The sequence below is a fragment of the Christiangramia marina genome, from assembly GCF_048285865.1.
Lineage (GTDB): Bacteria > Bacteroidota > Bacteroidia > Flavobacteriales > Flavobacteriaceae > Christiangramia > Christiangramia marina.
Genome location: NZ_JBLVTK010000001.1, coordinates 1026337 through 1084007 on the forward strand (window position 1 = coordinate 1026337; position 57671 = coordinate 1084007).

General features: G+C 40.6%; 58 protein-coding genes (1 of these 58 running past the window's edge). 35 read left to right on the top strand and 23 right to left on the bottom strand.

The genetic code is table 11. The features are described from left to right. The 14 genes from atpE to ACNKXS_RS04875 all read left to right on the top strand — a co-directional run. Window positions 1–219 (top strand): ATP synthase F0 subunit C (gene atpE / locus ACNKXS_RS04810; RefSeq protein WP_417919864.1); only part of this gene is annotated, 219 nt, incomplete at its 5' end. Window positions 220–307: 88 nt separating this feature from the next. Continuing rightward, window positions 308–802 (top strand): F0F1 ATP synthase subunit B, encoded by a 495-nt coding sequence (locus tag ACNKXS_RS04815; protein ID WP_026913618.1) that lies wholly within the window; start codon window positions 308–310, stop codon window positions 800–802. Between the two features lie 3 nt (window positions 803–805). After that, window positions 806–1360, top strand: coding sequence for an ATP synthase F1 subunit delta (atpH, locus tag ACNKXS_RS04820; protein WP_417919865.1), 555 nt, complete (start codon window positions 806–808; stop codon window positions 1358–1360). 45 nt (window positions 1361–1405) lie between these two features. Next, entirely contained in the window at window positions 1406–2986 is a 1581-nt protein-coding gene (atpA, locus tag ACNKXS_RS04825) for a F0F1 ATP synthase subunit alpha (protein ID WP_417919866.1), read from the top strand. Between the two features lie 118 nt (window positions 2987–3104). Continuing rightward, window positions 3105–3965 (top strand): ATP synthase F1 subunit gamma, encoded by an 861-nt coding sequence (gene atpG, locus ACNKXS_RS04830; protein WP_417919867.1) that lies wholly within the window; start codon window positions 3105–3107, stop codon window positions 3963–3965. A 97-nt stretch (window positions 3966–4062) separates the two neighbouring features. Beyond that, entirely contained in the window at window positions 4063–4509 is a 447-nt protein-coding gene (locus tag ACNKXS_RS04835) for a hypothetical protein (RefSeq protein ID WP_295180368.1), read from the top strand. A 55-nt stretch (window positions 4510–4564) separates the two neighbouring features. Continuing rightward, on the top strand, window positions 4565–6016 hold the full coding sequence (locus tag ACNKXS_RS04840; protein ID WP_417919868.1) for an oligosaccharide flippase family protein: 1452 nt from the start codon (window positions 4565–4567) through the stop codon (window positions 6014–6016). A gap of 3 nt (window positions 6017–6019) precedes the next feature. After that, window positions 6020–6454: a dUTP diphosphatase gene (gene dut / locus ACNKXS_RS04845; protein ID WP_417919869.1), complete on the top strand. Its 435-nt coding sequence runs from the start codon at window positions 6020–6022 to the stop codon at window positions 6452–6454. A 33-nt stretch (window positions 6455–6487) separates the two neighbouring features. Continuing rightward, window positions 6488–7498, top strand: coding sequence for a sugar nucleotidyltransferase (locus tag ACNKXS_RS04850; protein ID WP_417919870.1), 1011 nt, complete (start codon window positions 6488–6490; stop codon window positions 7496–7498). A 5-nt stretch (window positions 7499–7503) separates the two neighbouring features. Further along, window positions 7504–8868 (top strand): tetratricopeptide repeat protein, encoded by a 1365-nt coding sequence (locus tag ACNKXS_RS04855; protein ID WP_417919871.1) that lies wholly within the window; start codon window positions 7504–7506, stop codon window positions 8866–8868. Continuing rightward, entirely contained in the window at window positions 8868–9641 is a 774-nt protein-coding gene (lolB1, locus tag ACNKXS_RS04860; RefSeq protein ID WP_417919872.1) for a lipoprotein insertase outer membrane protein LolB1, read from the top strand. Before ACNKXS_RS04855 ends, lolB1 begins: the two co-directional genes overlap by 1 nt. After that, window positions 9638–10861, top strand: coding sequence for a murein hydrolase activator EnvC family protein (locus tag ACNKXS_RS04865; protein WP_417919873.1), 1224 nt, complete (start codon window positions 9638–9640; stop codon window positions 10859–10861). Before lolB1 ends, ACNKXS_RS04865 begins: the two co-directional genes overlap by 4 nt. A 52-nt stretch (window positions 10862–10913) precedes the next feature. Then, on the top strand, window positions 10914–11615 hold the full coding sequence (locus tag ACNKXS_RS04870) for a hypothetical protein (RefSeq protein WP_417919874.1): 702 nt from the start codon (window positions 10914–10916) through the stop codon (window positions 11613–11615). Further along, the gene (locus tag ACNKXS_RS04875) at window positions 11599–12219 is read left to right on the top strand and encodes a hypothetical protein (RefSeq protein WP_417919875.1); all 621 of its coding nucleotides are present in this window, start codon (window positions 11599–11601) and stop codon (window positions 12217–12219) included. Before ACNKXS_RS04870 ends, ACNKXS_RS04875 begins: the two co-directional genes overlap by 17 nt. A gap of 2 nt (window positions 12220–12221) precedes the next feature. On the opposite strand, the gene ACNKXS_RS04880 is transcribed toward ACNKXS_RS04875, so the two are convergent. Next, window positions 12222–12731, bottom strand: a complete 510-nt coding sequence (locus ACNKXS_RS04880; protein ID WP_026913605.1) for an acyl-CoA thioesterase — start codon at window positions 12729–12731, stop codon at window positions 12222–12224. A gap of 61 nt (window positions 12732–12792) precedes the next feature. After that, window positions 12793–13722, bottom strand: a complete 930-nt coding sequence (locus ACNKXS_RS04885) for an HU domain-containing protein (RefSeq protein WP_417919876.1) — start codon at window positions 13720–13722, stop codon at window positions 12793–12795. A 99-nt stretch (window positions 13723–13821) separates the two neighbouring features. Here ACNKXS_RS04885 and dprA point away from each other — a divergent pair, with 99 nt between their 5' ends. Next, the gene (gene dprA / locus ACNKXS_RS04890; RefSeq protein WP_417919877.1) at window positions 13822–14925 is read left to right on the top strand and encodes a DNA-processing protein DprA; all 1104 of its coding nucleotides are present in this window, start codon (window positions 13822–13824) and stop codon (window positions 14923–14925) included. A 2-nt stretch (window positions 14926–14927) separates the two neighbouring features. Here the strand turns inward: dprA and trpS are convergent, their stop codons facing one another. Beyond that, entirely contained in the window at window positions 14928–15896 is a 969-nt protein-coding gene (trpS, locus tag ACNKXS_RS04895; protein WP_417919878.1) for a tryptophan--tRNA ligase, read from the bottom strand. A gap of 73 nt (window positions 15897–15969) precedes the next feature. Here trpS and ACNKXS_RS04900 point away from each other — a divergent pair, with 73 nt between their 5' ends. Next, window positions 15970–16713: a lysophospholipid acyltransferase family protein gene (locus ACNKXS_RS04900; RefSeq protein ID WP_417919879.1), complete on the top strand. Its 744-nt coding sequence runs from the start codon at window positions 15970–15972 to the stop codon at window positions 16711–16713. On the opposite strand, the gene ACNKXS_RS04905 is transcribed toward ACNKXS_RS04900, so the two are convergent. The 4 genes from ACNKXS_RS04905 to recA form a co-directional block, all read right to left on the bottom strand. After that, window positions 16710–18269 carry a porin family protein gene (locus tag ACNKXS_RS04905; RefSeq protein WP_417919880.1) on the bottom strand — a complete coding sequence of 520 codons (1560 nt, stop codon included), beginning with the start codon at window positions 18267–18269 and terminating at the stop codon, window positions 16710–16712. The two genes, ACNKXS_RS04900 and ACNKXS_RS04905, sit on opposite strands and share 4 nt — an antisense overlap. Continuing rightward, on the bottom strand, window positions 18266–18808 hold the full coding sequence (locus ACNKXS_RS04910) for an RNA polymerase sigma factor (protein WP_417919881.1): 543 nt from the start codon (window positions 18806–18808) through the stop codon (window positions 18266–18268). The genes ACNKXS_RS04905 and ACNKXS_RS04910 overlap by 4 nt, the downstream gene beginning before the upstream one ends. Before the next feature lie 21 nt (window positions 18809–18829). Continuing rightward, a complete protein-coding gene (locus ACNKXS_RS04915; RefSeq protein ID WP_417919882.1) occupies window positions 18830–19264 on the bottom strand; it encodes a hypothetical protein in 435 nt (144 codons plus the stop codon). Window positions 19265–19348: 84 nt separating this feature from the next. After that, entirely contained in the window at window positions 19349–20365 is a 1017-nt protein-coding gene (recA, locus tag ACNKXS_RS04920) for a recombinase RecA (RefSeq protein ID WP_295180291.1), read from the bottom strand. A gap of 199 nt (window positions 20366–20564) precedes the next feature. On the opposite strand from recA, the gene trhO reads away from it, so the two are divergent. The 6 genes from trhO to ACNKXS_RS04950 all read left to right on the top strand — a co-directional run bounded on the left by trhO (window position 20565) and on the right by ACNKXS_RS04950 (window position 27246). Further along, the gene (gene trhO / locus ACNKXS_RS04925) at window positions 20565–21596 is read left to right on the top strand and encodes an oxygen-dependent tRNA uridine(34) hydroxylase TrhO (RefSeq protein ID WP_417919883.1); all 1032 of its coding nucleotides are present in this window, start codon (window positions 20565–20567) and stop codon (window positions 21594–21596) included. Between the two features lie 205 nt (window positions 21597–21801). Further along, on the top strand, window positions 21802–22977 hold the full coding sequence (locus ACNKXS_RS04930) for a PSP1 domain-containing protein (protein ID WP_295180288.1): 1176 nt from the start codon (window positions 21802–21804) through the stop codon (window positions 22975–22977). Further along, the gene (locus ACNKXS_RS04935; protein ID WP_417919884.1) at window positions 22970–23452 is read left to right on the top strand and encodes a gliding motility lipoprotein GldH; all 483 of its coding nucleotides are present in this window, start codon (window positions 22970–22972) and stop codon (window positions 23450–23452) included. Before ACNKXS_RS04930 ends, ACNKXS_RS04935 begins: the two co-directional genes overlap by 8 nt. Before the next feature lie 14 nt (window positions 23453–23466). Next, window positions 23467–25776 (top strand): penicillin-binding protein 1A, encoded by a 2310-nt coding sequence (locus ACNKXS_RS04940; RefSeq protein ID WP_417919885.1) that lies wholly within the window; start codon window positions 23467–23469, stop codon window positions 25774–25776. 108 nt (window positions 25777–25884) lie between these two features. Continuing rightward, window positions 25885–26586: a CoA transferase subunit A gene (locus ACNKXS_RS04945; protein ID WP_417919886.1), complete on the top strand. Its 702-nt coding sequence runs from the start codon at window positions 25885–25887 to the stop codon at window positions 26584–26586. A 3-nt stretch (window positions 26587–26589) separates the two neighbouring features. Further along, entirely contained in the window at window positions 26590–27246 is a 657-nt protein-coding gene (locus ACNKXS_RS04950) for a CoA transferase subunit B (RefSeq protein WP_295180284.1), read from the top strand. Between the two features lie 49 nt (window positions 27247–27295). On the opposite strand, the gene ACNKXS_RS04955 is transcribed toward ACNKXS_RS04950, so the two are convergent. From ACNKXS_RS04955 to hemA, 11 genes are all read right to left on the bottom strand, one after another. Beyond that, window positions 27296–28444: a serine hydrolase domain-containing protein gene (locus ACNKXS_RS04955; protein WP_417919887.1), complete on the bottom strand. Its 1149-nt coding sequence runs from the start codon at window positions 28442–28444 to the stop codon at window positions 27296–27298. An 18-nt stretch (window positions 28445–28462) separates the two neighbouring features. Further along, on the bottom strand, window positions 28463–28933 hold the full coding sequence (locus tag ACNKXS_RS04960) for a methylated-DNA--[protein]-cysteine S-methyltransferase (RefSeq protein ID WP_417919888.1): 471 nt from the start codon (window positions 28931–28933) through the stop codon (window positions 28463–28465). Continuing rightward, a complete protein-coding gene (locus ACNKXS_RS04965; protein ID WP_417919889.1) occupies window positions 28914–30044 on the bottom strand; it encodes a CNNM domain-containing protein in 1131 nt (376 codons plus the stop codon). The genes ACNKXS_RS04960 and ACNKXS_RS04965 overlap by 20 nt, the downstream gene beginning before the upstream one ends. A gap of 119 nt (window positions 30045–30163) precedes the next feature. Continuing rightward, window positions 30164–30634, bottom strand: coding sequence for a hypothetical protein (locus ACNKXS_RS04970; protein ID WP_417919890.1), 471 nt, complete (start codon window positions 30632–30634; stop codon window positions 30164–30166). A gap of 80 nt (window positions 30635–30714) precedes the next feature. Beyond that, on the bottom strand, window positions 30715–31059 hold the full coding sequence (locus ACNKXS_RS04975; protein WP_417919891.1) for a hypothetical protein: 345 nt from the start codon (window positions 31057–31059) through the stop codon (window positions 30715–30717). A gap of 62 nt (window positions 31060–31121) precedes the next feature. After that, complete coding sequence (gene hemB, locus ACNKXS_RS04980) at window positions 31122–32090, bottom strand: porphobilinogen synthase (RefSeq protein WP_417919892.1); 969 nt, start codon at window positions 32088–32090, stop codon at window positions 31122–31124. Between the two features lie 39 nt (window positions 32091–32129). Then, complete coding sequence (gene hemF / locus ACNKXS_RS04985; protein ID WP_417920144.1) at window positions 32130–33032, bottom strand: oxygen-dependent coproporphyrinogen oxidase; 903 nt, start codon at window positions 33030–33032, stop codon at window positions 32130–32132. A 53-nt stretch (window positions 33033–33085) separates the two neighbouring features. Beyond that, complete coding sequence (hemE, locus tag ACNKXS_RS04990; RefSeq protein WP_417919893.1) at window positions 33086–34111, bottom strand: uroporphyrinogen decarboxylase; 1026 nt, start codon at window positions 34109–34111, stop codon at window positions 33086–33088. After that, the gene (locus ACNKXS_RS04995) at window positions 34108–34773 is read right to left on the bottom strand and encodes a uroporphyrinogen-III synthase (protein ID WP_417919894.1); all 666 of its coding nucleotides are present in this window, start codon (window positions 34771–34773) and stop codon (window positions 34108–34110) included. The genes hemE and ACNKXS_RS04995 overlap by 4 nt, the downstream gene beginning before the upstream one ends. 3 nt (window positions 34774–34776) lie before the next feature. After that, window positions 34777–35694, bottom strand: coding sequence for a hydroxymethylbilane synthase (gene hemC / locus ACNKXS_RS05000; RefSeq protein ID WP_417919895.1), 918 nt, complete (start codon window positions 35692–35694; stop codon window positions 34777–34779). Then, the gene (gene hemA / locus ACNKXS_RS05005; RefSeq protein ID WP_417919896.1) at window positions 35691–36947 is read right to left on the bottom strand and encodes a glutamyl-tRNA reductase; all 1257 of its coding nucleotides are present in this window, start codon (window positions 36945–36947) and stop codon (window positions 35691–35693) included. Before hemA ends, hemC begins: the two co-directional genes overlap by 4 nt. Window positions 36948–37146: 199 nt before the next feature. Between hemA and ACNKXS_RS05010 the strand changes: the two genes are divergently transcribed. The 10 genes from ACNKXS_RS05010 to ACNKXS_RS05055 all read left to right on the top strand — a co-directional run bounded on the left by ACNKXS_RS05010 (window position 37147) and on the right by ACNKXS_RS05055 (window position 50679). After that, complete coding sequence (locus ACNKXS_RS05010; RefSeq protein WP_141876493.1) at window positions 37147–38037, top strand: AraC family transcriptional regulator; 891 nt, start codon at window positions 37147–37149, stop codon at window positions 38035–38037. Between the two features lie 87 nt (window positions 38038–38124). Next, a complete protein-coding gene (gene hemH / locus ACNKXS_RS05015; RefSeq protein WP_417919897.1) occupies window positions 38125–39162 on the top strand; it encodes a ferrochelatase in 1038 nt (345 codons plus the stop codon). Then, on the top strand, window positions 39162–40502 hold the full coding sequence (locus ACNKXS_RS05020) for an MATE family efflux transporter (RefSeq protein ID WP_417920145.1): 1341 nt from the start codon (window positions 39162–39164) through the stop codon (window positions 40500–40502). The genes hemH and ACNKXS_RS05020 overlap by 1 nt, the downstream gene beginning before the upstream one ends. Window positions 40503–40563: 61 nt before the next feature. Then, on the top strand, window positions 40564–43662 hold the full coding sequence (locus ACNKXS_RS05025) for a WD40/YVTN/BNR-like repeat-containing protein (RefSeq protein ID WP_417919898.1): 3099 nt from the start codon (window positions 40564–40566) through the stop codon (window positions 43660–43662). Further along, window positions 43663–44211, top strand: a complete 549-nt coding sequence (locus ACNKXS_RS05030; RefSeq protein WP_322301663.1) for a CopD family protein — start codon at window positions 43663–43665, stop codon at window positions 44209–44211. A gap of 40 nt (window positions 44212–44251) precedes the next feature. Further along, window positions 44252–45706: a sensor histidine kinase gene (locus ACNKXS_RS05035; protein ID WP_417919899.1), complete on the top strand. Its 1455-nt coding sequence runs from the start codon at window positions 44252–44254 to the stop codon at window positions 45704–45706. Between the two features lie 5 nt (window positions 45707–45711). Continuing rightward, window positions 45712–46494 (top strand): enoyl-CoA hydratase/isomerase family protein, encoded by a 783-nt coding sequence (locus tag ACNKXS_RS05040; protein ID WP_417919900.1) that lies wholly within the window; start codon window positions 45712–45714, stop codon window positions 46492–46494. Between the two features lie 106 nt (window positions 46495–46600). Continuing rightward, window positions 46601–47674 (top strand): PA0069 family radical SAM protein, encoded by a 1074-nt coding sequence (locus ACNKXS_RS05045; RefSeq protein ID WP_417919901.1) that lies wholly within the window; start codon window positions 46601–46603, stop codon window positions 47672–47674. Between the two features lie 44 nt (window positions 47675–47718). Beyond that, complete coding sequence (locus ACNKXS_RS05050; RefSeq protein WP_417919902.1) at window positions 47719–48501, top strand: Fpg/Nei family DNA glycosylase; 783 nt, start codon at window positions 47719–47721, stop codon at window positions 48499–48501. Between the two features lie 99 nt (window positions 48502–48600). Further along, on the top strand, window positions 48601–50679 hold the full coding sequence (locus ACNKXS_RS05055; RefSeq protein WP_417919903.1) for an alpha/beta hydrolase family protein: 2079 nt from the start codon (window positions 48601–48603) through the stop codon (window positions 50677–50679). A 50-nt stretch (window positions 50680–50729) separates the two neighbouring features. Here ACNKXS_RS05055 and ACNKXS_RS05060 read toward each other — a convergent pair whose 3' ends face one another. The 3 genes from ACNKXS_RS05060 to ACNKXS_RS05070 form a co-directional block, all read right to left on the bottom strand. Next, a complete protein-coding gene (locus ACNKXS_RS05060; RefSeq protein WP_417919904.1) occupies window positions 50730–51383 on the bottom strand; it encodes an HD domain-containing protein in 654 nt (217 codons plus the stop codon). Window positions 51384–51385: 2 nt separating this feature from the next. After that, window positions 51386–52117, bottom strand: coding sequence for a lysophospholipid acyltransferase family protein (locus ACNKXS_RS05065; protein WP_417919905.1), 732 nt, complete (start codon window positions 52115–52117; stop codon window positions 51386–51388). A 95-nt stretch (window positions 52118–52212) separates the two neighbouring features. Next, window positions 52213–52623, bottom strand: coding sequence for a BrxA/BrxB family bacilliredoxin (locus ACNKXS_RS05070; RefSeq protein WP_141876506.1), 411 nt, complete (start codon window positions 52621–52623; stop codon window positions 52213–52215). A gap of 182 nt (window positions 52624–52805) precedes the next feature. On the opposite strand from ACNKXS_RS05070, the gene ACNKXS_RS05075 reads away from it, so the two are divergent. Next, window positions 52806–53540 carry a TerB family tellurite resistance protein gene (locus ACNKXS_RS05075; protein WP_298246839.1) on the top strand — a complete coding sequence of 245 codons (735 nt, stop codon included), beginning with the start codon at window positions 52806–52808 and terminating at the stop codon, window positions 53538–53540. On the opposite strand, the gene ACNKXS_RS05080 is transcribed toward ACNKXS_RS05075, so the two are convergent. Beyond that, window positions 53537–54010, bottom strand: coding sequence for a thioredoxin family protein (locus ACNKXS_RS05080; protein ID WP_417919906.1), 474 nt, complete (start codon window positions 54008–54010; stop codon window positions 53537–53539). The two genes, ACNKXS_RS05075 and ACNKXS_RS05080, sit on opposite strands and share 4 nt — an antisense overlap. 1 nt (window position 54011) lies before the next feature. Beyond that, window positions 54012–56312, bottom strand: a complete 2301-nt coding sequence (locus tag ACNKXS_RS05085; RefSeq protein WP_417919907.1) for a TonB-dependent receptor — start codon at window positions 56310–56312, stop codon at window positions 54012–54014. Between the two features lie 97 nt (window positions 56313–56409). On the opposite strand from ACNKXS_RS05085, the gene ACNKXS_RS05090 reads away from it, so the two are divergent. After that, window positions 56410–57066 carry a metal-dependent transcriptional regulator gene (locus tag ACNKXS_RS05090; RefSeq protein ID WP_417919908.1) on the top strand — a complete coding sequence of 219 codons (657 nt, stop codon included), beginning with the start codon at window positions 56410–56412 and terminating at the stop codon, window positions 57064–57066. Window position 57067: 1 nt separating this feature from the next. Continuing rightward, a protein-coding gene (locus ACNKXS_RS05095; protein WP_295180601.1) for a ZIP family metal transporter crosses the window boundary here: on the top strand, window positions 57068–57671 show its 5' portion. Its footprint extends 218 nt past the window's final position; only the first 604 of its 822 coding nucleotides appear in the window; its start codon is at window positions 57068–57070; the stop codon falls past the right edge of the window.

Below are 57671 nucleotides of genomic sequence, written 5' to 3' on the forward strand. Positions count from 1 at the left end.
CACATTGGACTTGCAGCTTTAGGAGCTGGTCTTGCAGTTGTTGGAGCCGCTATCGGTGTTGGTAAAATTGGTGGTTCTGCCATGGATGCTATCGCACGTCAGCCAGAGGCTGCTGGAAAGATCCAGACTGCTATGATTATTGCTGCTGCACTTGTAGAAGGTGTTGCACTTTTTGGAGTGGTAGCTGCTTTGCTAGGGGTACTTACTGTACCGGCATAGTCCTGAATTTAAAAAGATCTGTTCGTAACGGTTGGTTGCGAACAGATCTTAATTAATGATTACTTAAGAACATTTTATTTAGTTATATATGGATTTAATCACTCCCGATTTTGGCTTGTTTTTCTGGCAAACGATCGTTTTTCTGGTGCTTTTGTTTCTTATGGCAAAATTCGCCTGGAGACCTATCCTAAATTCTGTAAGAGACAGGGAACAGTCTATCAACGACGCGTTGGCTTCAGCTGAAAATGCTCGTAAGGAAATGCAGAATCTCAAATCTGATAATGAGCAATTGATGAAAGAAGCTCGTGCAGAAAGAGATGCTATCCTTAAGGAAGCACGTGAGTTGAAAGAAAAAACGATCGCTTCAGCAGCTGAAGAAGCGAAGCTTAAAGCAGACAGAATTGTTGCAGATGCTCAAAAGAGTATCGAACTTGAAAAGCAATCTGCTCTTGCTGAACTTAAAAATCAGGTTGCAGAGCTTTCAGTAGAAATTGCTGAGAAAGTTGTGCGTAAAGAATTATCAAGTAAGAACGAACAACGCCAGATGATCGAGAAGATGCTGAGCGATGCTAAGTTAAACTAAGATATGAAAGGGAACAGAGCCGCACAACGTTACGCAAAAGCGATCCTTTCACTGGCAAAGGATAAGAATTCGGCGGAAGCTGTAAACAGTGATATGAAAACCATATCTGCTACTGTAAAGAACAGTGGTGATCTGGAAAACATGCTCACAAGTCCGGTGGTTAGAAAAAGCATTAAGAAGAGCGCGCTGCTTGAGATCTTTAAGGGTCTTAACGGTGTCACTGTTGGTGCGATGGATATACTACTTGACAATGATCGTATTAATATTTTGCACATCGTTGCAAAGCAGTATACGATGATGTTCAACGCCATGAATAATATTCAACATGCAAAAGTAACCACGGCTATTCCGCTGGATGCTGAGCTGGAAACAATCATCATGGCGAAGGTTAAGGAACTTACTGGTAATGATGCGATCCTGGAGAATGTGATCGATGAGAGCATTATTGGAGGTTTTGTCCTTAGAGTTGGCGACTTGCAGTTTGATGCAAGTGTAGCCAGAAACCTGGACAGACTAAAGAGACAATTAAAAGACAACACATACGTTTCAAAAATTTAATTAAAACAGGTGCGCCTGGTGCGTACCATTTTATCTTGAATAATTATGGCAGAAGTAAATCCTGCTGAAGTATCAGCAATATTAAAACGACAATTATCAGGTTTTGAATCCAAGGCCTCTCTTGATGAAGTAGGTACCGTTCTAACCGTTGGTGACGGTATTGCGAATATCTACGGACTTGCAAACGCTCAATATGGAGAACTTGTTCAGTTCGAGAGTGGATTGGAAGGAATCGTTCTAAACCTTGAGGAAGATAATGTTGGGGTAGTGCTTTTAGGTCCTGCAAATGAGATCAAAGAAGGTTCTACAGTAAAAAGAACTCAGAGAATTGCTTCTATCAATGTAGGTGAAGGTATTGTTGGCCGTGTGGTTGATACTCTTGGAGCTCCTATTGATGGTAAAGGCCCAATTGAAGGTGAGACTTTCGAAATGCCTCTTGAGCGTAAAGCTCCTGGAGTAATTTATCGTCAACCTGTAACTGAACCATTGCAAACTGGTATTAAATCTATCGATGCTATGGTACCGGTAGGAAGAGGACAGCGTGAACTTGTTATTGGTGACCGTCAAACAGGTAAGACTGTTGTTGCTATTGATACCATTCTTAACCAGAAAGAATTTTACGATGCCGGTGAGCCGGTATTCTGTATATATGTAGCAATTGGGCAGAAAGCTTCTACCGTTGCTGCAATTGCCAAGACACTTGAAGATAAAGGTGCGCTTGCTTATACCACTATTGTTGCTGCAAATGCATCAGATCCTGCTCCAATGCAGGTTTATGCTCCATTTGCCGGTGCAGCGATTGGTGAGTACTTTAGAGATACAGGTCGTCCTGCATTGATCGTTTATGATGATCTTTCCAAGCAGGCGGTTGCTTACCGTGAGGTTTCACTTTTACTTCGTCGTCCACCAGGACGTGAAGCATATCCAGGGGATGTATTCTTCCTTCACTCAAGACTTCTTGAGCGTGCTGCGAAGGTAATCGCCGACGATGATATTGCGAAGCAAATGAATGATCTTCCAGATAGCTTGAAAGATAAGGTAAAAGGAGGCGGATCTTTAACTGCACTTCCAATTATCGAAACTCAGGCAGGTGACGTTTCAGCATATATTCCAACCAACGTAATTTCGATTACAGATGGTCAGATCTTCTTAACATCAGATCTATTTAACTCTGGGGTTCGTCCTGCGATTGATGTAGGTATTTCTGTATCACGTGTGGGTGGTAACGCTCAGATCAAGTCTATGAAAAAAGTATCTGGTACATTAAAGCTGGACCAGGCACAATACCGTGAACTTGAAGCATTCGCTAAATTCGGTTCAGACCTTGACGCGTCTACCATGAGTGTGATCGAGAAAGGTAAGCGTAACGTAGAGATCCTGAAGCAGGGACAAAATGATCCTTACCCGGTAGAGAACCAGATTGCGATTATCTATGCAGGATCTAAGAACTTACTTAGAGATGTACCGGTAGAGAAAGTGAAAGAATTTGAATTAGAATATCTGGATTACCTGAATTCTAAGCATAGAGATACTCTGGATACTCTTAAAGCGGGAAAACTTACAGACGAAGTTACAGACACTTTAACGAAGGCTGCTAAGGAACTTTCAGGGAAATATAAGAAATAGTATTGAGTACATAGATTGAAGATTTTAGATCTTTAATTGAAGTATTTACAATTGAAAATTATATAGGTATTGAGTAGTTTCTAACATCTAACTACTCAATACTCAATACTAAAACAAAATGGCAAACTTAAAAGAATTACGTAGCAGGATTACTTCGGTTTCCTCAACGATGCAGATCACCAGCGCCATGAAAATGGTATCGGCTGCTAAGTTGAGCAAGGCTCAGGATGCAATTACATCTATGAGGCCTTATGCTGAAAAGTTAACGCAATTGCTACAGGATTTAAGTGCTACTCTGGATGATGATGCGAACAGCAAATTTGCTGAAGAGCGTGAGGTAAAAAGAGTGCTTATCGTAGCTATATCTTCTAATAAAGGTCTGGCAGGTGCTTTTAATACCAATATCATAAAAAAGGTAAAAAGTAAGGTTGCTGCAGACTATCAAAATACAGAAGTAGAACTTCTAACTCTTGGAAAAAAGGGTAATGATATTCTGAAGAAAACCTTGGAGGTTTACAAGAACGATAATGCGATCTTCGATGATCTTTCTTTCGAGAACGTTTCTGCAATTGCTGAAGAGCTTATGCAGGTTTTCGTTGATGGGAAATTCGATAGGATCGAGCTTGTTTATAACCAGTTCAAGAATGCCGGAACACAAATCGTGATGGATGAGCAGTTCCTGCCTATCGAGCGCTTTGAAACCGAATCTGAAAAGCAGCTTGACTATATTTTCGAACCATCGAAAATTGAGATCGTTAAAGATCTTATTCCAAAGTCATTAAAAATGCAACTGTTTAAGGCTCTTAGGGACTCTTTCGCTTCTGAACATGGTGCACGTATGACTGCGATGCACAAAGCGACAGATAATGCTAAGGAACTTAGAGATGACCTTAAATTATCTTATAACAAAGCAAGACAGGCTTCTATTACAAACGAGATCCTTGAGATCGTTGGTGGAGCTGAAGCCTTGAACGGATAGGCTTATTAAATATACTTTGAAATGCCCTCCAAATGGAGGGCATTTTTTGTTTGGTACAGCTTTTGTTTTTATATCTTCAACTTTAAAAATCAACATTATGAAAAAATCACTACTAATGATAACCGGAATTCTGGTATTGAGCATTTTTGCTTCCTGCGGCAGTAATAAAGATCTTCAGGAAAGAGCACCTGCCCAATTCGCTGATGTTTATTACACATATACTTCGGAAGGTATTCAGCTCAATATTCCAGTTTCAGTAATTCAGGAGGAGCGTGTAGATCTTCAGGCCGTTTATTTCCACGGTATGAAGTCGCCTCTAGTTAAGAGCGAAGAGAATTCCAATATCTACATAGCCAACTTTAGAGTTGGTGCCCAGGATATGGTGATGGATGTAGACCCTAAAAAGGAATACGGTAATAAAATGCCACAAATGCCTGAAGAGAGTCCGTTTAAAATAGACCAGGATGAAGCCATTCTGGTATTTGGACAGAATGAGAAAACCAAATTCTACAAGCTTACTGGAATTGTGGAAAAGGAAGAGTAGCCAGAGCGGTTTTGTTATTTAAATTCAGATATTTGTAGCAAACCAACCGGCTCCTTTGAGTACTATTAAAAATCTCTTTAAGCAAACTTTCGTTTACGGCCTGGCTACTGTCTTGCCAAGGATGGTTAGTTTCCTTTTAGTTCCCCTATATACCGATATTTTACCGAAAGAAGAGTACGGTGAAATATCGGTTATTTTTGCTTATTTCGTTTTGATCAATGTTATCCTTGCCTATGGTATGGAAACGGCATTTTTCAGATTTTATAATAAGAGCGAAAATCGCAATAGTGTTCTAAGTACCTCGGGATGGTCACTGGTGATCACTTCACTTCTGTTTACGGTAGTAGCTTATGTTACCCGTGATCTTATTGTAGAGGTCACCAATATTCCTCTGAAATACATAGAACTTGCGATTTGGATCCTGCTTCTGGACGCCCTGGTGATCATTCCTTTTTCCTGGTTGCGTGCTGCGGAAAAACCAATGAGATACGCGATTATCAAGATCTTCAATGTTGCTGTAAACCTTGGTCTGAATGTTTTATTCCTGGTTTACCTGAAAGATCTGGCAGAGGAATATAGCTTTTTCCGAAGTATCTATGTAGAGGATTTTAAGATCAGTTATGTATTTATATCCAACCTTGTAGCAAGCGGACTTACGCTTTTGCTTATGCTGCCTTTTTACTTCAAAATTTCTTTCACTTTCGATTCGGTACTCTGGCGTAAAATGCTGTCTTATGGATTCCCAATCCTGATCGCGGGAATTGCCTTTTCAGTAAATGAAGTTTTTGATAGAATTCTGCTTGACCGGCTATTACCCCAGGATATAGCACGTGAACAAATTGGAGCATACTCGGCCTGTTATAAGCTAGCCATGTTTATGACTTTATTTGCAACCGCATTTAGATTGGGAATAGAGCCTTTCTTTTTTAGCCATTCCAGCGAAGAAAATGCTACTACAACTTATGCTCGTATCACCAACTATTTTGTCATTCTGGGAAGCTTGATCCTGCTGGGCGTGATCGTTTTTGCTGATCTTTTGAAGATATTGATCATTAAAGATCCAGCTTACTGGGAAGCAATGGAGATCGTGCCATTAATTTTACTGGCGAACTTTTTTCTTGGTATCTACCACAATCTTTCAGTTTGGTATAAAGTAACGGACCGCACAAAATTTGGAGGCTATATTTCTCTGGCTGGAGCTGCCGTGACCATTGCTCTCAACCTATACCTTATCCCGAAGATAGGTTATACCGGTTCTGCCATCGCAACACTTGCTGCATATGGCTTGATGATGATACTCTCTTATTACTACGGAAGAAAATATTATAAAGTTCCTTACGATATGACTCGAATAGGAGCTTACCTTCTGGTATCCATTACCTTCTCAATAATCTCATTTTACTTTTTCCGGGGAAATTATTTCGTGGGAATCCCGTTATTATTGATATTTATGGGTGTCATTTACTATTTTGAAAAAGACCAGATTTTAAGAATCATACAATCCTAAGACATGGAAGTAAAAGTGATCAATAAGTCGGCACACAAGTTGCCACATTATGAAACCGATTTTTCTGCAGGAATGGATCTTCGAGCTAATATCGATGAACCGGTAACCCTGAAACCTTTAGAAAGAACCATTGTGAAAACAGGACTTTTTATTGAACTTCCTTTGGGTTTTGAAGCCCAGGTGAGACCAAGAAGTGGTCTTGCGGCTAAGAAAGGGATTACGGTTCTCAATGCTCCAGGAACAATCGATGCCGATTATAGAGGTGAAATTGGTGTCATCCTTGTAAATTTGTCTAATGAAGCATTTGAGATCCAGAATGGAGAGCGTATTGCTCAAATGGTCATCGCTAAACACGAACAGATCTCCTGGAAAGAAGTAGATTCTCTAGGAGAAACTTCCCGGGGCGCAGGAGGTTTTGGAAGCACTGGAAATAACTAGCCCATATTTAAAGATTAATTAAAAAGCTATAAAATGAAAATTATTGTACCAATGGCAGGTCGTGGTTCACGACTTCGTCCACATACTTTGACTGTACCAAAACCTTTAATTCCTATCGCAGGAAAACCAATCGTTCACCGACTGGTAGAAGATATTGCGAAGGTTCTTGATGAGAAGATCGACGAAGTTGCTTTTATCATTGGAGAAGATTTTGGAGAAAAGGTGGAGGAAGATCTTAAAAAGATCGCGGAAAGTCTTGGCGCCAAAGGAACGATCTATTACCAGGATAAACCATTGGGAACCGGTCACGCGATTATGTGTGCTAAAGAATCTCTTAGTGGTCCTGCAGTAGTTGCTTATGCCGATACACTTTTTAAAGCCGACTTTAACCTTAACAAATCTGCAGATGCAGTGATGTGGGTAAAGAAAGTTGAGAATCCATCAGCTTACGGTGTGGTGAAGCTGAACGACAATAACGAGATCACAGATCTTGTTGAAAAGCCTGAAGAATTTGTTTCAGATCTTGCAGTTATTGGAATATACTATTTCAAGGATGTGGCAGTTTTAAAAGATGAACTTCAGAATGTTCTGGATGCAAAGCTAACCCGCGGTGGTGAGTACCAGATCAACGATGGGATTGAAGCAATGCGTAAAAACGGACTTCGTTTTGTTCCAGGAAAAGTAGATGAATGGATGGACTGTGGAAACAAAAATGTCACCGTGGAAACCAATGGTAGAATGCTGAATTTCCTTCATCAGGATGGAGAGAAATTAATGGCAGACTCTGTAAAGATCAAAGATTCTGAAATTACAGAACCTTGCTATATTGGTGAAAACGTTGAATTGATCAATGCTAAAATTGGACCTAATGTATCTATTGGGGATGGAACCAAAATAGAAAACAGTACTATAAAGAACAGTCTTATCCAGACCTTTGCTGAAGTAAAAAATGCGAAACTGGATAACGCAATGATCGGAAACTTTGCCAGATTTGACGGTGATTTCACCCAGATCAGCATTGGTGATTACTCCGTTTTAGAATAACTTTTATGCGTACATCCGGGAGCCTACTTCTTATGTTATGGTTTATACTTTCTGTGCAGGCACAGGATGATAAACGTCCATTTAAAGATGTGAACCAGGATGATCTCGGTCTTGTGAATGATGAGTTTCAGGAACTGTTCTTTGAAGCCCTCAAGCAAAAAGGCATCGAGAATTATGAAAAAGCGATTGTAGCACTGTGTAAAGCTTCAGAAATTTCTGAAGACAACGCGGTGCTTTATTTTGAACTTGGCAAGAATTATCGGGAACTTCAGCAATTTCCGGCAGCTATCGAAAATTTTCAGAAGGCTACAGCATTAGAACCCAAAAGGGAAGCTATTCTTGTCTCGCTTTTTGAAACTTATGCCGCTACTCGTGATTTTGATAGTGCAATTTCCACAGTGCAAAAGCTTATTAGTTTTGATTCTGATTATCAAGAGGACTTGGCTAATTTGTACTTGCTCAATGAAGATTATGAAAATGCATTACAACTTATCGATCAATTAGATCAAAACCTTGGAGCAAATTCCTATCGAAACTCGTTACGCCGGCAGATCTATGCGAGGACCAATAATACCGATGCTCAAATTCAGAATTTAAGGCAGAGTATCGCTGCTAACCCTGAGCAGGAAAAAAATTACCTCAATCTTATTTACATGTATAGCGAGCAGGGTGAGGATGAAGAAGCCTATAATGTTGCCAATGAACTTCTGGAAAGCAATCCCGGTTCTTCTCTGGCTCATCTCGCACTATATAAATTTCAGCTAGAAAAACAGGAGCCTGAAGCTGCTATTGCTTCCATGCAAATAGTATTTGAAAGTGAAGAAATTGATGCTGAATCTAAGTTTAAAGTACTCAATGACTTCCTGATATTTGTACAGGAGAATCCTGAATATGAAGACCGGCTGGTAGAAGTTGCTCAAAAACTTACCCAAACCGAGAATGCACCGGGTTTGTATGAAAAACTGGGGCAATTTTATCTCCAAAAAGCTGATCGGGAAAACGCACTTCGATATTTTGAACTGGGAATAGAGAAGAATTCTTCCAATTTTGAACTTACCAGGAATACACTATTGTTGCAAATTGATCTTCAGAAATATGAAGACGTTAGAGAATTGAGCGCACAGGCGTTGGAAAACTTTCCTTCGCAACCTGTTTTATACCTGTTTCAGGGGGTTGCACTTAATAAGCTTGAAAAATTCGAGCAGGCAGAAAGCAGTTTGAAAGATGGCCTGGATTACCTGGTCGATGATATTAGAATGGAAGCCGATTTCTATGCCCAGCTATCTTTTAGCTATCATGGTATGAAAAATGCAGGATTGGCGAATGAATACCGCGCTAAAGCGGAGGAATTACTTAAAGAAATAAATTGATGATTAGAAGAATAGTAGCACTGGTATTTATGGCGGTATTTATAGCTTCCTGCGGAAGTTCCCGTCGTGCCGGAAAGATCGTTACAAAGAACACAGAAGCTGTTTCTATTATTAAAAAACATTATGCTGAAGAAGCCGATTATAAGACCGCTTCCGGTAAATTAAGAGCAGTGTATCAGGATGATGAAAAAACGCAATCTGTAAATCTTAGTTTTAGAATGGAAAAGGACAAGGCGATCTGGATGAGTGCGAGTATTCTCGGTTTCCCTGTTGCTAAAGTCTACATCACACCAAATAGTGTGAGCTATTATGAAAAGGTCACTCAGAGTTACTTTGATGGAGACTTCAGATTGGTTAGTGACTTCCTTGGAACTCCGCTGGATTTTCAAAAGCTTCAGAATTTGTTGATTGGACAGGCGATCTATGACCTTCGTACGGAAGAATATGATTTTACGCAATCTCCAAGAGGGTTTCAGTTCGTTCAGGAAGAAGAAGCTGCTGATATGAAAAAAATGTTCCTGCTGGATAGTCGCACTTTGAAAGCCTCGGCTCAGCAACTGGCGCAGGTTTCAGAAAACAGAAGTCTTACGGTTACCTATTCAGATTACCAGGTGGTAGATGGTATTGTTTTTCCTGAAGAGATTCGTATTATCGCCAATGAAGGGGGAAGCAGCACCAATATTGAAATTACTTACAGAAGCATCAGTTTCAATGAGGAAGTTAGTTTTCCTTTCGACATCCCATCCGGTTACGAAGAAATAAGCTTGAAATGATTAGAATGAAGGCTTCAAATGTATTGATTATTCTACTGCTTTGCATAGGTGGTATGCAGATTAGCTATGCTCAAACAGATCGTGAAGAACTGGAAAAACGGCGAATTCAGCTTAGAAATGAGATCACCAGGATCAATGAGCTTCGAATTTCCAACCAGAAGAAACAACGCTCGGTTCTTGTACAGGTGGAAGATCTTGGGCAGCAAATTAAAAGTACCGAAGATCTCATAAAACTCACTAATCAGCAGGCGAATCTTCTCACGAGAGAAATTACGACCAATACGAATAAAATTGGAGCGCTTAGAAAGGAGCTGGAACAGCTTAAGGAAGATTATGCCCGAATGATAGAGAAAAGCTATAAGAGCAAGTCTCAGCAAAGCAGAGTGATGTTCTTGCTTTCTTCTCAGAATTTCCTGCAGGCTTATAAACGAATTCAGTATATGAAGCAGTATACCAATTATCGTAAACAGCAAGGGGAAGAGATCAAGGCCAATACGATAGAATTGCAGCAGTTGAATTCCAGACTGGTTCAGCAGAAAGAAGAAAAACAAAAACTAATTGCTGAAAATAGAAAAACCAGGGCTCAGTTAGAACAAAATAGAAAATCTCAGCAAGAACTTGTTTCCACTATCAAAAAACGTGAAGGTGAATTTGCGAGTCAGTTAAAAAGCAAACAGAGCGAGATCGACGAAATCGACAGAGCGATCGATCGAATGATTCGTGAATCTATTGCCAAGGCGAATAAAGAGAGCGGTTCCAGCTCGAGAAGTACTTATGAACTTACTCCGGAAGCGAAAGCACTGGCGACTGACTTTAATAACAACAAAGGGAAATTGCCATGGCCGGTGAAATCTGGTGTTGTGACCATGAAGTTTGGAAAACAGCCGCATCCCGTAGTAAGCTCGGTAATGGTAAATAATAACGGCGTACGAATAGATACTGATAAAGGTGGAAAGGCACGTGCGGTATTTAACGGAACTGTAAGTGAAGTGCAGGCGGTGAAAGGTGCGAACAAAGCGGTGATGGTAAGACACGGTGATTTTATTACAATCTATAACAACCTTGAGAATGTGTTCGTGAAAAAGGGAGACGCGGTTAGCACAGAACAGGAAATAGGAGAGATCGCAACAAGCAAAACTACTGGTAAAACAACTCTGCATTTCCTATTGTATAAAAATGATCAGAAAATGGATCCTGCAGGATGGATCTATAGGATGTAATTTGAACGCAACCTTATGGGTTTGGAAGCATCTAGTGAATAGAATCTAACCTATGAATTCAATAAAATCTGGCTATACGTGTGCGTTGATAGTGGCTATGCTACTAATGCTGCAGGCATGTACACCTGTTTCCATTGAAAATAACAAACGCATTCTGGTACAGGGAAAATTTGTAACTCCTGAAGGGGCTGCTATACAAGGAATCCGGGTAAGTACAACAACAGATATCAAAGGTTTTTTAAGCCGGGGACAGGGCACACTTTCTGAAGCTCTAAGCGATGAAAATGGTGACGTTTCCATGGTCTCTCTGGATGTTGATCCTGGCATTTTATGTCTGGATATTAAAAATACGTCCAATGATCGCAAACTGCAGAGTTTTATAGTATGTGATTCATCATTCAGCAGGAAGGAAACTTTGCTGGATCTTGGTGAATTTGTTCTGAAAGAAATCATAGGAACGAGCATAATAATTCGGCATAATTCACATGTTTATTATACGTTGAGATCTGAAGCACCTTCAGTGCGAATTGGTACTGAAGACTGGAATGAACTAAGCTCTTACGATGATTTAGACCTGGCTTCGAAATATACAACCCGGGAATCCTTTCTGAATTCCGAAAATCAGGTTGATACCTTAAGAGTTACTACCACTAATAATTCTACTGTTTATTTGAAATTACAAAGTGGCCTGGAAGAATATACTTATGAATTTGAAGTGAACGAAATTGATGCAAGCTATGAGATCGATCTTTAGGCTCGTGATAGTGCTGTTCGTTTGTTCTACTGTGTCACTGAAAGCACAGGAGCAGGACAGCACTAAATTTTCTCCGCATCATTTTAATCGTATACAGCTGGATCCGGAACTAAGCCTGTTTACTGCAATAGGAGATAACTTTTTAAAGGATGCTTATGATCTCAAAACCGGCACGGGCCTTAATGCGAGCTTTTATCTAAATAAGAACTGGTACATAGGAACTCGATTTTTAAATATAAATACACAGATAACCAGGCCGGAAAATATTGGCGACATCAAGAAGACAAATATCTTTACATTCGGTGTTCATGGTGCATATGTTTATGAATTTACCGAGCGTCTATACCTGGACCTAATTGCCGGGATTGGTTCGACCGGCTATTACCATGATTCAAAATTTGGTACAAACTTTAGAGATTCGGCTACAAGTATTTGGGGTGGGCCAAAAATCAGTTATCGCATCAATAATTTCTTCGGAATATTCCTGGGAAGTGAATTTAGAAAAGATTTTATGAATATTGAAGTCAGCGAACAGCTGGACGACTACTTTGGAAACGCGAACTTACTAAGTATAAGAGCAGGCGTGAGGTTTATCACGCATTAGTCTTAGTCAAAAAGAGCTTTAAGTTCAGTAGCATCTCCAGGTTGCATCTTTCCAGCCAGTACAAGACTCAATTGCTTTCTACGCAAAGCAGCGGCAAATCTTTCTTTTTCCAGATCTGTTTCTGGCTCCAGTTGTGGAATTTGAATTGGAGTACCCGTTTCATCTACGGCAACGAAAGTATAGATCGCTTCGTTGGCTTTGGTTCTGCGACCACTTTCGCGGTCTTCTACCCAAACATCTATAAAGATCTCCATGGAGCTCTTAAATGCTCTTGAAACGGCTGCCTCTACCGTTACAACACTTCCTAAAGGAATCGCTTTGTTAAAAGCCACGTGATTGACTGAAGCAGTTACTACGATCCTACGACTATGACGTCTTGCAGCGATACTGGCCGCACGATCCATTCTTGCCAGTAGTTCACCACCAAAAAGATTATTTAGCGGATTCGTTTCACTGGGTAAAACAAGATCTGTTAACGTGGTACGGGATTCATTGGGTGATTTAGCCTCCATGTAAAATTTTTTGCAAAAATAGGGAGGTTACCGGTAATTACGCAGTTAACGAACTATTAAATTACAGTTCCTGAACCAATAACCAGGCGGCATCATTCGTTTTCTTGACCGCATAAAGTTTGTTGATCGCCTCTCTTCTGGTTTGATGACTGGAATAAACTACCTGGTGAAGACCATACTTGTTTACACCAAGTAAACGAGCTTTAAAACCTTCAGCCTTCAATTCATCTACTTTGGTTTGTGCGTTTTCTTCAACTCTAAAAGCTCCTGCAACTACATGATAGTTGCCGGATTGTTTTTCAACTTCGAAGGTAACCGCTGGTAGTGGGTTATCAATGACAAAGGTGGCCTGTTGTATTTGTTCCTGAAGCTGAGTTTCTGCCTCCTGCTGTTCAGCAATATTATGCTTTGTGACCTGGCTGCTGTAGATATTAAGCCCGGCAAAACTTGAAACTCCAAGTGCGATAAGACCAATTGCGGCATATTTCCAGATAGATGATCTTTTGCTTTCAGGAGTGAAAGTAATAGGAGCTTTTTCCTCAAGTTCTGATACCTGTTTTTTGTAAACCTCTCTATTAACCGGCAAGGCTTTGTACGTGTCCAGACCAAAGGACTGTGTGAGAAAGTTTACATTCGTAACAGGTTCAAATTGCAGTTTATCTTCACTATCCAGATAAAGCTCGCCAATATTCTCAAGCCTGGCTTTGGAAGCATTTTGTAACGAAGATTCCAGGTCGTATACATACTCCTGGATCATGTTATTTGCAGTCTGATATTTCACATTCTCGACCTCAGCAATATAGTTCGCAAGAAGCCCATCATTTCTAATAAGCTGCCTATTAAATGAGATCACCTTCTTTGGAGGAAAGAACTCATTGGAATTTTCATCGATAAAAGCTGATTGCTTATGGGCCAGAAAGGCACCAAATCCGGGAAGAACTACACATTCGTAACGGTAAAGCAGGTCCTGTATGTAATTGGAAATATTCATCGAGTGCAAAAATATAGGTTAAAGACAGTTAGTTAAAGTTACCTAAACAATTTTTATTAACAAATGTTTTTTTCTGTAAATTTCGTCAAATTATCCTGAATGGAACCTGATCAACTTTTGTACACCCTGGCGCTGCAACATGTTCCAAATCTGGGAGATAGCACAGCTAAAAAACTAATAAGACATTTTGGTTCTGCGGAAAATGTTTTCAAAGAAAAAAAGTCAAGTTTACTGAAAATTGATGGTATCGGGAAGACCAGAATCAGTGAAATAGAGAATCCAATTCATCTGAAGGAAGCTGAAAAGGAACTTGGTTTTATTCAAAAGAATAAGATTAGCGTAAGCTATTTCAAGGAGGAAAGCTATCCTGAAAAACTCAAACATTGCCAGGATTCCCCCTTGCTGTTATTTAGCCGTGGGAATATAGCATTGCATCGACGCAGAATTCTAAGTATCGTTGGCACCCGGCAGATTAGTTCGCATGGCATTTCTTTTTGCGAGCAGCTCATTGAAGAGCTAGCTCCTTTAGATCCGGTTATTGTCTCTGGTTTTGCATACGGAACCGATATTACCGCTCACAAAGCTGCCATCAGGAATAAACTGCAAACGATTGCCTGCCTTGCACATGGATTGAACCAGATCTATCCCAAACCACATAAAAAGTACCTACATGAGATGGAGGAGAACGGAGGGTTTTTTACCGACTTCTGGAGTAGCGATACTTTTGATCGAAACAACTTCCTGAAACGAAACCGGATCATTGCCGGTTTGAGTGAAGCTACTGTAGTCATCGAAAGTGCAGAAAAAGGAGGAGCATTGGTCACGGCCGATATTGCCAATTCATATGACAGAGAGGTTTTTGCTGTTCCGGGTAGACCGGGAGACAAGTCAAGTATTGGCTGTAATGAATTAATTAAAAGCCAGAATGCAAGAGTACTTACTTCTGCAGCAGATATTGCATATATGCTAAACTGGCGGAATGTTGAACATGATCTTAAACCAGTTCAGAAGAAATTATTTATTGATCTTGGACCAGAAGAACAGCTCCTGTATGACCAGTTACAACTTCAGGGAAAAACTGAATTGGACCTGCTGGCACTTCAATGTAAAATACCCACCTTTAAAACAGCATCGTTATTATTGAGTATGGAATTGAAGGGAGCGGTGAGACCACTCCCTGGTAAGTTATTTGAAATCGCGTAGGCTTAGTAACCTAATTTGGTTCTAACTTTAGCCAGAACTTCATTCGCCACGCTTTTAGCTTTTTCTGCTCCAATCGATAGCGCCTTGTCTACTTCTTCCAGATTATTGATGTAGTACTCGTATTTCTCACGTGGCCCAGCGAATTTATCCCGAACAAGTTCGAACAATGCCTGTTTGGCATGACCGTAGCCATAACCACCTGCTTCGTAGTTCTTTCTCATTTCAGTAATTTGCCTTTCCGAAGCCATGATCTTATAAAGCGCAAATACATTGCAGGTATCAGGATCTTTTGGTTCTTCCAGCGGAGTACTGTCGGTAGCAATTCCCATGATCTGCTTTCTTAGCTTCTTATCGGTCTGGAAAATATTGATCGTATTTTCTTTCGATTTGCTCATTTTCGCACCATCAGTTCCTGGAATGTACATGGTTTCTTCCTGCACATTACCTTCAGGAATTACAAATACATCGCCCATTTTCGCGTGGAAACGGGAAGCAACATCCCGGGTCATCTCGATATGCTGCAATTGATCTTTCCCCACCGGAACAATTTCAGCATCATAAAGAAGAATATCGGCCGCCATAAGCATAGGATAGGTAAACAATCCGCTATTTACGTCTTCAAGACGATCTGCCTTATCCTTAAAAGAATGCGCAAGTGTTAGCCTCTGGAATGGAAAGAAACAACTTAGATACCACGAAAGTTCAGCAACCTGCGGAATATCAGACTGGCGATAAAATACACTTCTTTCAATATCAAGTCCACAAGCAAGCCAGGTCGCCGCTACAGAATAAGTGTTTTGACGTAGCGTCTCAGCATCTTTGATCTGGGTAAGGGAATGCAGATCTGCAATAAAAATAAAGGAATCATTCTTAGGATCGTTCGCCATATTAATGGCAGGTATGATGGCTCCTAGTAAATTCCCCAAATGAGGGGTTCCTGTACTCTGTACTCCTGTAAGTATTCTTGACATGGACTTTTCGAATTTTCCTGCAAAGGTAAATTTTTTATAGAACTCCTTCCTTTCATTTTACTACTTTTGAGGCATGCGATACATCAAAATGGCAGGCATCCTTCTATGGAGAATCTGGTTTTATATTCTCCTGATCGTACCTATTGTTATAATGCTTCCCGTTTTGATCGTTTTTACCACTTCTGAAAAGTTTTATCCTCAGTATTTCGTTTGCTCCCGTATATGGGCGAAATGTATCCTCTACGGAATGGGTTTCTGGGTTAAAGTTAAAGCTGAAGAAATTCCTGAAAAGCATAAAAGTTATATGCTGGTGGCAAATCATACCAGTATGCTTGATATTATGCAGATGCTGGTCATTATGAAGCAACCCTTCGTTTTTATTGGAAAAAAGGAACTCAGTAAAATCCCTGTTTTCGGGTTCTTCTACAAACGAACCTGTATTCTGGTGGATCGCAAGAATCAGCAAAGCAGGAAAGCTGCATTTCTGGAAGCACAAAGAAGATTAAAACAAGGAAATTCAATATGTATATTTCCTGAAGGCGGAGTGCCAGATGATTATTCGGTCGTGCTGGATCAATTTAAAGAAGGAGCTTTTAGACTGGCCATTGAACATCAGATTCCAATTGTACCCATCACATTTCACGATTCGAAAAGAAGATTTTCATATAGATTTCTTTCGGGCAGTCCCGGAAAGTTAAGAGTTAAGATCCATCATTTTATTCCTACGCGTGGCCTGGAAATGGCCGATAGAAAAGAGATTAAGAACTCGACCTTCAATATTATTCATGAGGAGCTGGTAGATCCTTCGGTTCATTAGAAAGTATAGCTAATCCCTGAGTAAAGCCCGAAATTAACTGGACGTACATTATCAACATTATTAAAAGTGTTGACCTGATATTTCATCATTGGTTCTACGCTCAGGCTTATTTTATTGCTAATTTCGTAGTCCACCCCAATCCCAACATTCGTACTAAAACTTGTTTTATTAATATTGGAAGCTGTTCCAAGTTTGGTCCTGGAGTCAGCCGTAACAAGATCCACACTGTTCTTGTCAAGGAAAAGTCCGCTTGCACCCCCAATTAGATTTAGTCCAAAACGCTCATCGACCAAAGCGTATTCCAATTCCAGGGGAACTTCGATAAATCCAAATTGCTGATTGATCTCGCCGGGAGTGAACACAGTTGGAGAGATAATACTCCCGTTGCTACCATCACTATTGCCGCCAAAACTAGGTAGACCACTATCATTAGGAGATTCAACCCTAATTTCAATATTATCTTCTGTAGAATTTATATTTCCAAAGCCTGGATTCATCGCCGTTGGGCTATAAGATACATTGGCTATGTTCTGACTCATGTTCACCTTGCTAATACCAGTTCTAATCTTGATATTTTTAGCGATATCATAAGCTAGTTTCACACCGTATGAGAAAGTTACTTCGGCGTTGGTGGAATTGTTTGAAAATTGGTTGGACAATTCATTACCATCACCAAGGTTCGCATAGAAAACCGGTGCGGCAAAAGTTGACAGACGAAGATTTTTCTGGTTGAGGTTGTCATCCTCATGGTTTTCTTTATTTTCTTCGGAAGCTTTTGCGGCTAACAATTCGTCCAGTTGATTTAAAGAAGTATCCTCTAAAAGAGCAGTACTTAACAGTTCATTTGAAAGTTCAGGATTTCGGTCCTTCCAGTAGTTTTCGAATATACTTGGAATGGCATTTCTTTTCTCTGCTTCATCTTTCGAGGCCATAACTTCGTTGCTGGCAGATGTAGTTGCTGAGGTACGATACTGATTATTTAAAATGTTTTCTTCTGAATTTTTTTTACCAGCCTTTTCCTGATGAGCATAACGGGAGTCTTCTTTTGATCGTTGATTGGTCTGGGATCTATTGCTTCCCGAATCATTTAAATCTTTTTCATTTTCAGTATTATTAATTCGATCAGTAATAGCAGCATTAGAGCTGCCTGCTTCTTCAGAATTGTTTTTATCTCCTTGACTATTTTGCGCCGCGTCTCCAGATTGTTCCTCTTCAATGATCACATCCTGGTTCGCAATTCTTTCTTCTGAAGTAGAATCCTGATTCACATTATCATGGCTTTTAGCTCCCTTTTCTACAGACTCATTCACAAATCCCGGTTCTGAAACTTCCGTAGAAGAAACATTCATTTTCCAGATTCCCGTAGCAACTAAGGCTAAAATTGCAGCCGCAGCAGTAAATTTAAGCCAGAGTGGAATGACCGGCTTTTTAGCAACTGGTGGTGTTCCGGCATCTAGTCGCGCCGATATTTGCTCCCAGTTTCCAGGGGAAGGTTCTTTCTCGAAGTCCTTGAACTTCTCCTGAAAGATCCTGTCTATGTTCTTTTTCTCTTTCATGATGATTTCACCGCTTTTGAGTTCTGTACCAATTCAATTTTCTCCTTTAGAGAAGTTCTGGCTCTGGCCAGGTTTGATTTCGAAGTTCCCTCAGTGATACTTAATAAATCTGAAATTTCTTTATGAGAATACCCATCCAGCACATAAAGGTTGAATACCTGTCTATATCTATCTGGTAATTCCTGTACGCATTGTAGGAGGAAGTCTACGGAAATATTATCTGTTTCAACTTCTACTTCTTCTTCCTGCAGATCCTCTTCGTTGGTAATGCCGTAAACTTTCTGTTGCCTGTGTTTTTGAAGTGAAGTATTAATTAGAATGCGTTTCATCCATCCTTCAATAGATCCCTTATCCTGAAACTGACCAATCTTTTCGAAAATAGTCACGAACCCATCCTGTAAATTATCCTCTGCCTGTTGATAGTTATCAGAATATTTCAGGCATACCCCAAACAACTTGGGAGAATAGAGTTTGTAAAGCTCTTCCTGAGCTTTCCTTTCATGTTGTTTGCAACGATAGATGAGGTCTTTGGAACCCACGTATTTATTTTAGGTTAGTGCTTATGACTGCTCCATTACAACAGGTACGATAACTTCTTCATAGATTGCTTCATCTCCTTCCTGTCCCTTCCAGAATCTAAAAGTGTAATCTCTTTCTTCGTCGATGGTCACTACAAACTTTGTGCTTGAAGATGCTCCAATAACATCTCTGGTACAGGAACTATTTTCGACAACAGCGGTAACAACCGAAATGTAGATCTGGCTTCTTTCTTCTGAAGTTGTGCCTGCTCTTCGAGCGTCTAGCGCCTGAAAGTTATTACAATCTGATGGAAAGACGAAATCTACTCTTACATCGTAAGTTTTACCTAATACAAATTCGTCTGGCAGATCATGACTGGTAATACTTGCTAATTCGTAGGAGGTGATTTGGGAATCATTGTCTACTGAACAACTTATTAGCAGTAATGTCAGGGCTATTACAACCAATTTTCTCATATTCTTATTGCTTTTATAGTAGATGCAATAATTGAGAAATGGTTGCGTAGGTATCAAAAAAAATCCCCGGGAGGGGATTTTTAATTAAGCTTCTTTGGCGACCTTGATAGCTTCTTTAATTTTGACTTCCAGTTCTTCCATAAGATCTGGATTATCCTTTAATAAGGTTTTGACTGCATCACGACCCTGTCCAAGTTTGGTGTCTTCATAGCTAAACCATGATCCACTTTTCTTGACAATCTCGTAATCCACACCAATATCAATGATCTCACCGATCTTGGAAACACCCTCACCGTACATGATATCGAATTCGGCAGTTTTAAATGGTGGAGCAACTTTGTTCTTCACTACTTTAACCCTGGTCTTATTACCCATTACGTTATTTGCACTATCCTTGATTTGGGTAGATCTTCTAATATCCAAACGAACGGAAGCGTAGAATTTTAATGCATTACCACCGGTAGTAGTTTCCGGATTCCCGAACATTACCCCGATCTTCTCTCTTAGCTGGTTGATAAAGATCACCGTACAATTTGTTTTGCTAATTGAAGAAGTAAGTTTTCTAAGTGCCTGCGACATTAATCTCGCATGAAGTCCCATTTTAGAATCACCCATTTCACCTTCTATCTCGCTCTTTGGTGTAAGTGCCGCAACGGAGTCAATCACAATAATATCGATCGCACCAGAGCGAATAAGATTATCTGTTATTTCAAGCGCCTGTTCACCGTTATCTGGCTGAGAGATGATCAGGTTATCAATGTCAACATCAAGTTTTTCAGCATAAAAACGATCAAAAGCATGTTCTGCATCAATAAAAGCAGCAATACCGCCTTTTTTCTGAGCTTCAGCAATCGCATGTAAAGTAAGTGTGGTTTTACCAGAAGATTCAGGACCATAAATCTCGATCACTCTTCCTCTTGGGTATCCACCAACTCCCAAAGCAAGGTCCAATCCAAGTGAACCTGTAGAAATTGCGTCTACATCCACGACCACCTGGTCGCTCATTTTCATCACGGTACCCTTTCCGTAGGTTTTATCCATTTTGTCAAGGGTAAGCTTTAAGGCTTTTAATTTCGCTTCTTTCTCTTTATCGTTGCTCATGTATATGTTTTAAAATATATCCAATTAAGGTGTGCTAAAATAATATAAGTTTTGTTGCAATACAATAAAAATGTAGCTACAATTATGGAATTATTCCAAATATTTGGATAAGCTTTGGAAATACTCTCAAATTTTCTCACCTCAGTTAAAAATGTATCTTTGCCGAAATTTTTCTTAACCCTTAAAATATTAGTATAGCATGCAACTGTACAATAAATTGAGCGCTAAGGAAAGGGAAGCACTATTAGAAGAAGCCGGTGAAGACAGGCTTACGCTCTCTTTCTATGCTTACGCAAAAATCGGAAATCCCGAACTTTTCAGAAATCATCTTTTTATTGCCTGGGACCAGATGGATGTTCTCGGGAGGATCTATGTAGCGCACGAAGGTATTAATGCCCAGCTTTCAGTTCCTGCCAGGCGGTTCAATGAATTCAAGAAATTTATTGACGAAATCTATTTCCTGGAAAATGTTCGATTGAATATCGCCATAGAGCATGATATCAAGTCCTTTCTGAAGCTGAAGGTGAAAGTGCGTAAGAAGATCGTAGCAGATGGTCTTAATGATGATACTTTTGATGTAACCAATAAGGGAATTCACGTGGATGCCAACCGGTTCAATGAACTAATAAATGATCCAAACACAATTCTGGTGGATATGAGAAACCACTATGAGAGCGAAATTGGTCATTTTCAGGGAGCGATCACACCAGATGTGGATACCTTCCGGGATTCACTTGATATTATCGAAGAGGATCTGAAAGATCATAAAGAAGATAAGAACCTGGTGATGTATTGTACTGGCGGGATTCGATGCGAAAAAGCTAGTGCTTATTACAAACACAAAGGATTTCAGAATGTTTATCAACTTGAAGGCGGAATTATTGAATATACCCGTCAGGTCGAAAATCAGCAACTGGAAAACAAATTTATAGGAAAGAACTTTGTTTTTGATCATCGACGCGCCGAGCGAATTTCAGAAGATGTGATCGCACAGTGTCATCAATGCGGAAAAGCTTGTGATACGCATGTAAATTGTGCGAACGAAGCTTGTCATCTGTTATTCATTCAGTGTGAGGAATGTGCGGAAAAAATGGATAATTGTTGTTCTACAGATTGTAAAGAGATCCATGCCTTACCTTATGAAGAACAGAAAGCATTGAGAAAAGGAAAAGGAGCCAGCAACAAGATCTTTAAAAAAGGAAGATCTGAAGTTTTGCGTTATAAGCAATAGTTTCTTCTAAATGGTGGAGCCAATTAATATTGGTATATTTACTGTTGAAAATTTTTATGAACCTCAAGGAGGTACTTTAGGGAATGCCGAATGCCCGGTATTAGGGCTGTGAAGATGAAGGAGATCCTGCACCAGAAAGCAAAGCGCTTAGACAGGATGATGTTTTACAGGCTATCTAAAGCTACGCCCTCAATATATATAACATATGGCTTGCACAAGTTGCTCGACCGGCAAAGACGGTCAGCCGAAAGGATGTAAGAACAACGGAACCTGTGGAACAGACAGTTGTAATAAACTAAGCGTTTTCGACTGGCTTTCCAACATGTCTCTTCCGGGAGGCGTGGAACCTTTTAATATCGTAGAAGTACGTTTTAAAAACGGCCGTAAACACTTCTATAGAAATACTGAAAATCTAAGTCTTAGTATTGGCGATGTAGTTGCTACGGAAGCCAGCCCAGGTCACGATGTAGGACAGGTTAGTCTTACCGGTGAGCTCGTTCGCGTACAGATGAAGAAGAAAAAAGTTGCGCAGGATTCCGAAGAAGTTCTGAAGATCTACCGTAAAGCTTCTCAAAGAGATATCGATATCTGGCAGGAAGGAAGAGAGCGCGAGGAGAAGATCAAACAAAGATCAAGACAGATTGCGATCAGGCTTAATCTAAGCATGAAAATAAGCGATATCGAGTTTCAGGGAGATGGTTCTAAAGCTACTTTTTACTACACTGCAGAAGATCGTGTGGATTTTCGACAATTAATTAAGGAGTTCGCACGGGAATTCAATACCCGTATTGAAATGAAACAGATCGGACTTCGACAGGAAGCGGCCAGGCTTGGAGGAATTGGTTCCTGTGGTCGAGAACTTTGCTGTTCTACCTGGCTTACAGACTTTAGATCTGTTAGCACTTCAGCAGCTAGATATCAGCAATTATCCCTTAATCCTCAGAAACTTGCAGGACAATGTGGGAAACTAAAGTGCTGCCTGAACTATGAATTGGATACTTATCTGGAAGCATTAAAATCTTTTCCAAAAACCGACGTTAAGTTAAAGACCAAGAAAGGAACTGCCGTATGTCAAAAAATAGACATTTTTAAAGGTGCGCTCTGGTATGCTTATGAAGGAGAATGGATGAACTGGCACCAGTTGAGTCCGGAACAGGCGAATAAGATCGTAGCCCTGAATAAAAAGGGTGAAGCGGCTACTAGCCTGGAAGAATATGAAACAGAAGTGATCCTAAGCGAAGAAAAAACAAAAGGATTTAATAATTCTGGCGGTGAAGATAGTCTTACGCGTTTTGATAAACCAAAACAGCAACAAAGTAAGAAACGAAATAAGAAAAGAAAGAAACGCAAACCAAACCCTACAAAGTCTAAGAATGCGTAAAGTTTTTTGCCTATTAATTTTTGTTTCAGCGCTTACAGTTGGCTGTGATGAAAAACGGGTTTTTGATGAATACCAGGCGGTACAGCATTGGCATAAAGATTCAGTGGTCACTTTTGAACTGGAGGAACTGGACTCAACAAAGGTATATGACCTGTTTATTAATGTGCGGAACAATAACCAGTACGCTTACAGTAATTTGTTTTTAATAACCGAAATCAGATTCCCGCAGGGAAAGGTGATTAGCGATACTCTCGAGTATGAAATGGCTCGACCAGATGGGAAATGGCTTGGGGAAGGCTTTGGAGATATCAAGGAAAGCAAACTCTGGTATAAGGAAGACGTGAAATTTGAAGAATCGGGCAATTACAAAGTGAGCATACAACAGGCGATGCGTAAGAATGGTGATGTGGACGGTATCGAAGAACTGGAAGGAATAACCGATATAGGATTCAGAATTGAAAAGAACGACAATTAATTTTTAGCATATAAATGGCCGCTACTAACAAGAAAACAAAGAAACCAGCGCATAGCAATCGCAAGTATATCGTGGGTTTCTGGACATTATTTGGAATTGGGATTCTAGCCGGAATTCTAATTTTTCTTTTTGCAGGTTGGGGATTTTTCGGAAAGATGCCTTCTTTCGATGAACTCGAAAACCCTGAAAACAACCTTGCTACCGAAATCTTTTCCGCAGATGGAGAAACCCTTGGAAAATATTACAGTGAGAACAGAACCCCGATCAAATATGAAGATCTGCCAGATCACCTGGTACAGGCTTTAATCGCTACTGAAGATGAACGTTTTTATCAACACTCGGGGATCGATGCAAAAGGAACCGCCAGAGCTGCAGTTTACCTGGGAACAAGAGGTGGTGCGAGTACCATTACCCAACAATTAGCAAAACAATTATTTACTGAAGATGTCGCACAAAACGATGTGGAACGGGTATTTCAGAAAGTGAAGGAATGGGTGATTTCAACAAGACTGGAACGCCAGTACACCAAGGAAGAGATCATTACCATGTACTTCAATAAATACGATTTTATCTACCAGGCGGTGGGAATTCGTTCTGCTTCCAAGATCTATTTCGATAAGGAACCTTCAGAATTGAAAATAGAAGAGTCGGCAGTTCTGGTAGGAATGCTGAAGAACTCGGCGCTCTACAACCCAATGCGAAGACCAGAACTGGTGGAATCCAGAAGAAACCAGGTTTTTGAGCAAATGAATCGTAATGGTTTTATTTCTGAACAGGAAACAGATTCTCTTCAGAAGTTACCTATGAAAATTGAATTCACTCCGGAAGGGCATGATGAGGGAATGGCGACTTATTTTAGAGCTTACCTTCAGGGCTTTATGAAAGAATGGATCGAAGAAAATCCGAAGCCTGATGGATCTGAATATAGTCTATATCGCGACGGACTCAAGATTTACACCAGCATTGATTCAAAAATGCAGGAATATGCAGAAAATGCAGTCACCAGTCATATCGCCAATCTTCAGAAATCATTTGATCGCCAGAACGAGAAAAATCCAACGGCCCCTTTCCGCGATATTACTGAAGAGGAAGTTGAGTCCAGTATACAGAATGCGATGAGAGTCTCTGCCCGCTGGAAGCAAATGAAAGCACAGGGAAAATCTGATGCTGAGATCAAGAAATCCTTTAAAGAGAAAGCGGAAATGAGAGTTTTCAGCTGGAAAGGAACTATTGATACAGTGATGACTCCGCGTGATTCTATTCTTTATTATAAGGCATTTTTGCAAGCAGGAATGATGTCTATGGTTCCTCAAACCGGCGAAGTGAAAGCCTGGGTTGGAGGAATTGACTTTAAGCATTTCAAATACGAGCACGTTAAGCAGGGGAAAAGACAGGTAGGTTCAACCTTTAAACCCTTTGTGTACGCAACTGCGATAGACCAGCTTAAATTTTCACCTTGTGATACCTTGCCAAGATCTAAATTTACGATCGAAGCCGGCAAACATGGAAATATGAAAGACTGGGCGCCTAGAAACAGTGATAATGAATATTCAGGAATGCTTTCGCTTAAACAGGCGCTGGCGAGATCTGTAAATACCATTACTGCGCGATTGATCGATAAAACAGGTCCGGGACCTGTGATCGATCTACTTGGTAAACTGGGTATTGATACTGAAAACGTGCCTGCAGTGCCTTCGATCGCACTGGGAACAGCAGATATCAGTCTTTTTGAGATGGTTTCAGCATACAGCACTTTTGCGAACCAGGGAGTTTATATCAAACCGGTAATGGTGAATCGTATTGAAGATAAGAATGGGACTGTACTTTATCAAAACGTTCCAGAAACCAGGGATGTTCTTAGCAAAGAAGCAGCTTACGTAACTGTAAACTTACTAGAGGGCGTAACTCAGGGAGGTTCAGGAACCAGGCTGCGTAATACCTGGGGAACCACTAATGCATTTTACAAGGATGTAATGACCGGTTATCCGTACGATTTTAAAAATCCGATAGCAGGTAAAACAGGGACTACGCAGAATCAAAGTGATGGTTGGTTTATGGGAATGGTGCCAGATCTTGTAACCGGAGTATGGGTAGGAGCTGAAGATCGTGCAGTACATTTTCCAGGAATACAGTATGGTCAGGGAGCTACCATGGCACTGCCAATCTGGGGGATGTATATGAAAGATGTGTATGCAAATCCAGATCTCAATGTGTCCAAAGAAGCTTTTGAAAGACCGGAGAATTTGAGCATTGCGATAGATTGTGCAAGCTATAACTCGAATAGTTCAAATGACGATTCGGTTCCAGACGAGCTTGATTTTTAAATAATCTTCAGTAATTCGGTATAATAATTCTGAATTAATTAATTAAGCCAACTTCTGTCGTTGTATTGACCTTTTAAATTTTGTATTTTCGGATTAAATTCTGAAAAAATGATCATAAAAACGGTTGATAGCGTACAGAAGGCTACAGAAGGTGTAAAAGACGGAATGACTTTTATGCTAGGTGGTTTTGGACTCTGCGGAATTCCGGAGAACGCCATTTCTGAACTGGTACGCCTTAATATTAAAAATCTTACCTGTATTTCTAATAATGCAGGTGTAGATGATTTTGGACTTGGGCAATTACTTCACAAGAAACAGATCGATAAAATGGTTTCCTCATATGTAGGTGAAAATGCCATTTTCGAGAAACAAATGCTTAGCGGTGAACTTGACGTGGAATTGATTCCGCAGGGAACGCTAGCAGCAAGATGCCAGGCAGCACAACAAGGTTTTCCTGCGATCTATACACCAGCAGGTTATGGAACTGAAGTTGCAGAAGGCAAGGAAACCAGAGAGTTTGACGGAAAAATGTACGTACTTGAAGAAGCTTTCAAGGCAGATTTTGCTTTTGTAAAAGCCTGGAAAGGGGATAGAGCTGGGAACCTTATTTTTAAAGGAACAGCCAGAAACTTTAATCCGGTCATGTGTGGTGCAGCGAAAATCACGGTAGCCGAGGTGGAAGAACTCGTAGAGCCTGGTGAACTGGATCCTAACCATATTCACGTTCCGGGAATTTTCGTACAAAGAATTTTCCAGGGAAAGGATTACGAGAAGAGAATTGAACAACGTACGGTTAGACAAAAAGATTAAGCGATGGCACTAGATAAAAACGGAATAGCACAACGAATTGCTAAAGAAGTAAAGGACGGATATTATGTAAATCTTGGAATAGGGATTCCAACATTAGTAGCAAACTTTGTTCGGGATGATATTCAGGTAGAGTTCCAGAGTGAAAATGGAATTCTGGGAATGGGTCGTTTTCCCCTGGATGGAGAGGAGGATGCAGATCTTATAAATGCCGGGAAACAAACGATCACTGCCAGACCCGGAGCAAGTTTTTTTGATTCTGCCACAAGTTTTGGGATGATACGAGGGAAGCACGTGGATCTTACGATCCTTGGAGCTATGGAAGTAGCTGAAAATGGAGATATTGCCAACTGGAAGATCCCAGGGAAAATGGTGAAAGGAATGGGTGGAGCCATGGACCTGGTAGCTTCAGCAGAAAATATTATTGTGGCCATGATGCATACTAATAAGGCTGGAGAGTCCAAATTGCTGAAAAGATGTTCTCTGCCGCTTACAGGCGTTGGCTGCGTGACTAAGATCGTAACTAACCTTGCGGTGATAGAAGTAACCGATAATGGCTTTAAATTGCTTGAAACGGCACCGGGTGTAAGTGTGGAAGACGTTCAAAATGCTACGGAAGGAAAACTCATCGTCGAAGGCGATATTCCTGAAATGCAATTATAATTTTAAAGCCGGATTTATTCCGGCTTTTTTTATGTTCTAATCTTGGATATCACTGTTTACGATTCCCGATCATTTTGTAGGTTTCGTCAATATAACGATAGAAATCTTCGTAATGTTTATCATCATCTTTCCGAATGAGTTTTTCACCAAGCCTTACGATCACGAGCTCATCTTCAGGAATTATGATCACGTATTGACCTAAAATACCTCGCATATAATAGATCTCTTTATCTTTATAATCGCTTAGCCAGAAGCCGTAACCATAGTATGGTGAATCTTCAAATCTAGGTTTTGAAAGCTGTTCGATATAGGCAGCATCCAATAGTTGCTCGCCGTTCCACTGGCCGTTATTAAGTAATAATTTTCCAAATTTCCCAAAGTTTCTCGCATTGGTAGCGATACAACAGTACGCTTTCTCCATGCCAGATTCTTTACTATCCAGTTGCCAGAGCGCACTATCGTTCATTCCCATTGGTTTCCAGAAACTTTCGCTCAGGTAGTCACTCAGGCTTTTACCGGTAGCCTTTTGAATGACCATAGCGAGCAATTGTGTATTTCCGCTAAGGTATTCAAATTCCTCTCCTGGAGTTTTGATCACTTTCAAATCCAGCACCTGCTCCCGAATATCTTTTCCAAAGTAGGCGCGGGCAGTTGATGCAAATGGATTGTAATAATTTTCATTCCAGTTAAGCCCTGAAGCCATCGAGGAAAGATCTCCGATTTTAAGTTTTTTGTCGAACTGAGGGAAAAAGTTTTCTACAGGCTGCTGGATATTTTCAAGGTATCCATCCTGAATTGCTTTGTACATAAGTAATGTAACCACACTTTTAGCCATGGAAAAGGAATTCGTCTGGCTCGCAACACCGTATTCCTGGTAGTAATTTTCATAGACCAGGCTGTCGTTCTGAATGATTAAAAAAGCAGCGGTCTCCAGTTCGTTATGCAGACTATCGATACTTCTGGTTGCTTTGATACTATTATAATCTTTTGCCAGCGGCCATTCCTGAATGTTTTCTCCATTCTCAATAATGGCGTTATCAAAGTAGGGATGATCATCGATAAAAGCAGTTTTGTGTCCGTTTAAATAAGTGGTTTGTACTGCACGCAAAATATATCCATAACCTGTTAAATAAAGACCTATGGATAGAACAACGATAAATAATGCAATATATAGGAGGAGCTTGAAAATCTTTTTCATACTCTGAAATTAGCAAATTTAGAATAGACTTTGCTGTAAAGGTGGGTTTTCCAGATCCAGCAACCATTTGTTGCGATGCAAACCGCCAGCATAACCAGTAAGAGAACCATCACTTCCAATTACACGATGACAGGGAACAACGATCCAGAGCGGATTCTTTCCATTGGCAGAAGCTACGGCTCTAATTGCCTTCTCATCGCCAAGTTTACGCGATAGATCAAGATATGAAACTGTAGTTCCATAAGGGATCTTTCCAAGTTCTTCCCAGACTCTCTTCTGAAAGTCGGTTCCCTTCGGATTCAATTGTAGATCAAAATTCTGTCTCTTTTCTGAAAAATACTCCTGTAGTTCCAAAACTGCTGTCTGAAGAATCTCAGGTATTTCTGAAGATTCCTTGGTAGAATCATCAACTTTTATCTCCAGAATTCCGTTTTCGTCTCCAAGGATCGTTGCGACCCCAAGTGGTGTTCTAATGTTTACCTGTTTCATCTACATCAGGTTCATCACTATTATCTAAAGTAGAAGTAGTTTCCTGGTCCTGTTTTCTCTGGATGAGTCCGAGGCGTTTTGCGCGGCGTTCCCAGTTCTTTCTGGCAAGTACCTGCATGTCTTCCACACTATCGCTTTCATCCATGATCTCCAGCCCTAATAATGTTTCGATAATGTCTTCCATGGTAACGATCCCGGTGGTATTACCAAATTGATCCACGATCATGGAAATATGAGCGCGTTTTTCAACGAAGATCTCGAACAATTCAGGAATAGGAGTATTGTCGTTCGTCACCAGGATATCTCTTTTAATGTTACTTAGAGGTTGCTCACCATGTTCATCGATCATAGCTTCCAGAACATCATCTTTCAGAATAAATCCTGAGACATTGTTTGATTTCTCTTTATAAACAGGGATTCTTGAGAATTTCAGATTCTTATGGTTGGAATAGAAATCGCTCAGACTCATACTTTCGTCTTCTACGATCGCTACTGAAAATGGGGTCATCACGTCTTTAGCTTCGATAGATTTGAAAACGAGTAAGTTCTTGATAACCGTAGTTTCGCTTTCTTCGAAAACACCCTCTTCTTCCGCAGCATCAGTGATCGCAGCGAATTCTTCTCGGCTCATCGTACTTACATGGGCAGATTTCCCGATCAGTTTTGTAGTAAGCATCATTAGCCATAGAATTCCCGTATACTTAAGCGGGAAGATCATGATATTAAGAGTTTTGGCAGTAAAATTACCTAACGACTGCCAGTAGGTAGCTCCAATGGTCTTCGGAATAATTTCTGAAAGTACGAGGATCGCTAAAGTCATGATGGCTGACACGATCATCACAGAATTTCCCCCATCACCGAAGGTCTTTTCAGCCTGAACACCCACAAGAATAGCTCCCACGGTATGAGCAATAGTGTTTATGGTAAGAATTGCGATAAGCGGCTTGTCTATATCCTTCTTTAGATTTGCCAGATCTTTAGCATAGCTCTTTCCTTCCTTTTTCCTGATCTTGATATAGGATGGTGTTATACTCAGTAATGTAGCTTCCAGAATGGAGCACATAAAAGAAAAAAATATTGATAATACGGCAAAAATGATCAGTAATCCCATGCACTTAAATAAGTTAGACTGGCTAATTTATGTATTCTCAATTCAAATATTTAAAAAGAAATTATAAAACAAAAAAGGTCTTTCATGTTCGAAAGACCTTTCTCGATTTTTGCTGAAGGTTAAGCAGCGATCAAAGGAGTTATTTTAGTTTCCCATTTTCGTGCCTGCTGCAATCTTATTTCAGGAGCAGTAATGTCACTACCGGCTTCATCGTAGAAGCAAATAGACTTAGCACTTTGCATTTGCTTAGCGGCGAAATTTAAGGCCAGAAACTGAATTTTTTCTGAATTTCTAGCCTGTAGATCATGTTGCAACTGTATTGTGGCATATTGAGTAAGATCAATGATCTCAAATTGATCCTCACCTTCAGCATTGCTGAAAATGATTTTTTTATTGCTCACGTCCAGTGCTATGATCGTAGTGCCAACCTGTTCAAACTCGTCTATTTTGAGTTTATTCTGGGTAGCAAAATCATAAGCTTGTTGCTTCACTTTTGAAGTTTGAGCATTGCTTTTTAAAATAAGATATATAATAGGTATTGCGAAAAGAGCCAGAAGTACCAGCCCTAAAATTAGAGATATAGTATCCATATTGATTTAGTATTTAAAATGAAATAAATGGTGCTTTTCAGGTATTTAAACCTTAATCAGCTTGATGTAATTCATTCTATTTACCAGAAACTATGGAATGGAAAGAGGATTTTCTTCAGGTGAAAATGAAACCTGAAATTTGTAAAGATCTGTAGACCTACTTTTTCTTCTGAAATTACCGCTTCAATACTATCAAGACTTCCGAAGACTTTTGAAAAATCGGACTCTTCAGCATTTACTTTTTCAGAAAAAGAAAAAGCTTCATCAGGCAGATAAGCATTCTTGTTACTATGCGCCTGATTAAACTGAAATTCATCAGTAGGCTTTATTTCCGTAGAAACTTCAGTAGCATAAACATTCGTACCACCAAGTAGAAATACCTGAAGCAGTAGCAAGTTTATCCATAAAAAATTACTGAATTTCATACAACAATGTTAAGCCAAAAACTGATTGTAAAAACAGAAGCAGTCTTATATTTTTCTAAAAATCAGGAAATTAATTTCACCGCATCTTTTGCGAAATACGAGGCGATCATATTAGCCCCGGCCCGCTTTATAGCTGTTAACTGTTCCAGTATTACAGCGTCGTGGTCCAGCCATCCTTTCTCAGCTGCAGCTTTGATCATCGCATATTCACCACTTACCTGGTAGACCGCAACAGGCACATTTACAGCATTTTTGATATCACGCACAATGTCCAGATAACAAAGACCTGGTTTCACCATCACGATATCTGCACCTTCTTCAATGTCCATCAAAGTTTCCTTGATAGCTTCATCCCGATTGGCAGGGTCCATCTGGTAGGTTTTCTTATCACCAAAGCCTGGAGCAGAATCCAGAGCATCTCTAAACGGACCATAAAACGCGGAAGCGTACTTCGCGGAATAGCTCATAATGCCGGTATCATGAAAACCTTCATCCTCGAGTAAAGTTCTCATCTCGAAGATCCTACCATCCATCATATCACTGGGCGCTACAAAATCTGCACCTGCCTTAGCATGAGATAAAGCCATCTCTGCCAGGATCGCGTTGGTATCATCGTTAAGGATCTTACCATCATTTACGATCCCATCGTGACCGTAAGAGGAATAAGGATCAAGGGCAACATCTGTCATGATGACCATCTCAGGCGCGACATCTTTCACAGTCTTCACGGCTCTTTGCATCAATCCATCAGGATTTATAGCTTCAGTACCAGCATTGTCTTTTAGTTCATCCGGGACCTTTACAAAAAGCAAAACCGACTTTAGACCAAGGCTCCATAATTCTTTTATTTCCTGCTTTAGAAGATCAAGGCTATATCTATAATAACCGGGCATGGAAGCGATCTCTTCCTTAACCTGTTTTCCTTCTACCACAAAAATTGGCACCAGGAAATCGTTTGGAGAGATAAAGGTTTCTCTAACCAGTGATCTTACAGATTCGTTCGTACGTAGTCTTCGGTTTCTTCTAAGCATTGTTTCAATTTTTTAGTATTGCTGCAGGCGCAGTATATTTTAAACCCAATTCACAGGTCTTTCAAGCACCTGTATGAGTTTTTCTTCTTCACTTCCAGGTTCAGGATGATGATCATAAACCCATTGTACGTGAGGTGGAAGGCTCATGAGGATACTTTCTATTCTTCCGTTGGTCTTTAGACCGAACAAAGTTCCCTTATCATGTACAAGATTAAACTCTACGTAGCGTCCACGTCGAATTTCCTGCCATTTTCTATTCTCTTCAGAATAAGGCACATTCTTGCGTTTCTCCACGATCGGGATATAAGCCTGTAAAAATGAATCACCAACATCGGTCACAAAATCATACCAGTCGGCAATCTTCATACGATCATTCTCTTTTAAATAATCGAAGAAAAGTCCGCCGATTCCCCTGGCTTCATTCCTGTGTGCATTCCAGAAATATTCATCACACTTCTTCTTAAAATCTGAATAGAAAGAAAACCCATGAGGATTACATGCTTTTTTACAGGTATAGTGAAAGTGTTTTGCATCTTCCTCGAAAAGATAATAAGGAGTAAGATCCTGACCACCACCAAACCACTGGTCGATCACAGTACCGTCTTTCTCATACATTTCAAAATAGCGCCAGTTGGCATGAACCGTTGGAACCATTGGATTTTTAGGATGAAGCACAAGGCTGAGTCCGCAGGCGAAAAAGTCCACATCACCTACTTTAAAATAGCTTTGCATGGCCGGAGCCAGTGGACCGTGAACAGCAGAGATGTTCACACCTCCCTTTTCGAATACATTTCCATTTTCGATCACACGCGTTCTACCGCCACCGCCTTCATTTCTTTTCCAGATATCTTCTTTGAATTTGGCGCCGCCATCGATCTCCTCGAGTTTTGAAGTGATCGAATCCTGCAATTGTTCAATATATCTGTAAAATTGTTCTTTCATGCTCATGAAGACTTTTCAGCTTAGGTTCGGTTCTTGTAATTTTTAGTATTGGCTTATTCTCTGTATTCCTTGACAGCGTCTACGAAAGCTTTCGCATTATCTACAGGAATATTTGGCAAAATACCATGACCAAGGTTAGCGATATAACGATCTTTTCCAAAGGCTTTGATCATATCGTTCACCATATATTTAATTTCGATTGGTTTAGAGTAAAGCCTGGCAGGATCAAAATTCCCCTGCAAAGTGATCTGTCCACCACTTAAATAACGTGCATTTCGAGCATCACAAGTCCAGTCTACTCCAAGAGCAGCTGCTCCAGATTGTGACATATCTTTTAAGGCAAACCAACACCCTTTTCCGTAAGCAATTACAGGAACTTCATCTTTCAAAGCATCGATGATCTGTTGCATATACTGCCATGAGAATTCTTTGTAGTCATTAGGCTCCAGCAATCCTCCCCAGGAATCGAAAAGCTGTACGGCATCTACACCGGCTTTTACTTTTTCTTTCAGGTAAGCGATGGTAGTATCAGTAATTTTCTGAAGTAATTTATGCGCAGCGAAAGGTTCCATGAAACAGAATCTTTTCGCCTTATCAAAGGTTTTAGATCCCTGTCCCTGTACACAGTAACATAGAATGGTCCAAGGAGAACCGGCGAATCCTATGAGCGGTACCTCATCATTTAATTCCTGTTTTGTAAGCTTGATCGCATCAAAAACATAGCCAAGTGTCTCATTCACATCTGGTACGATCACCTGTTCTACTTTTGCGGGAGTATCTACTGGATTTGGCAACCACGGGCCAACACCTGGCTTCATCTCCACCTCGATGTTCATTGCCTGTGGGACTACAAGAATGTCGCTAAAAAGTATCGCAGCATCTGGTCCTATCTGGCGAATAGGCATTACCGTAATTTCAGTAGCAAGTTCAGGGGTACGACAGCGGGTGAAAAAGTCGTATTTCTCTTTAAGCTTCATAAAATCAGGAAGATATCTTCCTGCCTGTCTCATCATCCAAACGGGTGGACGTTCTACGCTTTCACCTCTAAGTGCTTTTAAAAAAAGGTCATTCTTGATCATTGCTGATGTTTTAAGTCTTTTCTAAATGTTTTTGCTACCACGGCGATCAGGTTTTCAATACCGGGAGTTCCCGGAGTTACGATGCTGGTAGTATGTTTTTTTGCTTCGGAAGCAGTAGTGTCTCCAATGCAAAATGCAATGGAATCAATCGTATTTTTACTGGTATAGCTTTTCACGCCGCTTGGGCTGTAAAAGAGAATTCCGTCGTAATCTGAATTAAATTGCTGAATGTTCAACGTGGTTTTATAGACCTTAATTTCCTCAAGAGCTATATTTTGCTGCCGAAGCATTTCCGGAAGTTCATCAAGTCTCGAATAACCACAGAAAAACTGAAATTCCCGGTTGCGATAATTCTGGATGATGATATTTGCCAAATCATGAGCATAGGCTGTAGTTTCCAGAACATTATAACCCATCTGCCTAGCCATTATTGCAGTTTTCTCTCCCACACAAAAGCAATTTGTGATATCAATTTTCTTTGATGTGATTGCTTTTAATGAATTCTTGCTGGTAAAAATGGCATTCTGGATAGTTTGTTCAGGCAGATCAAAATTCAGAAACTCTATGTTGATAGCATTATACTCCGCGAATCCAATCCCACTATTTAAAAGTAGTTCCTTCTGGTTGAGTGCTAGTTTTTTCGTGGAAAGTACGGTAGGCATTCATTAGTTATTTAAGGCAGTTTTAATATGCTGCATCAATTCACGGCCTCCGTTATTTAAAACTTCCTGAGCGCAGAACTTTCCTAAATTCTCTGCCTGTGCAACCGGAACGCTTTTTTCCACTTCAATTTTTCTGGTTCCGTCAAGGCTGAAAAGTGCTCCGTGAAAATGAATATGATCATCCTGAATTTTAGCCAGTGCTCCAATGGGAGCAGTACAACCACCTTCCAGAACTTTAAGAAATTCACGTTCTACATGGACACAAATTTGCGATTCCTGGTGCTTTAAAAGAGCCAGTGCTTTACGGCTTTCTTCGTCTTTTTCCATGGCTACGATAAGCATCGCACCCTGAGCTGGTGCCGGGATCATCCAGTTAAGATCTATATAATTATCTGGTTTGATCTCGATACGTTCCAGTCCGGCCGCGGCGAAAATGGCGCCATTCCAGTCGTTATCCTGTAATTTCTGCATTCTCGTGTTCACGTTTCCGCGAAGATCCACGACTTCATGTTCAGGGTATCTGTGCAGCCATTGTGCTTTACGTCGCAGGCTACCAGTAGCGATCTTTCCTGACTTATTTTCCAGGAAATCGATTCCTTTATGAACCAGAATATCCTTATTGCTGGCACGCTTCATCACTGCAGCTTCAACGATCCCTTTTGGAAGGGCCGTAGGTACATCTTTCATGGAGTGAACTGCAATATCTACTTCACCTTTGATCATGGCAACATCCAGGGTTTTCGTGAAAATCCCGGTGATTCCCATTTCATATAAAGGTTGATCTAAATTGAGGTCGCCAGTAGATTTTACAGGCACCAGCTCACTTTGATGACCGGTTCGTTCCAGTGCGTTCTGTACGGTGCGGGCCTGCCACATCGCTAGTTCACTATCGCGAGTGCCAATTCGAATTACTTTACTCATTTGCTAACTTCTTCGAGTTGAAAGACTTTGTGAATCAATTCCAGGCTTTCATTCGTAGTTTCTGTATCTTCTTTGAGGTGATTGGCAAAATGTTTCATGATCTTCTGTATGATACGATTGCTTACAATTTCAGCATGTTCATCATTGAAGTCAGACATTTTTTTGCGCTGGAAATCCAGTTCATCATCCTTCATAGACCTCAGCTTTTTCTTTAAAGCTTTGATCGTTGGAGCAAACTTTCTTGTTTCCAGCCATTGATTGAAGTCGTTTTCAACTTCAGCAATGATCTCTTTTGCCTGCGGAATGAATTGTTTTCTTCGTTCCAGGGTTTCATCGGTCATTTGCGATAAATGATCAAGGTGAATCAATTGCACGTTCGGCAATTCTTCAACATCTTCTGAAACGTTCTTCGGAATAGAAAGATCAAGTATCAAAAGATCTTTTTTAGAATAGATAAGTTCTTTGGAAACCGTAGGATTCTGAGCTCCGGTAGCAACGATCAAAATATCACTATTCCTGATCTCTGCCTGGAGATCTGCATAATCCTTAACGATAAGATCAAATTTACCAGCAACTTTTTCAGCCTTATCCTTTGTTCTGTTGATTAAGGTGATATGGTTATTCCGGGTGTGCTTTACCAGATTTTCGCAGGTATTACGTCCTATTTTTCCTGTTCCGAAGAGAAGAATGTTCTTATCTGAAACATTCTCTATATTCTTTAATATATACTGTACAGAGGCAAATGAAACTGAAGTCGCTCCACTTGAGATCTCTGTCTCGTTCTTAATTCTTTTACTGGCCTGGATCACAGCATTAACCAATCTTTCCAGAAATGCATTTACCAGACCGAGCTTTTTGGAACGTACGAAAGCAACCTTTAACTGACTTATAATTTCAAAATCACCCAGGATCTGGCTGTCCAGTCCTGTTCCAACCCTGAACATATGAGCAATCGCCTGTTTGTTCTTATAAACGTAAGCTACTTTCTCAAATTCCTCTACTGTTCCATGAGTATGTTCACAAAGCAATTTGATCAACTGGAAAGGATGTTCTGCGAAACCGTAAATTTCAGTACGATTACAGGTGGAAGTTAAAAGAATACCATCGATACCTTCGCGGCCGGCCTGTTGCAACAAATTTTCTTTCGACTGTTCCGTAAGACTGAAGTGTCCACGGATCTCGGCATCAGCCTTTTTGTAGCTTAAACCTATCGTATAAAAATGCTTACCTCTTGAAATGTGATAATCTTCCATGTATCGATTTGGAAATACGCTTGCAAAAATAGCAGAAGAGTATTTCAAAAAATAACGCTAGAGGCACTAAATGTGTCGATAGATGATATTTATCAGCTTTTTAAAGTCCGAAACTTCAAAATGCGCTATTTTTGTAGTAAACAAAGCTGTTGTGAATAGATTTGTTTAGACTGATTCTAAATAAATAAAATTTCCGAGGATGGATGAAAGCAAAAAAAATAACGCTGTAAGTATTTCAGAAGAAATCAAGATCGAAGATGGTTTCTATATTCTGAAGTTTCAGAATGATACAGATGAGAATAAGATCATGTCCCGCGAAATTGATAATAGTTTCATTCAATTTCACTTCAATGTAAAGGGGAACAGTAAGTTTCTTTTCAATAGCGGGAGTTATGAATTACCACTTCCTGAAGAGAATTCACTTTTATTATACAATCCCCAGCGCGATCTGCCACTACATTTATCCATGGAAAAAGAGAGTTGGTTAATTTCTTTGGTAATTTCCATTAAGAAATTTCACGCTCTGTTTTCGCAGGAAGCAGATTATATCACTTTTTTAAGTGGTGACAATAAGGATAAGAAATACTATAAGGATGCTCAGGTCTCGCCTTCAACCGCGGTAGTGTTAAACCAGATCATGAATTTTAATCTAACTCCCAGTATCAAAAATCTTTATTTTAAAGCGAAAGCTTTCGAATTATTAAGTCTGTACTTTAATAAAGCAGAGAATCCAGATCTGGAACAATGTCCGTTTTTGAGTGACGAAGAGAATATCAAGAAGATAAGAAGAGCAAAAGATATCGTGATCGCAAGAATGGCAGAGCCGCCATCCCTGCAGGAACTTTCAGATGAAATTGGACTTAGTCTTAAAAAGCTAAAAGAAGGTTTTAAGCAAATTTATGGCGATTCGGTTTATAGCTTTCTGTTCGATTATAAAATGGAATATGCACGCAAGCTTCTGGAGACAGGTGAATATAACGTAAATGAAGTAGGACTGAAAGTTGGTTACAGTACGGCGAGTCACTTTATTGCCGGTTTTAAAAAGAAATTTGGAACCACGCCGAAGAAATATACATTGTCGGTTAGCTAAACGATTATTGAATCATAGAGAACACTAATTATAAAGGGTATTTCAATAGACCAGTTAGTATTATTTTTGAGCTGAAAAAGAAAAATTATGAGTAAAGGCGTATTGCTGGTAAATCTGGGTTCTCCAGACAGTACCGACCCCAAAGATGTCAAGAAATATTTAGGTGAATTCCTTATGGATGAGCGAGTGATCGATGTGCCATACTGGGCAAGGACACTGCTGGTAAAAGGAATTGTATTGAACACCCGTCCTAAAAAATCTGCTGAAGCTTACCAGAAGATTTGGTGGGATGAAGGTTCCCCGCTCATTGTACTTTCTGAAAGACTCCAGAGCAAGATCGATGAAAAAACCTCTGTACCAATTGCACTGGCTATGAGGTATGGAACACCGAATATCAAACAGGGTTTACAGGAATTGAAGGATAAGGGAGTGGACGAAGTGCTGCTTTTCCCATTGTATCCACAATTCGCTATGGCCACTACCGAAACCATTCTGGTCCTTGCTGAAGAATTGCGTAAAGAATTCTTTCCGGAAATGAGCTTTACCACGGTGCCACCATTTTATAATCATCCAGATTATGTAAGAACTTTGGCAAACAGCATTGCTGAAAATCTTGAAGGTAAGGAATATGAACATTTGCTATTCTCATATCATGGTGTTCCCGAAAGGCATATTCGCAAAAGCGATGTGACCAGTTCACATTGTAAGATAGACGGCTCCTGTTGCCAGACGGCATCCACCGCTCACCAGTTCTGTTACCGTCATCAATGCTTTGAAACCACCAGGTTGGTTACGGAACATTTAGGAATGAAACCTAATACTTATAGCGTTTCCTTCCAGTCAAGATTGGGATTCGACCCATGGCTAAAGCCTTATACAGATAGAACCATTGAAAGATTTGGAAAACAGGGAATGAAGAAATTAGCCATTGTGACTCCTGCTTTCGTTTCAGATTGTCTGGAAACACTGGAAGAAATTGCCATGGAAGGCGAAGAGATTTTCCATGAAGTTGGAGGAAAAGATTTCTCTGTAGTTCCCTGTTTGAACGATCGCGAGGATTGGGTAAAAGTATTATCCAGATGGATCGATGAGTGGGCAACCCAGCCAACTACGGTGGAGGCTTAATGGCCGTGCGAAACTCCAAAGCACTGGGTGATAAACCTATTGGTAAGTTACTTATTCAGCAGGCATTACCGGCATCTGTAGGGATATTGGTGATGTCCTTAAACATCCTGGTAGATACTATATTTGTTGGAAACTGGATAGGCTCGATCGCAATTGCGGCCATCAATGTTGTGTTGCCTGTCTCTTTTTTTATAGCGGCTTTAGGAATGGCTATAGGGATTGGTGGAAGTTCGATCATTTCCCGGGCGCTTGGCGCAAATGAAGATTCCAAAGCCTTACGAACCTTTGGAAACCAGATCACCCTTACCTTGGTTTTATCTATTGGTCTGGTCATTCCGGGATTGATATTTGTTGATGATCTCATCCCTGCATTTGGAGGAATGGGCGAAATTTTCGATCCTGCTAAGATCTATTATATCATCGTACTCTGCGGCGTACCTATGCTGGCGCTGGCTATGATGGGGAACAACGTAATTCGTGCTGAGGGAAAACCTCGTTTTGCCATGATCGCGATGATCATTCCTTCTGTGGTCAATCTTATTCTGGATTATATCCTTATTAATAAGCTGAATATGGGAATGGAAGGCGCCGCCCTGGCAACAACCGCATCCTATTTCTTCTGCATGGCTTATATTATCTGGTTTTTTCTATCGAAGAACTCAGAATTAAAGATCAGTTTTTCTCATTTCAATATGGATTTTCCTATTCTGAAGGAAATTTCAGCATTGGGAGTGGTCACTCTGGCCAGGCAGGCTGTAGTAAGCGTGACCTATCTTTTAATGAATAATATACTTTTTGATCTTGGCGGAGAAGAGTCGATCACCGTATACGCCATTATCGCTCGTATGCTTATGTTCGCACTTTTCCCGGTACTTGGAGTCACCCAGGGATTTTTGCCGATTGCTGGGTTTAATTATGGGGCAGAGAACTTCAGCAGGGTTCGAAAAAGTATCAATACTGCTATTTTATATTCTTTCCTGATGGGGCTGCTAATCTTTGCCGGAATCATGATTTTCGCGCCAGATATTGTTGCAATATTTACTACGGAACCAAGTATTCTGGAGCAAACACCTTCAGCAATGCGCTGGGTTTTTGCAGCGATTCCAATTGTAACTATTCAGCTAATTGGCGCCGCTTATTTCCAGGCAATTGGAAAAGCTGTGCCAGCATTTTTGCTTACTCTATCGCGACAGGGATTTATCTTTATTCCACTTGTCTTAATTCTTCCGAAGTACTATGGAGAGCTTGGCGTGTGGATCTCATTTCCAATTGCAGATGTACTTTCTACGATCATCACCGCCTATTTCTTGAATCGTGAGATTCGGCATACGCTCAGGTAAACTTCAGAAGCTTGAAAATTATAGTAAATCCTTATCTTTAAAGCAGACTAAACGATTTTCTATGAACCAATCACTACTCAGGCTGTCAGTTCTTTTACTGATCGCCACTCTTTTCAATTCACAAAAACATTTTGCACAGGAAATTTCCGAAGAACTTTACGGCGCTCTGGAATATCGTCTAATTGGTCCGTTTCGAGGTGGACGAAGTGCTGCAGTAACCGGTGTTCCCGGTAAGCCAAATCTTTTCTATTTTGGAGCTGCAGGTGGCGGTGTATGGAAAACGACGAATGGAGGTCGCAGCTGGAGCAATATATCTGATGGTTATTTTGGAGGATCCATTGGCGCCATTGAGGTTGCTAAGAGCGATCCAAATGTGATGTATGTAGGAGGTGGAGAAAAAACGGTTCGTGGAAATGTTTCTTCTGGCTACGGAATCTGGAAAACCGAAGATGCCGGGAAAACATGGACTTCCGCTGGATTGAAAAACAGTCGGCATGTTCCCAGAATCGTAATTCATCCGAAGGATTACAATACTGTATATGCAGCGGTTCTTGGCAATATCTACAAACCTACTGAAGAACGTGGCGTTTATAAATCTACCGATGGAGGTAAGAACTGGAAAAAAGTACTTTTTTCAAATGCAGATGCCGGTGCAGTAGATCTTATTATGGATCCCAACAATCCGCGAGTTTTATATGCCAGTACCTGGAATGTTCAGCGTACACCTTATAGTCTGAGTAGTGGAGGAGAGGGATCAGCTTTATGGAAAAGTACGGATAGCGGGGAAACCTGGAAGGAAATTTCAGAAAACAAAGGTTTTCCGAAGGATACTCTAGGAATCATTGGCGTGACCGTTTCTCCTGCAAATAGCGAAAGAGTCTGGGCTATTGTTGAAAATAAAGATAAAGGAGGTGTTTATCGCAGTGACGATGCCGGTGAAACCTGGAATTTGATCAATGACGATCGTAGCCTGAGACAACGCGCCTGGTATTATACACGAATCTATGCCGACTCAGAAGATCAAGACAAGGTATATGTGCTCAATGTAAATTATCATACAAGTACCGATGGCGGTAAGACTTACAGTTCTGCCAACGCACCACACGGCGATCACCATGATCTATGGATCGCTCCAGAAGATCCTCAGCGTATGATCATGGGCGACGATGGTGGAGCACAAATTACTTATGATGGTGGGGAAACCTGGAGTACATACCACAATCAGGCAACTTCACAGTTTTACAGAGTAACTACAGATAATTCATTTCCGTATAGGATATATGCGGCACAACAAGATAATTCTACGGTTAGAATCACGCATAGAACAGAAGGAGGAAGTATTGGAGAAGGCGACTGGGAATCTACAGCGGGAGGTGAGAGCGCACATATTGCCGTAGATCCTGAAAATCCTGAGATCGTGTATGGTGGAAGTTATGATGGATTCCTAACCAGGTACAATCATGAAACCGGGACTGTACGGAGTATTAGTGTCTGGCCAGATAACCCAATGGGTCATGGAGCCGAAAATCTCAAATATCGTTTCCAGTGGAACTTCCCTATTTTCTTCTCTCCGCATGATCCTGATAAATTGTATACCGCATCCAATCATTTGCATATGACCACGAATGAAGGGGAAAGCTGGGAGGAAATTAGTCCTGATCTTACGAGAAACGACAAGTCGAAACAAAAGTCTTCCGGAGGACCTATTACCCAGGACAATACTTCCGTAGAATATTACAGTACTATTTTCGCTGCTGCAGAGTCGCCTTTAAAGGAAGGTTTGCTCTGGACGGGTAGTGATGACGGCCTGGTACATGTTTCCAGGGATGGTGGAAAAAACTGGGAAAATGTAACACCTAAAGGAATGCCGGAGTGGATGATGATCAATAGCATTGAACCTTCTGTTTTTGATGAAGGCACGGCATATATCGCTGGAACCAGGTACAAACTGGGAGATTTTGCTCCTTATTTATATAAAACGACCAACTACGGGAAGTCCTGGAAAAAGATCACTTCTGGAATTTCTTCGGAACATTTTACCAGGGTGGTTCGTGAAGATCCTGCAAAGCAAGGCTTGCTTTATGCAGGGACTGAAACCGGGATGTATATTTCATTTGATAATGGAGAAAACTGGAAATCTTTCCAGTTAAACCTGCCAATTGTCCCAATTACCGATCTTGCCATTAAAGAAAATAATTTGATCGTGGCTACGCAGGGAAGAAGTCTCTGGATCATTGATGATCTTAGTCTGTTACACCAGTTGAATTCAGTTGAAAAGGATCAGGATCATTTGTTTAAACCGAAAGCTTCCTATCGAATGGATGGCAGATCTCGAAAAAGTGCCACAAGCGGGACGAACCATCCTGCCGGAGTAATGACCTATTTTTTCCTGAAGGATCCTGAAGGTAAAAAAGTGAAGTTAAGCTATTTAAATGCTGATAATGATACGATTCAGAGCTTCTCTTCTGAAGCAGAAAAGAACAAACTGGAAGTAAGTAAAGGAGCCAACCAGCATGTTTGGGATATGCGTGGCAAAGGCGCTGAACGACTTGACGGAATGATCCTTTGGTGGGCAAGTACAGACGCTCCGCAAGCGGTTCCCGGAAATTACAAGGTAGTTCTGGAAGTGGAAGATGAGGTGATGACTCAATATTTCGAGATTCTGGCAGATGCGAATGCCGAAACCGACCAGGCAGGTATGCAAAAACAATATGACTTCATTACCAGCGTGAATGAAACCGTAGACAAAGCTCACCAATCCATCAAAAAGATGAGAAAGGTCGATGCGCAATTGCAGGATTTTCAGAAGCAGTATAAAAACAATGAGCAGGTAAAACCCTTGCTGGAAAAAGCAAAAACCCTTAGTGAGGAACTTTCAGAAATAGAAAATGCGCTTTACCAGACCAGGAATCGCAGTAACCAGGATCCGCTTAATTTCCCGATAAAACTCACCAATAAACTGGCGCATCTGAACAGTCTCGTAGGAATGGACGATTTTCCACCAACGCAGCAGGATATTGCAGTTAAAGACCAACTTACTGCCAGTATCAACGAAGAATTGAATAAATTTGACCAGCTTTTAGAAGAAGAAGTAAAAGCATTTAATAAGGATTTTAATGCGATGGATCTTAATTATCTATTCGTGGAGACTGAAGACTAAATGGAGTACTATAATTATATCAAAGCCCTGCACCTTATTTTCGTAATCACGTGGTTTGCCGGGCTTTTTTATATTCCGCGCTTATTCGTATACCAGATCGAAGCTGCTGAAAAGCCGGAACCGGATAGAACAATTCTTGGAGATCAACTAAAACTAATGGCGAAAAGGCTCTGGTTCATTATTACCTGGCCATCTGCGATCCTGGCGAGCGCTTTTGCTTTTACGTTACTGGCGATGGTTCCGGGCTGGCTTGAGCAACCCTGGATGCACGTGAAACTTGGTTTTGTTGTGCTATTATTTGCCTATCATTTTAAGACCCATCTAATTTTCAAAGAACTGCAGAAAGGGATCATTAACTGGACTTCAAACGGAATGCGAATCTGGAATGAGGGAAGCACACTTATCCTGTTTTCAGTAATTTTCCTGGTTATCGTGCGGGATGCTATTAACTGGATCTACGGAGTTCTGGGAATTTTTCTACTGGGGATCATGTTAATGCTGGGGATCAAATTATATAAAAGAATTCGATCCAGAAATCCCAATGCCTGAAATGGTTCGATAATTGTTGCCTTGAAGCGAAGCCTGCCTTATGAAGATGCTTAAACTATCCTTACGAACTAGAATTTTTATCTCTATGATCCTGCTGGTTCTGGGGGCATCTATTCTAATTTTTGGGGTGACAGTATATCAATATAAGCAGGAAGCTGAAAGTTATCACGAAGAACGGCTGGAGCGTAAGCAAAGAGCGATCCTTGAGAATATTAAATTTGTACTTGCCAGTACAACTTATGTTGTAGATACAGAGAATCTTGGACCTATTTTTACTGAAAGGGATAAGATCGATGAAATGGCCGAAGTCCATGAAATGCAGATCCATATTTATGATCTCGACGGAAGCCTTATTATCAAGTCCAACGAATCCTTCTTTAAAGATTCAACTACTGTAAGTATTCCAGAAAGTGTGCTCAGTAAGCTGGACGCGACCACTACCAAGCATTATTTAAAGAAAACTGAAGTCAACGGGCAAAAATACCAGTCGTCATACAGTTATATTACCGATGGAAAATTCAAGCCACTGGCGATCCTGTATTTACCATATGTACAGGATGATAGTCTGCTGAACAGGGATTTGAACAATTTCCTGGTGCGCATGGCAGAGGTCTATCTTTTTATGCTGTTGATAGCCATTATTCTGTCCTTCTTTCTTTCAAAATATATCACCAAATCGCTTAAGATCATTTCTGAAAAGATCAACCAAACCAGACTGGACAAACGAAACCAGAAGATCGAACTCTCCAATGCAACAGAAGAGATCTACGCGCTGGTTTCGGCATATAACAGCATGATCGATGAGCTGGAGGAGAGTGCTGTTAAATTGGCCACTAATGAACGTGAACAAGCCTGGCGGGAAATGGCCAAGCAGGTAGCGCATGAGATCAAGAATCCGCTGACTCCTATGCGATTGAGCGTACAAAGTTTTCAGCGTAATTTTGATCCGGAAGATCCCGAAATTCATCATAAGGTCGATGAATACAGCGAAACGCTCATCAACCAGATCGATACAATGAGTTCCATTGCTTCGGCATTTTCGAATTTTGCAAAAATGCCGGCTCAACAGAATGAAACCTTGAATGTGCCTAAGATCGTAAAGCTGGCACTGGATATTTTTAATGAGAAATACATTGAATTTCAATGTGACCAGGATGAGATCCTGGCGAAATTTGACCGTACCCAATTAATTCGGGTAGTGACCAACCTGGTTAAAAATGCTACTCAGGCACTTCAGGATGTAGAAGATCCTCGAATTATGGTGGCGGTCGAAGAAGAGGAGAATACCGTTCTTATTTCGGTTTCCGATAATGGAATGGGTATTTCCGAAGAAAATAAAACAAAGGTATTTGAACCTAAATTCACCACGAAATCAAGCGGAATGGGATTAGGTCTAGCCATGGTAAAAAATATCGTGGAAACTTATAACGGGACGATTAGCTTCGTTTCCAAACAAAATAAAGGCACTATCTTTAACGTACGATTTCCAAAATAAAGATTATGAGTTATCAGAACATTTTAGAAGAGATTGAAAACGAAATATTAACGATCACGATAGATCGACCAAAGAAGCTAAATGCTCTTAATAGAGAGACGATTCTTGAGCTTCACCGGGCTTTCAAAGCGGCGAAGGATAATGACGAGGTCAAAGTCGTAATTATTACGGGAAGTGGAGAGAAGGCTTTTGTAGCTGGAGCAGATATTAGTGAATTTGCCGACTATTCACCAAAAGAGGGGAAGAAGCTTTCAGCAGATGGCCAGGAAAAGCTTTTTGATTATGTAGCTAATTTCCCTAAACCTGTTATTGCAGCTGTGAATGGATTTGCTCTTGGTGGCGGACTGGAACTTGCGATGGCAGCTCATTTTAGAATTGCCAGTGATAATGCCAAAATGGGATTACCGGAAGTGTCTCTTGGAGTGATCCCGGGATATGGTGGAACTCAAAGATTACCACAACTGGTAGGTAAAGGTCGCGCAATGGAGATGATCATGACCGCGGGAATGATCGATGCCAACCAGGCTTTGCAATACAACCTGGTGAACCACGTAACCTCTCAGGAAGAATTGATGGAACTGGCTATGAGCCTGGCTCAAAAGATCATGAAAAACTCCATGGTTGCCATATCTACAGCAATCAAAGCGATCAATGCTAACTATGAAGATGGTGTTGATGGTTATGAAGTGGAAGTAAAAGGTTTCGGAGATAGTTTTGGAACTGAAGATTTTAAAGAAGGAACTTCAGCATTTCTAAACAAGCGTAAAGCCGAATTCCCTAATAAATAAAATACTGGCTCCTTTTTGAAAATCATGATTTGACGAAGGAGCCAATTCTTTAAATTTTAACTAGGATAAAATCCATTAAAAAGGAATAATTCCATAATTTTGAAACATGAGTTATGAGGATTTTATCAAGGGTAGGGGAGCCCAGAAAAACAGCAGTAATAAGTTTGATGCGCATAGTCATGAAACCAGGGACGACTTTTTAAACTATTGCAATGCTGAAGGGGAAGAAGCAGTCAATTTTAAGACGACCACTATAGAAACTTTTCCGAAGACGATTGTAAATAAAGTGACCAGTCCCGATGTGGGAATGGATTTTTCCTTGAATCCCTACCAGGGCTGTGAACATGGCTGTATTTACTGCTACGCCCGCAACAGTCATGAATTCTGGGGTTATAGCGCCGGTCTGGATTTCGAACAAAAAATCCTGGTAAAAAGGAATTCTGTTGAACTTTTAGAGAAAAAATTGAAAAGTAAAGCCTGGCAGGCAAGACCCATTGTTCTATCTGGAAATACCGATTGTTACCAACCTATTGAAAAGGAACTGAAGATCACCAGAGGTTTACTTCAAACCTTTTTAAAATACCGACATCCTGTTGGAATGATCACCAAGAACTCCCTCATTTTACGAGATATGGATATTCTAAGAGAACTGGCTCAGGACAGGCTCGTACACGTAAATATAAGTATCACCACACTGCAAGAACATACTCGAAGAATCCTTGAACCAAGAACTGCCAGTATTAAAAAAAGACTGGAAACTGTAGAGAAACTTTCTGCGGCCAATATTCCGGTGAGTGTGATGATGGCACCTATCATTCCCTCGATCAATAATCATGAAATTATGCCGTTGGTTCGGGAAGTGGCTAATAGAGGTGCGCTGGGTGTGGGTTATACGATCGTGCGATTGAATGGGAGTATTGGAGAGATCTTTACAGACTGGATCAAAAAATCTATGCCAGATAGAGCCGATAAAGTTTTAAATCAGATTGCAGATATTCATGGAGGCAGCCTTAACGATAGTAGGTTTGGTACCCGTATGAAAGGAGAAGGGCAGTTTGCTGAACAGGTAAAGCAGCAGTTTAAAATCGCTCGTAAAATGTATCTGCAGGATCGTAAAAAACCCAGTCTAAACTGTAAGTTGCATGAGGAATATAAAGATGGGCAGACAAAGCTTTTTTAATTTTTATGAAATTTCTATTTATACTAACTTGAAAACAAAAAGCTATGCCAGAATTACCAGAAGTCGCCTATCAAAAATTATATATTGATTCCACCAGCCTTCATCAGAAGATCGTAAAGGTGGATACGGGTGCAGACAAGATCTTCCAATCCCCTAAAAAAGAGTTTAAGGATAGACTTCAAGGGAATGAGATCAAAGCGGTTTCTCAAATTGGTAAATATCTTTTTCTGGAACTAGTGAAGGATGGTTTTCTGGTAGTTCACTTCGGAATGACCGGCAGAATGGACTTCTTCCAGCACGATGATTTCCATAAACATGCTCAGCTAACGCTTACTTTCGACAATGGCGGCAAACTGTCTTTTATCTGTCCGCGGAAATTTGGCAAACTATTTCTTACTGATGATATTGAAAACTTCAGAAAAGAGAAGAAACTTGGACCGCACGCCACTGAAGTTTCAGAAGAAGAATTTATAGATCTTTTCAGCAATAAAAAAGGCAATGTGAAAACTGCATTAATGGACCAGGCTTTTATCGCCGGGTTAGGGAACCTTTATGTTGACGAGATGCTGTTTCAAACAGGAATTCATCCAAAATCTAAATGCGAGAATCTCAGTGACAAGGACCTAAAGGCAATGTTCAATAAAATGAACATCATACTTGAAACGGTGACTAAAAGCAAAACCGAAGGTGAGCAGATTCCTGATTCTTACCTTAGAAGTCACCGTGATGCGGGTGCAGACTGTCCTAACGGGAAGGGAAAGATCGAAATGATTAAAATTGGAGGCAGAAGCACTTACTTCTGTCCCGACTGTCAGGAAATAAGATAACTTACCTTATTATCGAACATTGGTCTAATAAGCTGCCAGTAGATCAAAATCCTAATGTTTTATTAGTACTAAAGGGCTTCCGAACTCGATTTGGTAGTTTTGCAGAACGAAACCCTAACCATTAATTCCGGTAAACTGCAAATGACTCATACCGGAACTGTAATTGGCGAAAATATGGAGGGAAACTACAAACAAGCGGAACAGGAACGCGCACTAAAATTACATAAGATCGTGAAAGAAAAACCAGGAAATACCACATTACCATCAAGTAGGGAGGAGCTGGCCAGACTGGCCGCTCTGGAATCCGGGAACTACAAATATTCAGTCGAAGACTACTTCAAAACTCCGGAAGCATTCTCGTTTAAATTATCTCCAGATGGAAAATATATTGGATATATGAAACGAAGAGCTTCAGGAGAACGGGACCTTTACCTGAAAGAAGTTGCTTCAGAAAAGGAAACATTGCTTAAGAAACAGGAAGAAGACCTTATTCGTGGATTTGCCTGGGCGAGTAAAGATCGTATTGTCTATATGCAGGACAAGGGTGGTGATGAAAATTACCATGTTTATGGAGTAGATATTTCCGGAGAAAATAACCTTGACCTTACACCATTCGAAGGTGTTAGAACAAATATTATCGCCTCTCTGAAAGAAGATAAGGACCATGTGATCGTACAGATGAACAAGGACAATCTGCAACAGGAAGAACCCTATCGCCTGAACGTAAACAGCGGAAAGATCACGAAGCTTTATACTGTAAACGAAGGGGATGATCCGGTAGCGGGCTATGATTTTGATCGGGAAGGGAATCTGCGCGCAATCACAAGAATCGTCGACGGAGTGAATACCGAACTTCTATATAAGATCGATGGGGAATTCAAACAGATAAAATATACAGATTTCAGCGATTCCTTCAGTATAGCTTCCCTGAGTGTAACTTCTGAAAATCCTGATCATGCGTACGTAGTTTCCAATCTGGATGGTGATAAGACCGAAATTCAGATATATGATCTAAAGCTGAATAAGAAGATTGAAACGATCTTTAGTAGTGAAACATTTGATGTTTCCGGCTTAACGCTGTCGAGAAAACGCGATTACGAAATAGATTATTTCAGCTACACAGGTGAAAAAACCGTAGTGGTTCCTGTAAGTGAAACCTATAAAAAGATTTACGGGAGACTAAAAGAGGAGTTTGGAGACAAACAATTCTATACCGCTGGCAGAACAGATGATGAGAGCAAATATATGATCGCAGTGACCAGTGATAAGATCGTTGGTGAGTATTACCTCTATGATGTAGAGAAAGATGAGGTAAGACTGCTATACAAGTTATTACCACAATTAAAGGCGGAAGAAATGGCCTCTATGAATCCAATCACCTTTAAAAGCCGGGACGGCAAAACCATTTATGGATACATCACGCTTCCACAAGATTACAAAGCGGGACAGCAATTACCACTTATCGTGAATCCTCATGGCGGGCCGCAGGGAATTAGAGATTCCTGGGGTTTTAATCCTGAAGCTCAGCTTTTCGCCAGTCGCGGTTATGCCACCCTTCATGTAAATTTTAGAATTTCGGGTGGATACGGAAAAGAATTTTTAAAAGCTGGTTTTGGCGAAATAGGCCGCAAAGCAATGGATGATGTTGAAGACGGAATAGATTTCGTGATCGATCAGGGTTGGGTAGATAAAGATAAAGTTGCTATTTACGGCGGAAGTCATGGTGGTTATGCGGTGCTTCGCGGAATGACAAAAACTCCGGAAAAATATGCCTGTGGTGTGGATTATGTTGGAGTAAGCAATCTCAACACATTTATGCAAACCATCCCTCCATACTGGGAAAAATACAGGGAGATCATGTACAAGATCTGGTATAATCCAGACAATGCTGAAGAACAGGCGATCATGAACGAAATTTCACCTGCGCTGCACGTGGATAAAATCAAGAGGCCGCTATTTGTAGTGCAGGGAGCAAATGATCCCCGGGTGAATATCGATGAAGCAGACCAGATCGTGGAAAGCTTGAGAGCACGCGGAGTTGAGGTGCCTTATATGGTAAAGTATGACGAAGGCCACGGATTTGGGAAAGAGGAAAACCGACTCGATCTTTATAAAGCCATGATGGGCTTCTTTGCTGAACATTTAAAAGATAAAGGAGCTAGTCCGCTAAAAGGATAATACTGAAGGAAATTAATTTATTAAAGGTCGATACAGAAATGTGTCGGCCTTTATTTTTTACCTTCCCATTCAGCATAAAACTGGTCCAGGAAACTTTCCATAAAAGCATGACGCTGTTCTGCGATCTTTTTAGCAGTAGTTGTATTCATGCGCTCTTTCAGCAAAAGCAGTTTCTCATAAAAATGATTGATGGTAGGAGCCATGGAAGCTTTATATTCTTCCTTGCTCATATTAAGGTTTGGCTTGATCTCTGGATCGTAAAGTGGTCTGTTTTTAAAGCCACCATAATTGAAAGTTCTGGCGATTCCAATGGCACCAAGCGCATCCAGCCTGTCGGCATCCTGAACAATATCAAGTTCCATAGATCGAAATTGCTGCTGTACATTTCCCCCTTTAAAAGAAATGTTCTCAATGATCATTACCACGTGATCTATGATCTCTTCTGAAACTTTTTGAGTCTTTAGAAATTCTCTAGCCTTCGCCGGGCCTACCGTATCATCTCCTCCTTGAAATTTAGAGTCGGCAATATCATGTAGCAAAGCGCCTAATTTTACGACCAGAAGATCTGCTTCTTCAGAAGCTGCAATATTCAGACTATTCTTATAAACTCTTTCTATATGAAACCAGTCGTGACCTCCTTCAGCATTCTGTAATGTTTCCTTTACATAAGCGATCGTTTGGTCGATCAGCAATTCTTCGGTCATAGTTATTTGATATCTGCGATAATGGTTCTTTCAATTTTAGCAATAAGACTTTCAGCATCCATAGAAGATATCTCTATTGGATCATGTGCTTTTAAGGTCATATTTACGCCAATTCCCATTGGGAAATTTCCGTATTTGAATAGTTTCCAGGAGTTATTGATGGTAATTGGAACTACGAGTGTTTCCGGATTCTTTTTGAAAAGCATCAACATCCCGTTTCTTCGAAATTCCTTGGGTTCGCCAGTTCTACTGCGCGTTCCTTCAGGAAATATGACAGCAGAACGTTTGGTGGTTTTAAGATAATCTCCAAAAGCCGACATTTTTTGAAGCGACTCTCTTCTGTTCTTGCGATCTATCAATACTGAACCACCATGTCTCAAATTGAAGGAAATACTTGGAATACCGTGACCTAATTCTTTTTTACTAACAAATTTGGGATGATGTTTCCTGAAATACCAGATGAGGGGCGGAATATCATACATTCCCTGGTGGTTGGAAACAAAGATCACCGTGCGATCTGTAGGTATATTTGCAGGTTTCTGAATATCAAAAGTAGTTCCCAGAAGATTCAGGCAACGTAAGAGGAAGAGATTGAAGATATCCACACTCTTTTTATGTGCTTCATATCCTCCAAGTTTCAGGCATACCCATTGGATAGGATGAAAAAGGAGTAAATTCAGAAAAAAGAAGAAATAGAAAATTACCGAAAGCGGGTAAGCAAGAATTTTTTCCATAGGCTATAAAAATACCAAAAATAGCGAAATCTAGAACTGAGGTATAAAAAAACCACGCAGGAAACTGCGTGGTCTTAAATTATGTTAGGTTATTCTTAGCAGAACTCATTATAAGCTCCAATAAGATTTTCAGCGATCATATCTGCAGGGCGACCTTCAATATGATGACGCTCTAGCATGTGTACTAATTCACCGTCCTTAAACAATGCCATAGATGGCGAAGAAGGAGGGAAAGGTACCATAAGATCTCTCGCTTTGTCTGTTGCTTCCTTATCTACACCTGCAAAAACAGTTACCAGATTATCTGGTTTTTTGCTATTCTGTAAAGACATTCTAGCTCCCGGTCTTGCGTTCGCTGCTGCACAACCACAAACAGAATTCACTACTACCAGAGTAGTTCCCTTCTTTTCCATAGCCTGCTCAACATCTTCTACTGTGTGTAATTCTTCAAAACCAATACTAGTAAGATCCTCTCTCATTGGTTTTACTAAATCTGCTGGATACATATATCAATTCTTTTTATTAAACTTTATTGAGGCACAAAGGTACCAAATTAAGTTCAGCTTACATATCTCAAATTACTATGTACTAATAGGTTCAGTTTATGACCAGTTCCTTGCGAACTCCTAAAGCCAATTATAGATTACAACACTAAAATGTTATCTTTGCGGCTAAAGAAAATTGCCCAATGATCAAATGGCTTGCCGCAGTTCTGGGATACATGTACTTCAGGTTTCCCGGTGCTATTCTTGGATTTATAGTAGGTTCCCTGCTGGATAATTACATACGCACCTCAGGTGGTCTGTTTAAATCCATGGCTGGGGGACAGAAGCAAACAGTTTCACCCGGAGATTTTGAACTTAATTTATTATCATTAAGTTCCATTGTGATCAAGGCAGATGGGAATGTCTCCCAGCAGGAACTTGATTATGTTCGCGCGTATTTTATTCAGGCCTACGGAAAAGAGCGTGCGAATGCCACGTTTCGCACTTTCAACGAAGTAGTTAAGAACCGTCAGGTTTCGGCTTATAATATTTCCAGGTATCTAGCTGCACGAACAAAATATCCTACCAGGTTGCAAATCATCCATTTTCTCTTCGGAATAGCCCAGGCCGATGGTCATGTGAGTGAAGCTGAAGCAAACGTCATCAGGGAAATTGCCGGTCATCTTCAAATTGGAGCCAGGGATTTCGAAAGTATCAAGGCGATGTTCTTTAAGAGCACCACCAGCGCTTACACAATCCTGGAGATCGAGAAATCTGCAACAGACGCTGAAGTTAAAAAGGCTTACCGCACCATGGCGAAAAAATACCATCCAGATAAATTAGGAGATATGGATGAAGCCTATAAAAAAGGAGCTGAAGAGAAATTTAGAAAAGTTCAGGACGCCTATGAACAGATTCAGAAGGAACGCGGACTTTAATTCTCCAGTATTTCCAGAATCTGCTCCTTATTGAGATATTGAAAATACCTTGCTTTGGCTTTAAAATCCTGATCCAGAAAGACCATTGCCGGCAGCGAAAATGGTCTGTTTTTTCGTCTGGCCATGAGGAGGGCGATCTGGTGAACCGGATTTCTTCGGTTTAGCCGTTCATTGATAAATACCTGATTCCCAAAACGGACACTATCCTCGCTTTCCACATCAAATTTTACTGCGTAATAATCTTTCTTTAATCGCTTCTGAACCACTTCGGAAGAAAAAACTTCTTTATCCATTCTTTTGCATGGCGCACACCAGTCGGCATAAAAGTCTATAAAAACCTTTTTCGGTTTCTGCTGAAGGGAATCATACAATTGTTCAAAAGTGAGCCATTCTACTTCAGACTTCTTTTGTGCGGAAGTTTCCGTAGAAAGAACAAAGAGGAGAGCAACAAAGATTACCGAAAACTTCATATTATAAAGATTCTATTTTGAGACCTACAAAAACAGAACGCGGATTCCCTGGACCGTAGATGTAGTTACTGTCACGGTTCTTACCGATATCAAAATCGTCCTGGTAAGCATTGGTGACGTTCTTTACGCCACCAAAGATCTCCATATTGGAATTGACTCTCGACAGCGGAATGTTATACCCCAATCGCAAACTTAATTCAGCAAAACTCGGTGTCACATCATATTCATCCACGTCCTGACCTGTTCCTTCACCCGCAAAATGTACAATATCCATCTCTCCTGTATAGACGAGGTTAGCACTTGCACTGAATCGTTTACCTGGTGTGTAAGTAAGCGTTGCGTAGCCATAATCGTTTGGAGTGCGTAGAAAATCTCTTTTTGCTTCCAGGCCTTCAATGTTTTTAACAGGTTCTTCAAACTTGCTGGATTGTAAGGTAAATCCGGCTTCCAGTTCAAATAAATAGTCAAAATTTGCCCTAGTTTCCAGCGTAAATCCTTTTACCGTAGCTCCAGATCCATTGCGTTTTTCAAAACGTTCTCCAAATTGATCCTCTTCTAGGGGGAATAAATAAAAAGCATCGTTCAGTTTTGTATAAAAACCTTCCAACGTGTATCCCCAGATAAAATGCTCGGTAGCCCGGTCATAATTGATGGAGGCCGTAAAACTGTTACTTCGTTCTTCGAACAGGTCTTCTGCGAGGGAAATTCTTGAAATTCCGCCGCCGGCAAATGCGATATGCAGATCTGTGTCAAAAGCCTGCGGAGCACGGAAACCTGTTCCCCAACCCAATCTAAACTGCGTGGTTTCTTTTAGTTTGTACAACAAAGAAAGACGCGGACTCACAATTGCATCATCTACCAGATTGTGTTTATCGACTCTAAAACCTGAAAGAAAATTCAGGTTCTCATTGATATCCCAGTCATTTTGAAAGAACGCTCCAAAATTTCTGGTAGTCTGGTCGATGAGGTAGTTGTAAGAAGGGATAATATCGTACACATCATCATATACGAATTCTGCTCCCGTGGTAAGTGTCGTGGTTCCACCCAAAAAATTATCGATTCGCTGATTAAATTGACCGCCTCCCTGATGCGTTTCCACTTCTGAAGTTCCGTAAGGGGGATTGGCAAAAAATTGCTGTTTTTCGTTTTCATCATCGGGAATGATCCCGGTATAATGGTCACGCTTGGTGGATTGACCACCGTAATAAAGAATAATTGAACTCTTGTCATCATTAAAATTTACCTGGTAATCCAGGCTTCCCATAAGAACATTATGAGTTCTCTCTTCACTCTGTTGAGCCAGATAGGCGGGGCCTTCCACCATTTCTCCGCCATATCGGTACTCATACAGACTACTCAGGCTTAAATTGATCTTGGAATCTTGTGTGAGCAGGTAAAAGGCGTTCACCCCAAAAGCATTGTCTTTAAGTTCGGGTAATTCAGAATAGTTGTCGCCATTCGCATCGTACAATTCCCGGGTTCTGCGATTAACGAAGAAATTTGCTCCTGCTTTATAATCTTTGGAGACTACCGTAGCGTTCCCGTTTAAAATGTCCTGATTTGCATCGCCATCAATGTTCTCGAAAGTATAGCTAAGACTGTATGAATTTTTCTTCGGAATTTTGGTGATCACATTTACTGTCCCACCAATGGCACTGGAACCATACAAAGCTGAAACTCCACCACGAACAACCTCTATACGCTCGATCATGTTCACCGGAATTTGTTCCAGACCATACAACCCGGTTAACGGACTAAAAATTGGACGACCGTTCACAAGGATCTGTGAATATCCACCTTGCAGGCCATTCATTCTTAGCTGGGTGTAATTACAGGTCTGGCAATCTTTTTCGATTCTTAATCCCGGCTGAAAGCGCAACCCGTCTGAAAGATCTGTCGCTACCACCTGTTCCAGGGTTTCACTGTTGATAAGATTTACGATCACCGGAGAATCTGTTCTTCTTTTGGCAGTTCTGGTCCCGGTAACCACAATTTCGTCCAGTCCGTTTGGATCTATTTCCATTTCGAAATTTAGAGTCTTTTTGCCTTGTTCGAGCCTTATGTTGCTGTAAACTGTCCTGAAGCCCTGGGACTTCACAATCATTTTATACTCACCAGCAGGAAGCTTCAGGCTATAAGCACCATTTTCATCAGCACTTGTACCATAAGCTTCATCTTCAGTATAGATACTGGCAAATGCTACGGTACCTTCAGAAGAACTAATAGTTCCGGTAATTTCAGAACCCTGGGCAAAACTGGAAATTGATATAATTCCGAAGAGGAAAAAAGATATAAACCGCATTATTTTTTTTACGAAGATATAAAATATATTTAGATGAGTCTAAAAAATGTATTTATTGAATAAAAAATGTATTTTTGGTGCTATTAAAATGTATTTTATGTTTAGCTTATCTGAAGAGAATTATCTCAAAGCCATATTTCATCTACAGAATTCCTATAAAAATGGGGTGAGTACGAACGCGCTTGCCGAGGAAATGCAAACCAAAGCCTCCTCGGTGACCGATATGATCAAGAGACTTTCAGAAAAGAGCCTGGTGAATTACAAGAAATATCAGGGGGTAAAACTTAGTGAAGCGGGTCGGGCTGCCGCGATAGAAGTGATTCGAAAACATCGATTATGGGAAGTATTTCTCGTGGAAAAACTCAATTTTAACTGGGATGAGGTGCATGAAGTGGCCGAGCAGCTGGAGCATATTAAGTCTGAAAAGCTAACTGCAGAACTGGACAGGTTTCTGGGATTCCCACAGCGAGATCCACATGGAGACCCAATTCCAGATTCAGAAGGGAACTTTTCAGTAGCTAACCGCGTCTTACTATCTGAACTTAAAACTGATGAAACCGGGATTTGTGTGGGTGTAAAAGATTCCTCTACCGAATTTCTACAATACCTGGACAAGAATAATATTTCCCTGGGAGCGACCGTAAAGGTGAAGCAAAAGGAGGATTTTGATCAATCAATGTTGATCGAAATGGATGATAATGAATTGATGATCTCAAACCAGATCTCAGCCAACTTATATATAAAAACAACTTAGAATGGAAGCATTAATTAGCTATTTCGAACAATTGGATCCGGTACTTGCAGCATTATATGCAACCCTTTTTACCTGGGGACTTACAGCATTGGGAGCATCGCTGGTTTTCTTGTTTAAAGGAATGAACCGAGCTTTCTTTGATGGAATGCTGGGTTTTACCGGTGGCGTTATGGTAGCGGCAAGTTTCTGGAGTTTGCTGGCTCCCGGAATAGAGATGAGTCCTGGCGAAGGATTCGAAAAAACGATCCCGGCCTTGGTTGGATTTGGGCTGGGAGCACTGTTCATCTTTGGACTTGACAAGGTTCTGCCGCATTTGCACGTAAATTTCAAAATGAGTGAAGCTGAAGGGGTTAAAACTCCGTGGCATAAATCTGTATTATTAACGCTGGCGATCACCCTGCACAATATTCCCGAAGGTCTTGCCGTAGGTGTGCTGTTTGGTGGTGTTGCGGCCGGTTTTGAGGGTGCCAGTATTGGTGGTGCGGTAGCTCTGGCCATTGGTATTGGACTGCAAAACTTCCCGGAAGGATTTGCAGTAGCCATGCCTTTAAGAAGACAGGGATTAAGCAGATGGAAAAGTTTTAATTATGGGCAACTTTCTGCGA

Excerpts from the sequence above, each read along its gene's own strand:
- trpS (WP_417919878.1), bottom strand. The coding sequence starts at position 15,896 with ATGTCAAGAATACTTACAGGAGTACAGAGTACAGGAACCCCTCATTTG.
- hemB (WP_417919892.1), bottom strand. The coding sequence starts at position 32,090 with ATGCTTAGAAGAAACCGAAGACTACGTACGAACGAATCTGTAAGATCA.
- ACNKXS_RS05040 (WP_417919900.1), top strand. The coding sequence starts at position 45,712 with ATGAGTTATCAGAACATTTTAGAAGAGATTGAAAACGAAATATTAACG.
- trhO (WP_417919883.1), top strand. The coding sequence starts at position 20,565 with ATGCAACTGTACAATAAATTGAGCGCTAAGGAAAGGGAAGCACTATTA.
- hemH (WP_417919897.1), top strand. The coding sequence starts at position 38,125 with ATGAGTAAAGGCGTATTGCTGGTAAATCTGGGTTCTCCAGACAGTACC.
- ACNKXS_RS04870 (WP_417919874.1), top strand. The coding sequence starts at position 10,914 with ATGAATTCAATAAAATCTGGCTATACGTGTGCGTTGATAGTGGCTATG.
- ACNKXS_RS04900 (WP_417919879.1), top strand. The coding sequence starts at position 15,970 with ATGCGATACATCAAAATGGCAGGCATCCTTCTATGGAGAATCTGGTTT.
- ACNKXS_RS04960 (WP_417919888.1), bottom strand. The coding sequence starts at position 28,933 with ATGAAACAGGTAAACATTAGAACACCACTTGGGGTCGCAACGATCCTT.
- ACNKXS_RS04930 (WP_295180288.1), top strand. The coding sequence starts at position 21,802 with ATGGCTTGCACAAGTTGCTCGACCGGCAAAGACGGTCAGCCGAAAGGA.
- ACNKXS_RS04970 (WP_417919890.1), bottom strand. The coding sequence starts at position 30,634 with ATGGATACTATATCTCTAATTTTAGGGCTGGTACTTCTGGCTCTTTTC.
- ACNKXS_RS04965 (WP_417919889.1), bottom strand. The coding sequence starts at position 30,044 with ATGGGATTACTGATCATTTTTGCCGTATTATCAATATTTTTTTCTTTT.
- ACNKXS_RS04835 (WP_295180368.1), top strand. The coding sequence starts at position 4,063 with ATGAAAAAATCACTACTAATGATAACCGGAATTCTGGTATTGAGCATT.
- lolB1 (WP_417919872.1), top strand. The coding sequence starts at position 8,868 with ATGATTAGAAGAATAGTAGCACTGGTATTTATGGCGGTATTTATAGCT.
- ACNKXS_RS05010 (WP_141876493.1), top strand. The coding sequence starts at position 37,147 with ATGGATGAAAGCAAAAAAAATAACGCTGTAAGTATTTCAGAAGAAATC.
- ACNKXS_RS04915 (WP_417919882.1), bottom strand. The coding sequence starts at position 19,264 with ATGAGAAAATTGGTTGTAATAGCCCTGACATTACTGCTAATAAGTTGT.
- ACNKXS_RS05085 (WP_417919907.1), bottom strand. The coding sequence starts at position 56,312 with ATGCGGTTTATATCTTTTTTCCTCTTCGGAATTATATCAATTTCCAGT.
- ACNKXS_RS04995 (WP_417919894.1), bottom strand. The coding sequence starts at position 34,773 with ATGCCTACCGTACTTTCCACGAAAAAACTAGCACTCAACCAGAAGGAA.
- ACNKXS_RS05050 (WP_417919902.1), top strand. The coding sequence starts at position 47,719 with ATGCCAGAATTACCAGAAGTCGCCTATCAAAAATTATATATTGATTCC.
- hemF (WP_417920144.1), bottom strand. The coding sequence starts at position 33,032 with ATGAAAGAACAATTTTACAGATATATTGAACAATTGCAGGATTCGATC.
- ACNKXS_RS04850 (WP_417919870.1), top strand. The coding sequence starts at position 6,488 with ATGAAAATTATTGTACCAATGGCAGGTCGTGGTTCACGACTTCGTCCA.
- ACNKXS_RS04950 (WP_295180284.1), top strand. The coding sequence starts at position 26,590 with ATGGCACTAGATAAAAACGGAATAGCACAACGAATTGCTAAAGAAGTA.
- hemC (WP_417919895.1), bottom strand. The coding sequence starts at position 35,694 with ATGAGTAAAGTAATTCGAATTGGCACTCGCGATAGTGAACTAGCGATG.
- ACNKXS_RS04945 (WP_417919886.1), top strand. The coding sequence starts at position 25,885 with ATGATCATAAAAACGGTTGATAGCGTACAGAAGGCTACAGAAGGTGTA.
- ACNKXS_RS04885 (WP_417919876.1), bottom strand. The coding sequence starts at position 13,722 with ATGAATATTTCCAATTACATACAGGACCTGCTTTACCGTTACGAATGT.
- ACNKXS_RS05060 (WP_417919904.1), bottom strand. The coding sequence starts at position 51,383 with ATGACCGAAGAATTGCTGATCGACCAAACGATCGCTTATGTAAAGGAA.
- atpH (WP_417919865.1), top strand. The coding sequence starts at position 806 with ATGAAAGGGAACAGAGCCGCACAACGTTACGCAAAAGCGATCCTTTCA.
- ACNKXS_RS05090 (WP_417919908.1), top strand. The coding sequence starts at position 56,410 with ATGTTTAGCTTATCTGAAGAGAATTATCTCAAAGCCATATTTCATCTA.
- ACNKXS_RS05080 (WP_417919906.1), bottom strand. The coding sequence starts at position 54,010 with ATGAAGTTTTCGGTAATCTTTGTTGCTCTCCTCTTTGTTCTTTCTACG.
- ACNKXS_RS04955 (WP_417919887.1), bottom strand. The coding sequence starts at position 28,444 with ATGAAAAAGATTTTCAAGCTCCTCCTATATATTGCATTATTTATCGTT.
- ACNKXS_RS05045 (WP_417919901.1), top strand. The coding sequence starts at position 46,601 with ATGAGTTATGAGGATTTTATCAAGGGTAGGGGAGCCCAGAAAAACAGC.
- ACNKXS_RS04940 (WP_417919885.1), top strand. The coding sequence starts at position 23,467 with ATGGCCGCTACTAACAAGAAAACAAAGAAACCAGCGCATAGCAATCGC.
- ACNKXS_RS05070 (WP_141876506.1), bottom strand. The coding sequence starts at position 52,623 with ATGTATCCAGCAGATTTAGTAAAACCAATGAGAGAGGATCTTACTAGT.
- ACNKXS_RS04935 (WP_417919884.1), top strand. The coding sequence starts at position 22,970 with ATGCGTAAAGTTTTTTGCCTATTAATTTTTGTTTCAGCGCTTACAGTT.
- hemE (WP_417919893.1), bottom strand. The coding sequence starts at position 34,111 with ATGATCAAGAATGACCTTTTTTTAAAAGCACTTAGAGGTGAAAGCGTA.
- hemA (WP_417919896.1), bottom strand. The coding sequence starts at position 36,947 with ATGGAAGATTATCACATTTCAAGAGGTAAGCATTTTTATACGATAGGT.
- dut (WP_417919869.1), top strand. The coding sequence starts at position 6,020 with ATGGAAGTAAAAGTGATCAATAAGTCGGCACACAAGTTGCCACATTAT.
- ACNKXS_RS04855 (WP_417919871.1), top strand. The coding sequence starts at position 7,504 with ATGCGTACATCCGGGAGCCTACTTCTTATGTTATGGTTTATACTTTCT.
- ACNKXS_RS05020 (WP_417920145.1), top strand. The coding sequence starts at position 39,162 with ATGGCCGTGCGAAACTCCAAAGCACTGGGTGATAAACCTATTGGTAAG.
- ACNKXS_RS05030 (WP_322301663.1), top strand. The coding sequence starts at position 43,663 with ATGGAGTACTATAATTATATCAAAGCCCTGCACCTTATTTTCGTAATC.
- ACNKXS_RS05035 (WP_417919899.1), top strand. The coding sequence starts at position 44,252 with ATGAAGATGCTTAAACTATCCTTACGAACTAGAATTTTTATCTCTATG.
- recA (WP_295180291.1), bottom strand. The coding sequence starts at position 20,365 with ATGAGCAACGATAAAGAGAAAGAAGCGAAATTAAAAGCCTTAAAGCTT.
- ACNKXS_RS04975 (WP_417919891.1), bottom strand. The coding sequence starts at position 31,059 with ATGAAATTCAGTAATTTTTTATGGATAAACTTGCTACTGCTTCAGGTA.
- ACNKXS_RS04865 (WP_417919873.1), top strand. The coding sequence starts at position 9,638 with ATGATTAGAATGAAGGCTTCAAATGTATTGATTATTCTACTGCTTTGC.
- dprA (WP_417919877.1), top strand. The coding sequence starts at position 13,822 with ATGGAACCTGATCAACTTTTGTACACCCTGGCGCTGCAACATGTTCCA.
- ACNKXS_RS05075 (WP_298246839.1), top strand. The coding sequence starts at position 52,806 with ATGATCAAATGGCTTGCCGCAGTTCTGGGATACATGTACTTCAGGTTT.
- ACNKXS_RS04875 (WP_417919875.1), top strand. The coding sequence starts at position 11,599 with ATGAGATCGATCTTTAGGCTCGTGATAGTGCTGTTCGTTTGTTCTACT.
- ACNKXS_RS04905 (WP_417919880.1), bottom strand. The coding sequence starts at position 18,269 with ATGAAAGAGAAAAAGAACATAGACAGGATCTTTCAGGAGAAGTTCAAG.
- ACNKXS_RS05025 (WP_417919898.1), top strand. The coding sequence starts at position 40,564 with ATGAACCAATCACTACTCAGGCTGTCAGTTCTTTTACTGATCGCCACT.
- ACNKXS_RS04815 (WP_026913618.1), top strand. The coding sequence starts at position 308 with ATGGATTTAATCACTCCCGATTTTGGCTTGTTTTTCTGGCAAACGATC.
- atpA (WP_417919866.1), top strand. The coding sequence starts at position 1,406 with ATGGCAGAAGTAAATCCTGCTGAAGTATCAGCAATATTAAAACGACAA.
- ACNKXS_RS04880 (WP_026913605.1), bottom strand. The coding sequence starts at position 12,731 with ATGGAGGCTAAATCACCCAATGAATCCCGTACCACGTTAACAGATCTT.
- ACNKXS_RS05065 (WP_417919905.1), bottom strand. The coding sequence starts at position 52,117 with ATGGAAAAAATTCTTGCTTACCCGCTTTCGGTAATTTTCTATTTCTTC.
- atpG (WP_417919867.1), top strand. The coding sequence starts at position 3,105 with ATGGCAAACTTAAAAGAATTACGTAGCAGGATTACTTCGGTTTCCTCA.